This window comes from Streptomyces sp. NPDC053513 (assembly GCF_044544765.1).
Classification (GTDB): Bacteria; Actinomycetota; Actinomycetes; order Streptomycetales; family Streptomycetaceae; genus Streptomyces; species Streptomyces litmocidini.
Genome location: NZ_JBITXP010000010.1, coordinates 143,924 through 198,827, shown reverse-complemented (window position 1 = coordinate 198,827; position 54,904 = coordinate 143,924). Strand labels below are relative to the sequence as shown.

The following is a 54,904-nucleotide window of genomic DNA, read 5'->3' as shown; positions in this document are numbered from 1 at the left end:
CGTACCGCCAGACGTTGTACGCGACGGCGGAGCCCACATGGCGCTGGAGCCGTGAGTGATCGGCCAGCCAGCGGCCCGAACGGGGGTTGAGGTGCAGGACCTGCGTCTCCTCCCGCCCCGAACTCGCGCTCTGCCAGGGGTACATGGCCCCCTGCCGGCCCGCGAGGCGGGCGGCCTCGCGGGCGGCCGGGAGCCGGCGGTGCCGGTACATGAGCAGCGCCCGGGCCACCTCGGGAAAATGGAGGTCGAGGTAGGGCAGGACGAAGAGCTCGTCCCAGAAGACGTGCCCCCGGTAGGCCTCACCGTGCAGTCCGCGGGCGGGAACGCCCACGTCGAGGTCCGCCGTGTGCGGGGAGAGCGTCTGCAGCAGGTGGAACACGTGCAGCCGCAGGATGCGGCCCGCCTCCCCCGGCACGTGCAACTCTCCCTGCTCCCAGACCCGCTGCCACGCCGCCGTGTGGCCGGAGAGCAGCCGGGGGAAGGAAGGAGCACGAGCGATCGCGTCGGTGGCCGCCGAGAGCGGGTCGGCGGCGGGCCAGTCCATCGAGGTGTGCAGCGCCAGGGTCTTCACGACCGTCGCCGAGCGGCCGGGGCCGACCGGCAGGCGGTACGTCTGCGCGGTGCCGGTCCCGGTGGCCGTCTCCCGTGCGAGCCGCGCGGGGCGGGTGGCCGTGCGCACGGCCATGGCGATCCCGATGCCCGGGTCGACGGTGCGGCAGGAGAGCCAGGCGACGCCGTCGGGCTCGAATCCGGTCCGGTGGTCCGTGAGATGGCGTCCGTCGAGGTGCCGGTAGCGCTCCACTCCGGCGTTGGTGACGGTCCCGTCGAGGACGGACCGCACCTCGACGGAACCGCTCCAGCCGTAGGCGCGGAACAAGCTGCGCTGGGCCGCGAGGCCGGAGTCCCCCATGTGCACGACGCGGATGTGGCTGACGCGCAGGCCCCGCCCACAGGCGTCCTCGAAGAACAGGTGCCGGGTGAGCACGCCCGCGCGGAGGTCGAGCCGTACGTCGTAGTGGCGCAGTTCCTCGGAGTCGGGCGTCAGCCAGTCGCCGGGCGGCCCCTCGTCCGGGAGGCGGCGGTAGCGCAGGAGCGTCCAGTTCGGGAGGTTGACGAGGTCCTCGTTCTCGACCCGCTCGCCGGCGACGACCGAGGTGAGCCGGTCGTAGCAGCCGGCCAGGTAGGTCCCCGGGTAGTACGGGCCTCCGGCGGGGCACTCGGGGGCGGAGCCCCGGGTGGCGAACCGGCCGTTGCCGAGCGTGCAGAGCGCTTCGACCAGCGGCTCGCGACCCGCGTCGTAACGGTCGTACCGCCACGTCCAGCCGGTGGTCATCCGCGCTCGCCCCATACGCTCCGGACCAGTGTCATGAGGTCGGGAACCACCAGGTCGGCGCCCTGCTCCCGCAGAAGGTCAGCGGTGCGCCGCAGCGGGGTGCGGTCGACTCCGACGACGAGCCCGAAACCGCCACGACGCGCTGCCAGGACTCCGGCGAGTGCGTCCTCGACGACCGCGGTCTCCCGCGGGCGGCTGCCGAGGAGGGCCGCCGCCCGCAGAAAGAGCGCGGGATCCGGCTTGCCGGCGAGGCCCAGCCGGGCGGCGTCCTCGCCGTCCACGATCGTCGCGAGGAGGTCGGTGAGTCCCGCGGCCCGGATCAGCGCCCGGGCGTGCCGGGACGCGGACACCGCGGCGCACGGCACTCCCCTGGTGCGCAGGGCCGCGAGGGCAGGCCGGGCGTCGGCGAAGGCCGTGACGCCTTCCGTACGGAGGAGATCGACGAACTCCCGTTCCTTGAGCGCGGAGACGGCCCAGACCGTGCCGCAGCCGGGCGCGTCGTGGGCCTCTCCCGGTGGGAGGTGGAGGCCACGGGAGGTGAGGAAGGCCGCGGCGCCGTCGTACCGGGACCTGCCGTCGACGAGCCGGCGGTACTCGGCGTCCGCGTCGAAGGGCGGCTGTGCCCCGCTGCCGGGCGCCAGGCGATCGAGGCAGGCGTCGAACGCGGCTTTCCACGCCGCCGCGTGCACCACGGCGGAGTCGAGCAGGACGCCATCGGTGTCGAAGACGAGACCGACCGGCGGCCGGGAGCCCGGGCCTCGGCCGTCCATCAGCCCGCCGGCGCGTCGGGAACGCTCACGACCGTGTGCTGCGGGCCGCCCAGCGCGACCTTGACGGCACCGGTCTCGGCCGCCCTGCCGAAGACCTCGTACGCCTCCTCCATCTCCCCCAGCTCGAACCGGTGGGTGATCAGCTCCGCCGACGGCAGCCTTCCGGCGGCCATCATGCGCAGCAGCATGGGTGTGGACGAGGTGTCCACGAGACCGGTGGTGATCGTGACGTCCTTGATCCACAGGTCTTCGAGGTGGAGGGCCGCCGGCTTGCCGTGGACTCCGATGTTGGCGACCCGGCCGCCCGGCCGGACCATCCGGGTGCACATCTCGAACGCCTCCGGAACGCCGACGGCCTCCATGACGACATCGGCACCGAGGCCCTCGGTGAGATCCGCGACCAGCTGTTCCGGGCCTTCGTCCGCGTTCACGGTGGCGTCCGCGCCGAGGGCGCGGGCGGCGGCGAGGCGCGACTCGGCCAGGTCGACGGCGACGATCCGGCCCGGGCTGTAGAAGCCGGCGGTGGCGACGGCGGCGAGACCGATGGGGCCCGCTCCGACGACGACCACCGTGTCGGCGGGGCGCACGGCACCGTTCAGGACCCCGACCTCGTAGGACGTGGGGAAGATGTCGGCGAGCAGAACCGCGTCGGAGCCCGCGATCGAGTCCGGCAGCGGATGGACGGACAGGTCGGCGAAGGGCACGCGGACGTATTCGGCCTGGGTGCCGTCGACGAGGTGGCCGAGGATCCAGCCGCCTCCGCCGCGGCACTGTCCGTAACGGCTCTCGCGGCAGAACCGGCACCTGCCGCAGGCGGAGATGCAGGAGATCAGGACGCGGTCTCCCGGCCGCACCGTACGGACGTCGCCTCCCGCCTCGACCACGGTGCCCACCGCCTCGTGTCCCAGGATCCGGCCGGGCGTCACCTCCGGCACGTCCCCCTTGAGGATGTGCAGGTCCGTGCCGCAGATGGTGACGACGTCGACCCGGACGATCACGTCGGCGGGGTCCTCGATCCCCGGGTCGGGGACGTCCTGCCAGGCGATCCGGCCCGGCCCCTGGAAGACGGCTGCCTTCATGGCACCCACCTGCTTCCTCTCGCGCGTCGCTGCGGTCCTCGCCCGACCAGGTTCCACGGAGCCCCTTCCCCGGCGCATGAGCCGATCGGCCCCCGGAACGGGCCCGCTCGGACCCTCCGGACCGGGCCGGTCCGGGTGCGAGGGTGGGAACCGGTCCACTCCGAAGGAGGGCCGACCATGTCCGAGGCAGCGCCGAACACCACCCCCGCCGCTCCGCGGCCCGCACTGCTCAGTCTCCTGGGCGGCGTGGGAACGGTCACCGGAAGCAAGTTCCTGGTCGAGAGCGACCATGCGCGGATCCTCCTCGACTGCGGTCTCTTCCAGGGTTTCGCGGCCCTGCGGCGCCGCAACCGGGAGCGTTTCGCCCGCGACGCCGCGGACGTCGACGCCGTGGTCGTCACGCATGCCCACCTGGACCACTGCGGCTATCTGGTCCGGCAGGGCTTCCGAGGACCGGTCCTCACCAGCGCCCACACACCCGACTGCGCGAGACGGGCGTCCTGCCCCGCTCGGTCCCCGTGTACGTGGACAGCCCCATGGCCCTGGCCGCCCTCGACGTCTACCGGGACGCGGTGCGCGGGCGCTCCCCCGAGCTGCGGCCGGAGATCCTCGCCGAGGGAGCCGCCGCCCTGAGCCCGGAGCCGTTCCTCGCCGCGCGCACCGTCCAGGAATCCATCGGGATCAACGAGACCGGCGGCCCCGCCGTCATCGTCTCCTCCGCCGGCATGGCCACCGGCGGCCGTGTCCTGCACCACCTGCGCCGGCTGCTCCCCCACCCGCGCAACGCGGTCGTCGTGATCGGCTTCGCCGCGGCCGGCACCCGGGCGCGGGACCTGGTGGACGGCGCCCGCGTGCTGAAGATGTTCGGCGAGTACGTGCCCGTACGGGCCGAGGTCGCCGACGTGCCCCACTTCTCGGCGCACGCCGACGCCGACCAGATCCTCGGCCGGCTGCGCGGCGCCCCTCCGCCGCACACCACCTACCTCGTCCGCGGCGAACCGGCCGCGTCCGAGGCGCTGCGCGACCGCGTCGACCGCGAACTGGGCTGGACGGCTGTCGTCCCCCGCTCGGGCGAGGCGGTCCTGGTCCGGTGACGGGGCTCTTCGGCCCCCTGGGTATGACCTGTACGGCCCTCCCCGTGCCCCCCGCCATGCGGGAGCCTGCGGGAGAAGGGCCGGAGGCACATCATGAGCACCATGAGCATGCTGCTGGACGAACTCGCTCCGAAGGCGCGTGACCAGCTCCTGCGTCAGGCCCGCCCGGTCCGGTTCCCCGCGGACACGCGCATCTTCCGCGAGCGGCAGCACGCCGACCGCTTCTGGATCATCGAATCCGGGCGGGTCGCCCTGGACCGGCGCCTTCCGGGGCACAGCACCGCTCTCATCGAAACGCTCGTGCCCGGCGACCTTCTCGGCTGTTCCTGGCTGTCCCCTCCCCACCACTGGCGCTACGACGCCACCGCGACCACCGAGGTGCACGCCCTCGAGTTCGACGGGCAGGCCGTCAGGGAGCTCTGCGCACAGGACGTCTCCATCGGTGAAGCGGTGTCCGCGACTGTTGCGGCGGCGCGGGCACGTCGACTCCTCAGGTAAGGAAAGAGCGATGGCAACCCAGCCGTTCACCGTCGCCGACGTGATGACCAAGAAGGTCGTCGCCGTCCAGCCCGGCGCGGAGTTCAAGGAGATCGTCGCCGCCATGGAGCGGTGGAAGGTGACCGCCGTACCGGTCGTCGAGGGCGAGGGCCGCGTCGTGGGCGTGGTCTCCGAGGCCGATCTGCTCCTCAAGGAGGAGTTCCACGACCACCGTCTCGGTCTCGTGGAACAGATGCGGCGTCTCGACGCCACGGCCAAGGCGGGTTCCCGCCGGGCGGGGGACCTGATGACCTCGCCCGCCGTCACCGTCGCCCCCGGTGCGTCCCTGCCCCGGGCCGCACGCCTCATGGCGGCCCATCGCGTGAAGCGGCTGCCGGTCGTCGACGAGAGCGGTGTCGTCCAGGGGATCGTGAGCCGGTCCGACCTCCTCAAGGTCTTCCTCCGTCCGGACGAGGAACTCGCCGCCGAAGTGCGCCGCGACGTCGTCGAGCACCTGTTCCCGCTCTCTCGTCACCGGATCGACGTCCGTGTCGACGCCGGAGTCGTGACGCTGTCCGGCGAGGTCGGAGACAGCGCGCTCGTCCCGCTCGCCGTCCGCCTCGCCCGCGCCGTCGAGGGTGTGGTGGACGTGCGGTGCGAGCTCGTCCCCGAGGGTCGGACGTAGCCGTGTCCGAGGTGACCGCCACCGACCTGTACGAGGTCACGATGGCGCTCTCGTACCTGCGGGAGGACATGCGGGCCCCGGCCACCTTCAGCCTCTTCGTGCGTGACCTTCCGCCGGGCCGCGGGTTCCTCGTCGCCGCGGGGCTCGAACCCGCCCTCGACCGCCTCTCCCGCTTCCGGGTGGGCCGCTCGGACGTCGAAGAGTTCGCCGAGGCGCTCGGGCGACCGGTCGAGGACCTCGAACCGCTGCACGGGCTGTCCTTCGAGGGACGGGTCCGGGCCGTGCCCGAAGGACGGCTCGTGTTCGCGGGCGAGCCGCTCCTGGAGGTCACCGCGCCGCTGCCCCAGGCCCAGCTCGTGGAGACGTACCTGCTGTCCCTCCTCTGCCACCAGACGGCCGTGGCGTCCAAGGCGGCGCGGTGCGTCCTGGCCGCCGCCGGGCGGCCCCTGGTGGACTTCTCCCTGCGCCGCACGCACGGGCCCGAAGCGGGCATGCAGGCGGCACGCCTCTGCGCGCTCGTCGGCTTCGCCGGCACCAGCAACGTCGCCGCCGCCCACCAGTACGGCATCCCTGCCGCCGGCACGATGGCCCACTCGTACATCGAGGCCTTCGACTCGGAGGAACAGGCGTTCCGGGCCTTCGCCCGCGCTCACCCCGGCCCGGTGACCTTCCTGGTCGACACCTACGACACGGATCGCGGCGTCGCGACGGCGGCGCGCGTCCTCAAGGACCTCGGGCCGGGCCCGGGGTGCGGGATCCGGCTCGACAGCGGCGATCTGGGCGCGCTGGCCCGCCGGGCCCGTGCCGCCCTCGACGGGGCGGGGCTGGGGGACGTGCGGATCGTCGCGAGCGGCGGTCTGGACGAGCACGGCATCGACCGGCTCGTACGCGAGGGGGCGCCGATCGACGTGCTCGCCGTGGGGACGAAGGTCGGCACGGCCGCCGACGCTCCGTACCTGGACGCGGCCTACAAGCTGGTCGAGTACGACGGGCGGCCCGTCATGAAGCTCTCCTCGGCGAAGGTGACGGCTCCCGGCCCGAAGCAGGTCTTCCGGGGCCCGGGCCTCCGCGACGTCATCGGCCTCGCGGACGAGGAGCCTCCCGGGGACGCGGAGGCGCTGCTGCGGACCGTGATGCGCGACGGTCTGCGGACGGGGCCGCCCGACACCCCGGCCGCCGCCCGGGCCCGCTTCGAGGCCGACATCGCGGCGCTGCCGGAAGAAGCCGGGAGCATCGGGCATCCGGTGCCACCACGGCCCGCGGTGTCGATGCGGCTGGCGGCCTTGACGGCAGTCGTACGACACCGGATCGAGGCGCGGATGCGGGAAGGTGACGGGCGATGAGGCACCGCAGCGTCGCGGATCTGATGACGCCCACGGCGGTGAGCGTCGTTCCGGGCACGACGTTCAAGGAAATCGCGCGGCTCCTGGACGAGTTCGGCATCACCGCGGTGTGCGTGGTGGACGAGTCGAACCGGCCTCTGGGCGTGGTCTCGGAGGCGGACCTGGTACGCCGCCGGGCCGCGGGGGCCGGGCTCGACACGGCGGGCGCGCTCATGTCGAGTCCCGCCGTCGTCGCCCGGCCCGAGTGGAGCGTGGTGCGGGCCGCCCGGGTGATGGACCGTGCCCGGGTCAAGCGGTTGCCCGTGGTCGATGCCGGAGGGCGGCTCGTGGGCGTCCTCAGCCGCAGCGACCTCGTCCAGCTGTTCCTGCGCAGGGACCGGGCGATCCAGGAGGAGGTCGTCGAGGACGTGGTCACCCGCACCCTGGGGCTGAGTCCGTCCGCCCTGTCGGTCGAGGTGGTGGACGGCCGGGTCACGCTCAGCGGCACGGTACGGCGCCGGAGCCTCGTGCCGGTGCTCCTCAGGCTCTGCAACAGCGTCGACGGTGTCGTGGGGGTCGTCGACCGGCTCACGTACGAGGACGACGACCTGCCGAAGGAGGAAGGACCATGAACACCCCCGGCGCCCCGCATGCCCCCGTGGTGGTGACGGCCGAACTCGACGGCCGGTTGTCCCGCTGGCTGTGGCTGGTCAAATGGATCCTGGTGATCCCCCATTGGATCGTGCTGTTCTTCCTCTGGATCGCCTTCTTCGTCGTGGCGGTGATCGCGTTCTTCGCCGTCCTGTTCACCGAGCGCTTCCCGCGCGGCCTGTTCGACTTCAACCTGGGCGTACTCCGCTGGTCCTGGCGCGTGTCGTACTACTCGTACGGCGCCCTCGGCACCGACCGCTACCCGCCCTTCAGCCTGGGCCCCGAGCCCGGCTACCCCGCCCGGCTCGACATCGTCTATCCGGAGCGGCTCTCCCGCTCACTGGTCCTGGTCAAGTGGTGGCTGCTCGCTGTCCCCCACTATCTGGTGATCGCCTTCTTCACCGGCGGCATGCAGGTGCACTGGTGGAGCGGCGGCCTGATCACGCTGCTCACGCTCATCGCGGGCTTCGCCGTGGCCTTCACCGACCGCTATCCGCGCGACCTGTTCGCCCTGATCGTCGGGCTGAACCGCTGGGTCCTGCGCGTCGCCGCCTACGCGAGCCTCATGACGGACGCCTATCCGCCGTTCCGTCTCGACCAGGGTGGTCACGAGCCGGCCGCGGGCGCCGTGCGCTGACGGCGCCGCCTGGCGCGCCGCAGCTCGTCCGTGCCCCACACCAGGAGCGGGAAGGACGTGATGAGCAGGACCACGTCCAGGGGAAGGGCGGCCGTGCCGAAGAGGCGCTGGAGCGGGGGCGCGTAGACGAGGGCGGCGGTGAAGGCCGGCTCGAAGGCGATGCCGGCCAGCAGCAGTGGATTCGAGAACATCCCGATGTCGCGGAGGGCCGCGTGGTCGGTGCGGGCCGCGAAGGCCGTGCCGACCTGACAGGTGACGATGCCGGCGAAGGTGGCCGTGGTGGCCGTCACGTAGGCGTGGTGCAGGGGGCTGCCCGGGCCTGTGGGATCGCCCGGCTGCCAGCCCGCGCGCCAGAGCACGGAGAAGAAGCCGGCCATGACGAGGGCCGCCGACACCAGACCCAGGTAGCCCCAGCTGCGGACGAGCATGTCGCGGGAGATCACGCCCTGGTGCCGTGGCCGGGGCGGCCGCTGCATGATGCCGGGTTCGGAGCGTTCCCGGCCGAGGGCGAGGGCGGGCAGGGTCTCGGTGCCGAGGTCGATGGCGAGGATCTGCAGGACGGTGAGGGGAAGCGGGATGGCCCCGGCTGAGAGCGCGAAGACGAGGAAGGGCACGATCTCCGGGGTGGCGTGGGCGAAGATGTAGACGATGAACTTGCGGACGTTGTCGTAGACGCGGCGCCCGGATTCGACGGCGGTCACGATGGTGGCGAAGTCGTCGTCGGTGAGCACCATGGTGGCGGCTTCGCGAGCCACGTCGGTGCCGGAGCGTCCCATGGCCACCCCGATGTGGGCGCGGTGCAGTGCGGGGGCGTCGTTGACCCCGTCCCCCGTCACGGCGACGATCCGGCCGTGGGCCCGCAGGGTGTCCGCCACCTTGAGCTTCGTCTCGGGCGAGGAGCGGGCGAAGACGATCTCGGCGTCGCCTTCCACGAGGAGCCGGTCGAGCTCGTCGTCGCCCAGCGACTCGGAAGCCGCGACGACCTGCAGGCCGGGCACTCCGATGCCCACCTCGCGGGCGACCACGGCAGCGGTGGCTCCGTTGTCCCCCGTCACGATGTGCACGCGCACCCCGGCCTCGTGGCAGCGGCGGACGGCCTCCGCCACCTCGGGGCGCGGCGGGTCGTACAGTCCGACCAGGCCGAGCAGTGTCAGTCCCGATTCGGCGTCCTGACGGTGCGACGGCGGCTCCGCGCCCGGCGGCAGGTCGCGCGCGGCGACGGCGAGGACCCGCATGCCGCCCCGGGCCAGTTCCTCCGCCGCGGAACGGGCCGCGTTCGTGGCCTGGCCGGGGGGGGACGCGGGCCAGGACCGCTTCGGGCGCCCCCTTGGCGAGGATCCGCAGGCGGCCCGTCGCCTCGTCGTCCTGCACGACCGACATCAGCCGCAGCCGCGGGTCGAAGCGGTGAGGGGCCGGCCGTCGCGTACGGCGAGGGCGTGCTCGGGCAGATAGCGCGCGAGGGTCTCCACCGCCCGCTCGGCCTGCCGTTCCTGGAGCAGTGCGAAGGCCGCGTTGACGGCGATGACCGCCAGGATCGCCCAGCCGAGCACTCCGAGGTCCGCGACGAAGGCCAGTGCGGCGGCGGCCCAGAGCAGCAGGGCGAGGGGGTGGACCAGCTGCCCGACCAGTTCCCGCGCGAAAGAGGAGCGGGTCTTGCGCCGCACCTCGTTGGGCCCGTGGACGGCGAGTCGGCGGGTGGCCTCGCGGGCGGACAGCCCGTCCGGCCCGGTGGCGAGTTCCCTGCGCAGCCTGGGCAGGGGCTCGCTGGGATCGAAGGGCGGCGCCTCGGCGGGCGTGACGGTCCGGCCCGTGGCGGCGCGGTCAGTCATCGTCGGTCCCCGGAGGGCTCCCCCGGCGGAGCCGACCGGACCACACGGGTTCGACCCGTTCCCACTCCCGTTCCCAGACCGCGAGCCGACGGGCTTCGGCCCGCCGTCGTACGAGGACGAGGGCACCGGCCCCGATCGCTCCGGCGGAGGCCGCGGCGACGCTCCCGCCCGAGAGCGAGGTCAGCGCGCGATCGGCGGCGCTGCCCGGAGGACGGGCGGGAGTGCCGGTGTCGTCCACCCAGATCGTCACCGTGCCGCCCCGGGGCGTCCGGGGAGGGACGTGGACGGTGCCGGACCGACGGACGTTCTCGGGCTGCTCCCAGACCGCGGGTGCGACCGCCTGCGGTGTCGATCCGTACCGGGCGGCGACGGGCGGGTCCTTGGCGGGTCCGGTGGTGGTCGCCCGCACCTGGTGGCGGTGGGCGGCGAGTTCACGGTCGGCCTCGGCTCCGTTGCTCCACAGTGCTCCGGCGGCGACGGCCCCGCAGATCAGAGAGATCATCAGGACGAGAATCAGCGCGGCGCGCTCGCCGGCTCCCCGTCCGGGCGGCGTGAGTCGCGGGTCCGATCGCTCGTGGTGGTCCATGTGGCACCTCCGGGTGGAGTCGCGCCGTGCTTGCTGTCGTGGGCGACCAGGGCGCACTGGGGCTTCACGACGTGGTGCCTCCGGACGGAGTGCCTCCTCGCTTCACCGGGATGGTGCGCGCGGCACTGCTCTTCTCCTCGGGCATCGGGACGCGGAGGGTGAGGATGCCGTCCTCGTACGACGCCTCGACGTCGTCGACCGGGATCGTGGCCGGGAGACGCACGGTCCGGCGGAACGATCCGTAGCGGAACTCCGAGTGCTCCTTGTCCTCCTCGCTCTCGCTGTGCTCCGCGCTCACCGTGATCAGGTTGTCGTCGACGGTGATGGTGAGGTCCTCCGGGTCCATCCCGGGCAGTTCGGCCCGGAGCACGTACCCGCCGGCGTCGCTGGACACCTCCACGGGAATGGAGTGGGCGGCCGTCGCCGGTCGCCAGCCGGGCAGCCCGGGAAACTCCCGGTTGAACCAGTCGTTGAAGTCGGGGAAGAGGCTGTGCCTGCGTTCCACCTTGCCTCCGGCCATGGTGCTGCTCCTCGTTCCGGGGCCCAGGACGGTCGCCGTGGGCCCGAGTGGGTGCGGACGGACGGTGTGGCGACCGGGCCGAGGGGCCGGTCCGACCCCGTGACACCATCGTCCGCCCGCGGGACCATGGGGCGCACTGTCCGAGGGGGGTCGTCCGTGGGGGCCGAACGGGCCGCGCCCGGACCGACCGGCCCATGGCGCCACGGCTCCGGTGCCGTCAGCGGCAGACCTCCTCGACGAAGTGGCCCACCTGTTTCTCCGGCAGGTGCCTGGCGAGGTCCGCCTCGCTGATCATGCCGACCAGGCGGTGGTCGTCGATCACGGGGACGCGGCGGACCCGGTGCTCCTGCATGGTGCGGAGCACCTGTTCGCTGTCGGCGTCCGCGTCGACCGTGACCGGCTTGCCCTGGGCGAGGAGTCCGGCCGTCATGTGGCGGGGGTCCTTGCCCTTGGCGAGGCACTTCATCACGATGTCCCGGTCGGTGACGATGCCGTGGAGCCGGTCGTCCGGCCCGCAGATGGGCAGCGCGCCGACGTCGAGTTCGCTCATGCGTCGTGCCGCGTCCATCAGGGTCTCGTTCTCCTGCACGCAGCTCGCACCGGTGTGCATGATCTCCCTTGCGGTCGTCATGGCCGCGTCCTCCTTTCAGGCCCCCTGCTCGCGATCCGGCCGCCTCGCCGTCGGTTCAGAGGAAGAGCGCCGACCCCGTGACGGTGTGCACCGGGCGGCTGGGACGCCCGTTCGTCCCCTCCGCGGGCAGCCGGTGGTTCCTGGGGCGACCACGTCGCGTGTCCTCCGTGGCCGCCCGCGGGTCGAGCTGGCCCGACGGTTCGTCGTGTCGGGCGCCCCGGTACCGACGCTTCTTGGGCATGGTCCGTCCCTTTCGTCGTCCGGTGCCTCTCTCGACCCCCGCGTACGCGTCGCGTCGGTCCCATGACGTCCTCCGTGGTCTCGGGCGTCCTCAGTACGGGAGCGGTCGGCCGGACGGGGTGCGCAGATCGAGGGGGCTCGGCCTGCGGGGCTGTCGGGGCCGGGGGCTGATCCGGATGCGCTGCACGGTGCTCACCTCTCCGGGAAACCGGCGGACGGACCGGGGCCGTCCTCTCGCCCCACCGTCCCGCGTGGGGGCCGGAGTGCTCCAGTGCCGAGCGGGCCGTCGGTCCAGGGTCGGTCGGCCTTACGGGAACGGGGCCCATCGGCCCGTACCGGGTCGCCGGTCCACCCCTCTCGTCGCGGGAGGGGGACGGTGATCATCGGACACATGGCGCGGTGCAGCAAGCCGTGGACCGTGGATCCCAGCCGCATGCCGGAATACCCGCCACGACCTCTTCGGCCGACGACCAGGGCCAGGGAGTCCTGGGACGCCAGGGCGAGCTGTTCGACGGGGTGTCCCCGAAGCACTTCTTGGGAGATGTCGACATCCGGATGCTTCTCCACCCACCCCGCCACCGATTCGGCCAGCAGCCCTCGGTGCTCGGCCACGGCCTCGTCGAGATCGTCACGGGCGAGCGTGGAAGGGTGCCAGACCCGGACGGCCCTCAGTCGTGCCCCGCGCAGGCTCGCCTCCTCGACGGCGAAGGCGACCGCGGCCCGCGCGGACTCGCTTCCGTCCACGCCGACGACGAGGGTCGGCGGATGCACGGTGGTGTGCTCGGGCACCCGGACCACGACGACGGGGCAGAAGGCGCGCGCGGTGAGCGGGACGACCACGGAGCTCTCGCTGAACACCCCGGCCACCCTGCCGAGACGGCGCGAGCCGACGACGACGAGTGCGGCGTGCTCCGCCATGTGGCGCAGGACGGTCGCCGGCACGCCGTTCACGCGTTCCGTCGCGATCCGCAGACCACCGTGGAGTTCCCGTACGAGGTCCTCCGCACGGGTGATCGCCGACTCCGCGCGGATGCGCAGGGCGCTCTGGTGGGCGAGCGCGTCATACCGGAGCCCCTCGTGGGCAGGTGGCACGGCGACGATCAGGCGGAGCGCCAGTCCTCTTCGCACGGCCTCGTCGGCGGCCCAGACGAGAGCGGGGACCGACTGCTCCCGGGGGTCGACTCCGAGCAGTATCTCGTTCACGTCTCCTCGACCCTGGTGGCGAAGGCGGGCGGGACGATCTCCACCGGGCAGTCCGCGTGGTGGATCAGGACGTGGGCGACGCGCCCCAGGGACGGCACCGCGCCCAGGACGCGGTGTTCCCTGCCCATCACGAGCAGGTCGGTGTGGGCGGTCGCCTCCACCAGGATCCCGGGCGTGCTCGTGCCCGTCTCGACGTGATGGCTGACGTTGAGCCCGGGGTAGAAGTCGCGCACGCGGTCGGCGAGCGCCTTGATCTCGTGCACGCGCTGTCGCGCGATCTCGTCGAGGTCGTCCAGCATGGTCGCGACGCTGCCGATGTGGGTGAGCACGTTCCAGACGCTCACCAATCGCAACGCCGCCTTGCGGGCGTCCGCCTCGGCGGCCGCGACGAGCAGCCACCCGAGATCCGAGGCGCCGTGCACCGCCGCCGTCACCGAGCCGGCCTCGGGGCGGTCACCGTCACCACGGACGACGATCACGGGCGTCTCGGCGTGGGCTGCCACCCCCAGGCCGACGGACCCGAGCATGAGGGTCGAGAAACCGCCGAGCCCCCGATTGCCCACCACGATCGTACCCCCGTGGCCGGCGGCCGCCCGGAGACCGGCCACGGGCTCCTGGCGACTGAGTTCCTTCGTGACGGCAAGGTCGGAAAAACGCTCCTGGACCGCGCTCGTGGTCTCGGCCAGCAGGTCGCGCCCCCTTTCGCGCACCTCCTGGATTCTCTCGGCGTCGGCGAAGAGGGCCCGACGGGCGGTGTCGTCGGCGTGGACGAGATGCAGGGTCCGCCGCCGCCGGTCCGCCTCGGCCGCGGCCCAGAACACGGCCGTGCGCGCGGAGGGAGACCCGTCGACTCCCACGACGACGTTGCCGAGCTCCGGTCGGGCGGGGATCTCACTGGTCATGGTTCCTCCTCCGGGACCCACCCGGCTCTCGGGAGCACGTCCCGAGGAACGACACCTCCCACGCTGGCACCGTGGCGGCCCTCCCGGGGATGGGCCGTTCGGCCCCGACCGAGACCTGGCCGGCCCTGCTGTCGGAAGGCCGGAACCACCAGCCTGAAGTACTGACGGCCGCCGCGGACGAGTCGGATCTGACCGTGCTCGGATCGCGTGGGCTCGGCGGGGTCCGTGGATTCCTCGTCGGCTCGGTCTCCCTCGCCGTCGTCGGCACGGCGCGCCGACCGGTCGTCCTCGTGCGCGCGGAGGGCGCTCCGGCGGCTTTTGGGGACGGGATCGTGGTGGGCGTCGACGTCCACCAGCCGTGCGACGCCCTGCTGGCGTTCTCGTTCAACGAAGCCGCCCGCCGGGAAACGCCGCTGGGGTTCCTGCACAGTTGGACGCTTCCCGCCTCGTACGGCTACGCGGCCGTCATCGCCCCGGGATCGGCGATGAGCCGGGCGGCCACTTCCTTCGAGAGCTGAACGACCTGCTGGAACCGCGGCGGAAGCGGTACGCGGGCATGGACGCGACGGCCACGGCGGTGGCGGGCTCTCCCGCGTACCGACTGGTCGAAGCGTCGCAGGACGCGCAGCTCGTCGTCGTCGGACGCCGGAACCGGAAAGTTCCCCTCGGCGCGCGGCCGGCTCTCGGAGATCACCGACGGGACGGCCCTTGGCCTGCGGGCCCGGTCGGTGTGCCGGGCGCGCCCGGCACCCGGATGCGGCGGCCGGTCACCCGGCGCGGCGAGAGCGTCACCACGGTGTCCCGCCCGTCCCCGGCCCACGGCTCCGAGTGGACGACGTCCTTGATCCTCCGTACCGAGGCCTCGTCCGACACCGTTCTTACCGGACCGACGAAGAGCACGCTCCACCCCTGGCTGAAGGCCTCGTCCAGGCGGTCCTCCTCGAAGGCGGCTTCCGCACCGGACGCCGCGCCGCGAGCGAGGGCCGAGTCCGCGGCGGTCATGAAGACGATCTCCCAGTCGACGACCTGGTAGTTCACGGGGATCACCATGAGCCCGTCCCCTCCTTCGACGGCGATCCGGCCGACGCCGTGGCCGTCGAGCAGCTCCCAGCACTCCGTCTCGTCGATCTCCTCCATCCGTGCCCGGTACCCGGCACGGGAGCCGCCCGGCGGGAGGTCCGCCGTGGATCCGGTGAGGTCCTGGACGGTGGTCTCCAGGGCGTTCGCGAGCCGGACCAGGAATTCGATCCCCGGGGCGGGTACCCGTTCCTCCACGTAGGCGATGTAGCCGGGCGTGGAGCCGGCCCGTTCGGCCACCTCCTCCCGGGACAGGCCGAGTCGCGCCCGCTTGGCCGCGACGCGGCGTCCCAGGTCGCTCGCGGCATGCGGGGCCTTCCGGTCGCCGATCGCGTTCATCACGCCTCTCCTTCCGTGCTCTCGGAACGTGGCTGGGGTACGACGGCGACCGGGCACATGGCGTGGTGCAGGGCGCGGTGGGCGACCCTGCCGAGCTCCAGACCGACGAGCCGGTCCCGGCGCCTGGCCCCGACGACCAGCAGGTCGGCGGCGGCGGAGCGCTCGGTCAGCACTCTGTGGGCGAGGCCCTCGACCGTGGTTCTGCGCAGGCGCACCCCGGGATGTTCGGATGCCGCGGCCTCCAGGGCCTTGTCGAGCAGTTCGGAGGACCGTTCCGCGAAGTGGACGCCCCCGTCGCCGCTCAGCAGCGGGTGGTCGGCCGGCTCATGGGCCGGCCGTCGCCAGGTGCGCACGACGTCGAGCTCCGCGTCCCGGGCCGCCGCCTCGCGGAAGGCGAAACGGACGGCGGGCGAATCGACGTCGTGCTCTCCGACGCCGAGCAGCACGCGTTCGTGGCGTGCCTCCAGGGCGTGCCGGTCCCCTCTCACGACGACGACCGGGCAGTGGGACCGGGCGGCCACGACGAGACCGACGGAGCCGAGCAGAAGATCGGCGAACTCGCCGCGTCCGCGGGATCCGACGACCAGGATCGCTCCCTCCTGCCCCTCCCTGAGCAGCGCGGTGGACGCGTCCTCGGCCAGGACGGCCGCGGTGAGGGGGAGGTCGGGTGCGCGGCGCCGGGCGCGTTCGGCCGCGGTGCCGACGATGTTCTCGGCGAGGACCTGGCCCGACGGCCGGTCCGTGGCCCAGGTCGGCACGACTCCCTCGTACCGTTCCCACAGCGAGGCGTGGACGATCCGCAGGGGGAGCCCGTGCCGTACGGCTTCGTCGACCGCCCAGTCCAGAGCCGTGAGGCTCGCGTCGGACCCGTCGACTCCTGCCACCAGAGGCGATTCCATCGTGCCCACCCGCCTTCCGCGTCGTGTGGGGGCCTGCTGCCACGCTCGCATCGGGCCGGAGGGGCCGGGTAGGGCCGGTCGGTCCCGGCCGTGGCCCGCCCGGGGCACATACGGAGGCGATGTGGCGGCACCACGGGAGGAGGAGCCCGTCCGCTTCTCGTGGATCCCGATCGCGCGGTGCACGGCTCGAAGCCGGCGCGGGGCGTCTCCCTGTCCTGCCGTGTTCCGGTCGCGGCCATGGTCCTCGCCTCCCGACCGGAGTGACCGGAGCGACCGGAGCGACCGGGCACGGCCTTCCCGAGCCCGGCGCTCCCGTCTTCCACCATGCGTTCCGGTCGGTCGCCGGTCATAGGGCCGACCGTCCCGGAAGGGGACCGTTCGGCACTGCCGAGGGGCGGCCCCGCGCAGCAGGATGAGATCCACGAGGGGCGCCGCGTCCCGTGGAGGAGGACCGTCATGCGGCACCGTACGGTTTTCGAGGTGATGACCCACGACGTGGTCACCGCCGCCCCGCAGACCCCGTTCAAGCAGAGCGCCCGGCTCTTCGCCGGGAACGGCGCCTCCGCGGTCCCGGTCGTGGACCCCGGTCGGCGCCTGCTGGGCCCGGTCCCGGAAGCCGACCTGCTGCGGTCCACGGCCGAACTCCCGGGTCTGGAGGGGCGTTGGGCGGGCGTCCGGCTGCTGTCACAGGAGCGAGGACCGCCCGACGCGGAGACGGCCGACCAGCCGATGACCTCACCGGCCGTCACGGCACGGCCGCACTGGAATCTCGCCGGGACGGCCCTGACGATGCACCGCAAGAAAGTGAAGCGGCTCTGCCGCTCGGTCGACGGAGCGGTCGCCCTGCACGAATCGATCGAGTACGCCTACGAGGACCTGGCGCTCGGCGGGGCGCCACCGCGATGAGCGCCCTGTGGGCGGCGCCGGTCGGGCCCGACGACGACAGCGCCGGACCCTGGGGCGACCGCGCCGCTCGCCCGGTGGGGCGAGGCCCGACGTCCGCGCAGGGAAGGAGAGGACGATGCGACACCGGAGGATCGACAAGCTGATGACCCGTGAGGTGGTGGCCGGGAAGCTGCCGTTCCGCGGCATGGTCCCGGCCGTCGAGCGCAGGTGCGCGACGGCCGACGGAGTGGTCTCGGTCTCCTCGGCCCGTCTCGCCTACGACACCGACGACACCGAACAAGGAGATGGACGGTCATGACACAGGGCATCGTGGTCGGTCTGGACGGTACGGACCAGGCGAACGCCGCCGCGCAGTGGGCGGCGGAGGAGGCGGTGCTGCGCGGCACCGGAGTGCGCCTGGTGCACGTGAAGGAGATGTCGCCGGACGCCCTGCTGCCGTTCGCGGCGCGGGAGCCCGACGAGCCGTGGGCGGAGGATCTGCTCGCCCGCGCGGCGGCCGGGCTGCGCGAACGTCATCCGGATCTGTCGGTGACCACCAGGCTGTTGCCGTCGGAGCCCGTGGCGAGCCTGGTCGCCGCGGCCGAGGAGGGCGACCTGCTCGTCCTCGGCTCGCGCGCCCTGGGCGGCACGGCCGGATACCTCGTCGGCTCGGTCGGGATGACGGTCGCCGGTCTCGTCAACCGGCCCGTCGTCCTCGTTCGGTCCCCCGGCACGTCATCTTCGCAGGGACCCGTCGTGGTCGGCGTGGACCTGCGGGAGCCCGTGGACACGGTCCTGGGGTTCGCCTTCGAGGAGGCGGCACGGCGCCTCACCCGGGTGCGGGTCGTCTACGCGCAGCAGCTTCCTGTCTACGGGATGCTCGGCCCCTCCATGGTCCCGGACGTCCGGCCCACCGTCGCCCCCGAGGTCCGGCGTTCGCTCGACGAGCTCCTCGAACCCTGGCGGGCGAAGTTCCCCGACCTGTCGGCGACCGGGCGGGTGACGATCGGCTCGGCCGGCCGGGAGCTGGTGCACGCCGCCGGGGACGCGGCCCTCATGGTCGTCGGTCGTCGCGCCCGGGGGTCGGCGTTGGGCACGCACATCGGCAGCGTGGCCCACGCGGTGCTGCACCACAGTCACTCGCCGGTCGTCCTCGTCCCCCACGAGTGACCTCGGAGCCGATCAGTCGTCTCAGTCGTCGGACGCCGTCGGCCGCAGTCGTACCGCCGTGACCTTGTACTCCGGACACGAGGTCACGGTGTCGGCGTGCTCTGAGGTGAGGGAGTTGACGCCGCTGGCCGGGAAATGGAACGCGCAGAAGACCTGTCCCGGAGCGATCTCCCTTCCGACGCGGGCGACGAGCCGTGCCCGTCCGTGGCGGCTCTCGACGGTGACGGGGACGCCGTCCCGCAGTCCGTGGCGTGCGGCGTCCTCGGGATGCAGGTCCAACCGGTCGTGCGCGTCGAGAAGAAGGTTGCCGCCGCGCCGGGTCATGCTGCCGGAGTTGTAGTGGGCCCATCGGCGCCCCGTGACGAGCACCAGCGGATAGTCCCCGTCCGGCTCCTCGCCGGGTGGTAGGTAAGGAGCTGCCGACAGGTGGGCGCGCCCGTCGGGAGTGGCGAACTCGTCCGCGTACAGCGTGCGTTCGCCCGGCTGGTCGGGTGCGGGGCAGGGCCAGGGCACGGCCCCCTCCTGGTCGATCCGCTCGTGCGAGAGGCCGGCGAAGAGGGGCGTCACACGTCCGCACTCGGTGAGCGCCTCCGCCGGGGTGGAGCAGCCCAGGTCGGCACCGAGGGCATCGGCGACGGCGTGCACGACCTCGAAGTCGGTGCGCGCCGCTCCGGGCGGGGTCACCGCCTGCCGTACGCGCTGGAAGCGGCGGTCGAAATTGACGAAGGTCCCGTCCTTCTCCAGCCACGAGGCCACGGGCAGGACGACATCGGCGTGCCGGGCGGTCTCGCTGAGGAAGAGCTCGTCGACGACGACCAGCGGACAGGCGTCGAGGGCCTCCGCGACCCGCCGGCTGTCGGGATCGGTCGCGCACACGTCCTCGCCGATGACCCACAACGCCCGCAGCCGGCCCTCCCGAGCCGCCGCGAACATCTCGGGGATGCGCATGCCCGGCCGTTCGGGGACCGGTCGGCCCCACACCGCCTCGGCACGGGCGCGGGCCCCCGGGTCGGTGACACGGCCGTAGCCCGGCAGCAGATCGGGCAGGGCGCCCATGTCGGACGCGCCTTGCACGTTGTTCTGGCCGCGCAGGGGGCTGATGCCGAACCCGCGACCGGTGCCTCCGACGGCGCCGCGCAGGATGGGGAGGTTGGCCAGGGTCCGCACGCCGTCGGTACCGTGCAGGTGCTCGGTGACCCCGAGGCCGTACAGGACCGCCGGCCGCTCCGCGCGGCCGTAGAGCCGGGCGGCCTTCCTGATGTCGTCGGCGGGAACGCCGGTGATCTCGGCGACCCGCTCGGGCGGGTGGTCGGCCAGCAGGTCGGTGAGTTCGTCCAGTCCGGTGGCGCGTTCGCGGAGGAAGTCCGGGTCGGTCATGCCTTCGTCGACGAGGACGTGGGCGAGGCCGTGGAAGAGGGCGACGTTCGTCCCGGGACGCGGACGCAGGTGCACGTCGGCATGACGGGCGAGACCCACGGCGCGGGGGTCGGCCACGATCAGGGAGGCGCCTGCGAGTGCCCTCTGCTGGAGGCGGGCGCCGACGACGGGGTGGGCTTCGACGGGGTTGGCGCCGACGACGAGGAGGCAGTCGGCGGTCTCGACGTCGTCGAAGGGGTCGGTGCCGCCGGCGCGTCCGAAGGACGCGGTGAGTCCCGCGGCGGAGGGCGCGTGGCAGAGGCGGGAGCAGTTGTCGACGTTGTTGGTGCCGATGACGGTCCGCAGGAACTTCTGGACGAGGTAGTTCTCCTCGTTGGTGGCACGGGCGGAGGAGATCGCGGCGACCCCGTCGGGGCCGCCGTCCCGTACCGCGGTGCGCAGCCCGTCGGCGACCGAGGCGATCGCCTCGGCCCAACCGGCGGGCCTGAGAACACCGTTCTCGCGGACCAAGGGCTCGGTGAGGCGTTCGGCCGAGCCGAGGTATCCGTAGGCGAAGCGGCCCTTGACGCAGGCGTGGCCCTGGTTGACGGGTCCGTCCCGGGCGGGAAGCACGGCGGCGACCCGGTCCTCGCGGACGACGACGTCGAGGGTGCAGCCGACTCCGCAGTAGCCGCAGGTGGTGCGCACGCGGTCGGCGGGTACCCGCCGGGAGGTGAGGCCCTGACCGGGTCCGGGTTGGGTGATCGCCCCCGTCGGGCAGGTGTCGACGCAGCCGCCGCAGGCCACGCAGTCGGAGGCGGCCCAGGGGCCGCCGGTTCCCGGGGCGACGACCGTGTCGGCACCGCGCCCGGTGAGGGTGAGCGCGAACGTGCCCTGGACGTCGGAGCACATCCGGACGCAGCGCCCGCACGCGATGCACAGGTCGCGGTCGAGGTGGACGTACGGGTGGCTCTCGTCCCGTCCGCGCGTGGGGGCACCGGCCGCCGTGTCCGCCGGGACTCCCAAGGCCCTGCACGTATCGGCCAGTTCACTGCGCGCGCTGTCGGCGAGCGCGTGCGGCGGGAGGGCCGAGGCGATCAGGGCGACCGCGTCCCGGCGCAGGTTCCGCACGCTGTCGTCGGCGGTGTCGACGGTGAGACCCGACGTCGCGGGCGTGACGCACGCGGCGACGGTCCGCCCGTCGGCGCGGACCAGGCAGGTCCGGCAGGAACCGGCCGGCCGGAGACGGTCGTCGTGGCAGAGGGTGGGCAGATCGGCTCCGGCCGCGCGCACCGCGTCGAGCAGGGAGGCCCCGGGGGGCAGTTCGACCGGAACGCCGTCGACCTTGAGCCGTGTCATCGGTCCCACCCTTCCAGGGCCGGCCCGTAGGCACGGGCCAGGCTGCGGACGGCTGCGGGGACACGGCGTCCGAAGGCGCAGAGACTCGCCTCGCTCATCAGCCGTGCCAGTCGTTCGTAGGTCTCCCCCGGCCCGCCCCGGCCCTGCGCGAGTTCGAGCCCTCGCCGGGTGCCGACCCGGCAGGGCGAGCAGGCTCCGCAGCTCTCGTCGGCGGCGAACTCCCAGATGTGTTCGAGGAGCTCGTGCGGATCGGTGGTGGCGTCGAACGCGACCATGCCCGCGTGCCCGAGTGCGGCACCCTGCTCGGCGAGCGCCGCCGTGGTGAGCGGGACGTGGAGCGCGGTCCCTGCGAGGAAGCCGCCGAGGGGCCCGCCGATCTGGAGGGCGACCAGCTCGCTGCCGTTCTTGAGGCCACCGCCGAACCGGGTGACGATCTCGTCCACGGGAGTCCCGAGTTCGACTTCGTACGCCCCCGGTCGGGCGAAACGTTCGGACAGGCAGACCAGTTCGGTGCCGGTCTCGTCCGGTACGCCGCGTCGGGCGTAGGAAGCTCCGCCATGGGCGACGATCCAGGGCAGGGCCGCCAGGGTCTCCACGTTGTTGACCACGGTCGGCTCGTCCCACAGCCCGTGGTCCGTGGGGTAGGGGGGCCTGGGGCGCGCGCAGCCCCGGGCGCCTTCCAGGCGGGCGATGAGGGCGGTCTCCTCGCCGGCGACGTAGGAGCCGGCTCCTTCGACGATCTCGACGAACGGCCGCGGACCGGCCGCCTCGACCGAAGGGGCCAGGTCCCCCGTCCGCGTCGCGCGCTCCACCGCCCGGCGCAACCGGGCCATGGCCCTGGGGTACTCGGAGCGGACCAGGACGGTCCCGTGCCGGGCGCCGCAGGCGAAGCAGGCCAGGGCGAGTCCCGCGAGGACGCGCTCGGGGTCCTCCTCCATGAGCAGGCGGTCGGCGTACGAGCCGGGGTCGCCCTCGTCCCCGTTGGCGACGACCACGGTGTCCGGCTTTCCCGCCGCCGCGGCCCACTTGGCGGCCACGGGGAATCCGGCACCGCCGCGTCCGCGCAGTCCCGAGACGGCGGTCTCCTCCCGTACGTCCTCGGGCCGCAGCCCGGCCACCGCCTCGCGCCACACGTCCCAGGCGGAGTGTCCTCCCACGATGCCGGCGAGGAGGACGGGCGTCCCGGTGGTGTCGGCCGCGGGGATGTCCGGCGCGCGCGGTTCCGCCCGCCCGCCGAGTTGGTCGGCCAGGTCCGGTCCCGTGCGGGGAAGGGTGCCGTCGAGGGCGGCGGGGCCCGCGTAGCAGTAGCCGAGGCAGTGCACGGTCTGCAGCGAGGTCGAGCCCGCCTCGTCGACCGTGCCCGCCACCACGCCGAGTGCGCGCTCGACCTCCGCCAGATGCTCCCCACCCCGCGCGGCGAAGCACGCCGTCGCGGTGCACACCCGCACATGTCGCTCACCGCGCGGGGTGACGAGGTCCGCGAAGAAGGTGGCGGGTCCGAGTCCTGCGGCGGCCGGGAGACCGGCCGCCTCCGCGACCTGGGGCGCCCACGCCTCGGGCCCTTCGGCGGTACCCGCCCTGGCGCGCTCCAGCGCGGCCGGCGACAGCCCCCCGTGCCCTCCGTGCCGTGCGGTCAGTTCACGGAGCGCGTCGGAGCGTCGGCCCGGCTCCCCGGGCGTCCGACCGGCCATGCTCCCAGGGTCGCCGGACACGCCCCCGTCCGCATCCCGGCCGGCCACGGGCTTCACGGTTCCGTGTCGCGCAGGACGGTCAGGCGTCGGCGGTACTCCTCCTCGTCGATCTCACCACGGGCCAGTCGCTCACCCAGGATCCGCTCGGCCGACGGGGCCGTACCGGAGCCCCGAGACCGTTCCGCAGCCCTGTCCAGTGAGCGGAAGAACATCACCGCGCCGGTGATGAGCAGCCCCCAGAACAGCACCGTCCCGGCCGACATGGCGAACCAGCCCCACCCGTTCATGCCGTCGCCGTACCAGAACATCATCGCCACTCACACTCCCGGCGGCGGACCGCCAGGGGCCTGACACCCCTGCTCGCGACCCGTCCGTCCCTCCCACCGTGCCCGGCACGGGGCGGCCCCGCACAGGGCCGTCCGGCCCATGGAAGGGGGCCGGACGGTCACGGAAGGGAACGAGTGGCCCCTGGGACCGGGATCCAGGCGGCCCGAGGGTGGGGAAGAGCAGGGCTCACGCCGCCCACGCGGATCGCTGCCGGGAGGTCGCCATGGTCAGGAACCCGGGGAGGCGGCCGGTTGCGGACGCGCCGCGACCTTGGCAGATGCTGCTCCTCGCCACCATCGGGTTCGCGCTCTGCTTCTGGGCGTGGGCGCTGCTGGCCCCTCTCGGCCCACGACTCCGGGACGACCTCGCCCTCAGCTCGTTCGAGCAGTCACTGGTGGTCGCCGTGCCCGTGGTGGTCGGCGCGCTCGGCCGGATCCCGGCCGGGGCACTGACGGACCGCTGGGGAGCACGCCGGGTCTTCCCCCTCGTCGCGGCCCTGACGATCCTGCCCGTGCTGTACCTGGGGCACCTGGCCGACTCGCTGCCCGAGGTGCTCGCGGGCGGCTTCCTCCTCGGGCTCGGGGGAACGGCCTTCGCCGTCGGCGTACCGTTCGTCAACGCCTGGTACCCGCCCGCACGACGAGGTGTCGCCCTGGGGGTCTTCGGCATCGGCACCGGGGGTACGGCCCTGTCGGCCTTCACCACCGTCCAGCTCTCCGACGCCGTCGGACGCGCCTTCCCCTTCGACCTCGTGGCCGGCTGCCTCGCCGTGTACGCCGGAGTGGCCCGGCTTCTGCTCCGCGACAGGCCGGGGCGCGCGACGGCGGCGGGGTCGCTGCTCTCGCGTACCGCCCTGGCCATGCGGACACCGGCCACCTGGCAGCTGGCGTTCCTGTACGCCGTCTCCTTCGGCGGATTCGTCGCGTTCAGCGTCTACCTTCCGACCTATCTCACCCGGGCCTACGAGCTCGGCCGCTCCGACGCGGCACTGAGGACCGCGGGATTCGTCGTCCTCGCCGTGGCGATGCGGCCCGTGGGCGGCTGGCTGTCGGACCGTACCCATCCCGTTCCCGTCCTGACGGTGTCGTACGGGCTCGTTTCGGTGTGCGCCCTGGTCGCGGCGTTCGAAGCGGGCCTGGTCCCGGTGGGAACGGCGGCCTTCTTCGGCATGGCCGCCGGCCTGGGCGCCGGGTCCGGGGCGGTCTTCGCGCTCGTCGCACGTCTGGTGCCGGCGGAACGGGTCGGGTCGGTGACGGGAGTGGTCGGGGCGGCGGGAGGTCTCGGAGGCTTCTTCCCGCCCCTCGTGATGGGAGTGGTTGACAGCGTCGCGCACGACTACACGTGGGGGTTCGTCCTCCTCGCCGTCACCGCGACGGCCGCGGGCGCCCTGGCCGCCACCGTCGTCCGGAGACGCGCCCGGGTGACTGCGGGCGCCTGACCACGGACGTCTGACCACGAACGCCTGACCGCGGGCGTCTGACCGCGGTCGTGAAGCCGCCCGAGCGGGCCTCACGGCCACCCGGCGATGGGGCCGTTCGGCCCCTCCGCCGGGCCTGGGTGGCCGTAGCCGCACCTTCCTCCCGGAGGCTGGCATGGAAAGCATGAACACCGACCAGGCGCTCCTCGTCGCCACCGGGGTACGCAAGATCTACCGGACGGGCTCCGTGGAGGTCACGGCCCTGCTCGACCTGGATCTCCTCGTGCGACGCGGGGAGATGGTGGGTGTCATGGGACCGTCCGGCTCCGGAAAGACCACGCTGTTGAACTGCCTGTCGGGGCTCGACGACATCGACGGCGGCCGGGTGGAGGTCGACGGCCACGACCTGTTCGCCATGTCGGACGCCGCGCGCACGGAGCACCGGGCCCGCACCATGGGCTTCGTCTTCCAGGCGTTCAACCTGATACCGGTCTTCTCCGCGGTGGAGAACGTCGAGCTGCCCCTGCTGCTCGTGGGCACCCGGCCGCGTGAGGCGCGGCGCAGGGCCCTGGACATGCTGGACCGGGTGGGCCTCGGTCACCGGGTCGAGCACCGGCCCAGCGAGATGTCCGGCGGCGAGCAGCAGCGGGTGACCATCGCCCGCGCCCTGGCCGGGCGGCCCGCCATCGTCTGGGCGGACGAGCCGACGGGCAACCTCGACAGTGCGATGGCCGACCAGGTCATGGACCTGCTGTGCGAGCTCAACCGGGACGAGGGCCAGACGATCGTCCTGGTCACCCACGACAGCGCCATCGGCGCACGCGTCCCCCGGCTGATCCGGATGCGCGACGGGCGACTGGTCGACGACGTCCACCAGGCCGTCACCGCCCCGGCCGCGATCCGAGACTTCCCCATGGGCTGACCATGTATCCGAACCTCCTCGTCCCGCTGCTCAGCGCCCTCGCGCTCGCCCTCGCGGCCCTGGTGCTGGTGGCCGTCCGACAACCGGTGTCACGGCGGCTCGCCTTCCGGCAGGTCGCCCGCCGGCGCACCGAGGCGGCGCTGGTGATCGGCGGATCGATGCTCGGAACGGCCATCGTCATCGGGGCCCTGGTCGTCGGCGACACCTTGAACTTCTCCGTACGGCAGGAGGCGTACCGCACCCTGGGGCCGGTGGACGAGCGCGTCGTCGCACCTCCGGGACCGGCGGGGCGCGCCGTCACCGGACGGCTGGCCGCCCTGACGAGCGGTCCCGACGTCGACGGCGTACTGAACGCCCAGGCCACCCAGGCATCGGCCGTCAGCCGCACCGGAGACCGCACGGTGGCGGAACCACGCGTCCTGGCCTGGCAGATGGACTTCGACGACGCGGCCCGCTTCGGCGCCCCGAACGGACCCTCCGGTCTCGGCGGGCCGAACCCGAAGTCCGGCCAGGTCGTGGTCAATCAGCCGCTGGCCCGGTCCCTGGACGTGGGAGCCGGGGACCCGATCACGGTGTACCTGTTCGGGGCACCGCGGACGTACCGGGTCGAGCGTGTGGTGCCGGAGCAGGGTCTTGCCGGGGTGGGCCTGGGCGGCAGGCTGAACCGCGACGTGTTCCTGCCGCCGAAGGCCCTGGACTCCGCCGCCCGCGCTGCCGGGACGGAGCCGCGCTCGGTCACCTTCGTGTCCAATCGAGGCGGCGTCGAGAGTGGCGACGCCCTGACGGACCGGGTGACCTCCGACATCCGGCAGGCTCTGGGCCCGCTCGCCGGGCAGACCGCGATCGACACTCCGAAGCACACCGTCCTGCGGGACGCGAAACAGGCCGGGGACTCCCTCGGAGCCCTGTTCCTCATGATCGGCAGCTTCAGCATCATCGCGGGCGCCCTGCTCCTGGTGAACATCTTCGTGATGCTCGGCGAGGAGCGGAAGTCCCAGATGGGCATGGTGCGGGCCGTCGGGATGAAGCGCTCGCGCCTTGTCGGCTCCTTCACCCTCGAAGGAGCGACGTACGCGTTGCTGTCCGCGCTGCCGGGCGTGGCCATCGGGGTCGCCGTCGGCTGGGGAGTCGCCGTGGTGGCGGCGCGGATCTTCCAGGGCTGGTCGGTCGGCGGCAGCAGCATCCGCATCGCGTTCGCCCTCACACCCACCAGCGTCCTCAACGGACTGGCCATGGGCCTGCTCATCGCCTTCGCCGCGATCCTCGCGACCAGCGTCCGCATCAGCAGGTTCAACATCATCGCCGCGATCCGCGACCTCCCGGCCACGCCCGGGCAGGGGCCGCGCCGCCGTCTGCTCGTGGTCTCCACCGCCCTGGCCGTCCTGTGCGCGTTCGCGGCCGTGCCGGCCGTGGCGCGCAGCCAGCCCGACGCGACGTACCTCATGCCGGCGCTCGCCCTCGCCTTCGCCACCCCGGCACTGCTGCGCGTCCTCCCCCGTCACGCGGTCACCACTCTGGTCGCCGGAGCCGTGCTGGCCTGGACGCTCCTGGCACCCGTCGTACGCCCCCGCATCTTCGAGACGCCGTCGATGTCCGTGTACGTCGTCCAGGGCGCCCTGGCCGCCTTCTCCGCCGTGGTGCTCGTCAGCGACAACCAGAAGACGCTGCTCCGTCCCGTACGACGGTTCCTCCAGCGACCGACGGAAGGGGGTCTCGCGGCGCGGCTCGCGGTCGCGTACCCCTTGGCCAAGCGGTTCAGGACCGGTGCGACGCTGGTGATGTACACCCTGATCGTGTTCGTCCTCGTGCTCCTGACGGAGATCTCGGGCATCCTCCGCGCCGGCGTCGACGGCGTCGTCGCCGACGCCACCGCCGGATACTCCCTGCGACTGGACTACAACCCCGAGGTAGCGGGCGACCGCCTCGTCCCCGATCTGCGTGGCGGCCCGTCGGCCGCCGGCATCTCCGCCGTGACACCGCTGCTCAACGCCACCGGGCGGGCCACCGATCCGGGTGGCCGCAGCCCTCGACCGCTGGACACCGCCGTCGTCGGCGTACCCGACAGGGCGATCACCGGCATCACGTTCCGGGAGCGGCTGCCCGGCCTGGCCGACGACCCCGCCGTGTGGCGGGCTCTCGCCTCCGACTCCCGCTACGTCGTTCTCGACGGCTTCTTCGGCAGCACCGGCGGCCCGGCGGGCGACTACTACGACCCCGGGGACACCCTCACCCTGACGGATCCCCGGACGGGCCGCAGTGAACAGAAGGTCATCGCCGGCGTGCTCAGCAACGGGATGGTCTTCTACCCGGGCGCCGGCGCCAGTTCGACCACCTATCCCGTGGTGATGGGCGAGCGGGCGACGCGCGAGCTGTTCGGCACCCAGGCGCAGAACGCCTCCGCACTGGTGAGGACCAGCCCCGGCACCGCACCCGACGCCCTGGCGACCCGGCTGCAGGGCGAGCGGCTCTCGTCCAGCCTGGTCGCCACGCCCATCGAGTCGGACGTCCGGCGCCAGTTCGACTCCAGCACCGCCTTCTTCCGCCTCATGCAGGGCTTCCTCGTCCTGGGCCTCGGCGTGGGCATCACCGGCCTCGGCGTCGTCATGGTCCGGGCCGTACGCGAACGCCGCCGCACCATCGGCATCCTGCGGGCCCTCGGCTTCCGGGCGCGGACGGTCCAGCGGTCCTTCCTCTGGGAGAGCACCTTCGTCGCCGTGGAGGGGATCGTGCTCGGCTCGCTCCTCGGCGTGCTGACCACCTGGCTCATGTACAGCAACAGCGCCGCGTTCGAGGGTCTCGAAGGAGGGTTCCCGGTCGAATGGGCCGGCATCTGCGGCCTGGCCGCGGCCACCTTCGTCGCCTCGCTCCTGGCCACGGTCGGGCCGGCCCGGCGCGCGGCCGCCATCCGCCCGGCCCTCGCGGTCCGCGTCACCGAATGACGAGCGACTCGGGCGGCTCGTCTCCCCTGCCTCGGTGGTGAGGCACCGCTGTCACGAGACCCGCTCTTCGGCGCACCGCCGTCTCATCACACGTCGAGCTGCCGGGTGGTGTCCACCGCCCAGGCCTCGATCGCCCCCCCGAGCCCGCCCGGCCCGCGGTCGGCCACCGGTGGAGCCGGGGCCGGCCCGGAGCGCCCTGCAGAGAGAGCACAGCACCCATGAGGCTCGGCACGGCCTCTTCCGACGGAGCCGACTTCGCCTGCAGCCACTGTCACCCAGACCTCACCACCTACCCGCGCTTGCATATATGGCGCGCATGCAATTATTGTGAAGGCACGCAAAGAGCTCACTCAATCAATTACGAAAGGGCTGCGCCATGCCCCTCGCGCTCCTCGCCCTGGCAGTCGGAGCCTTCGGTATCGGTACGACCGAGTTCGTGATCATGGGCCTGCTGCCCCAGATCGCCGCCGACTACGGGGTCACCATCCCCACCGCCGGCCTCCTGGTCACCGGTTACGCCCTGGGCGTCGTCATCGGCGCGCCGCTGCTCACCGCCTTCGGGACCAAGGTCAGCCGCAAGCGGATGCTCATGCTGCTCATGGGCCTGTTCGTGGTCGGCAACCTGCTCTCCGCCGTCGCCCCGAGCTTCGGGCTGATGCTGACCGGCCGCGTCGTCGCCTCGCTCGCCCACGGGTCGTTCTTCGGCATCGGATCGGTCGTGGCCGCCGAGCTGGTCGCGCCGGACAAGAAGGCCGGCGCCATCGCCACCATGTTCACCGGCCTGACCGTCGCCAACATCGTGGGGGTCCCGCTGGGCACCTTCGTCGGACAGACGGTCGGATGGCGCACCACCTTCGCCGTCGTCGCCGTGCTCGGCGTCATCGGCCTGCTCGGCGTCGCGAAGCTCGTGCCCGCCATGCCCCGCCCCGAGGGCGCCCACCTGCGCCGGGAGCTGACCGCCTTCCGCAATCCGCAGGTCCTGCTCGCGATGGCGATGACCGTGCTCGGCTTCGGCGGCGTCTTCGCCGCGATCACCTACATCGCGCCGATGATGACCGAGGTCGCCGGCTACTCCGACGGCGCCGTCACCTGGCTGCTCGTCCTCTTCGGCGCCGGCATGTTCCTCGGCAACCTGCTCGGCGGCCGGTACGCCGACCGCGCGCTGATGCCCCTGCTGTACGCCACCCTCGGCGGCCTCGCGGTCGTCCTCGCGCTGTTCACCGTGGTCGCCCACGACAAGATCCTGGCCGCGATCGCCATCCTCCTGGTCGGAGCGCTCGGCTTCGCCACCGTGCCCCCGCTGCAGAAGCGCGTCCTCGACCAGGCCCACGGCGCCCCCACCCTGGCCTCCGCCGTCAACATCGGCGCCTTCAACCTCGGCAACGCCCTCGCCGCCTGGCTCGGCGGCCTCGTGATCGCCGCCGGCTTCGGCTACACCGCCCCGAACTGGGTCGGCGCCGTCCTCGCCGCCGCCGCGCTGGGCCTCGCCTTCTGGTCAGCGGCCCTGGAGCGCCGTACTCCCGCGACCCAGGTCCACGCCGGTTCCGCCGACGCCGACGCCGGTGCCGGCTCCGACTCCGGCTCCGGATCCGCCGTCAGCGGCGGCGTCCGCACCCCCGTACATCACTGACCTCACTCCCCCCCTTTCCCTCACCCCTCCAGGAGAAGCGCCATGAGCACCATCCCCGTCCCCACCGTCCCCACCGTCGCCCTGAACAACGGCGTCGAGATCCCCCAGCTCGGCTTCGGCGTCTTCCAGGTCCCCGACGACGAGACCGCCGCCGCCGTCACCGCCGCCCTGGAGGCCGGTTACCGCAGCATCGACACCGCCGCGATCTACGGCAACGAGACCGGGGTCGGCCGTGCGCTGGCCGCCTCCGGGCTGCCCCGCGAGGAGCTCTTCGTCACCACCAAGCTGTGGAACGCCGACCAGGGTTACGACTCCACCCTCCGCGCCTTCGACGACAGCCTCGCCAAGCTCGGCCTCGACCACGTCGACCTCTACCTGATCCACTGGCCGGCGCCCGCCCGCGACCTGTACCGGGACTCCTGGCGCGCCCTGGAGCGCCTCGCCGGGGAAGGCCGCATCCGCGCCGCCGGCGTCTCCAACTTCCAGCCCGCGCATCTGCGGCGGCTGATGGACGGCACGGCGCTGACCCCGGCCGTCAACCAGGTCGAGCTCCACCCCGGGCTGCAGCAGGCCGAGCTGCGCGCCTTCCACGCCGAGCACGGCATCGCCACCGAGGCGTGGAGTCCGCTCGCCCAGGGCGCCGTGCTCGGCGACCCGGCCCTCGCGGCGGTCGCCGCGCGGTACGGCAAGTCCCCCGCGCAGGTCGTCATCCGCTGGCACCTGCAGCTCGGCAACGTCGTCATCCCCAAGTCGGTCACCCCGGCCCGGATCCGAGAGAACCTCGACGTCCTCGACTTCGCGCTCACGGACGAGGAGATGCGGGCCGTGGCCGCGCTCGACCGCGGTCTGCGGACCGGCCCGCACCCCGACGAACTCAACTGAGCCGGCCCTGGCCGGTCAGGCCGTGGTGCGCGTGCCGAGGCCGTGCGGCAGGGTGTCGACGACGCGGGGGGTGAGGGCGTCCATGGCGGCATCGGGCTCCGGGGCCCGGTGGCGGCGTCGGTCTCCGAGGCCCCGGTGGCCGTCGACCCCGCCGACCCCGCCGCGGCGAAGCGGTCAGGACCGCCGGGCCCCTCCGCCCCACTCCGCCCCCGCCCCGCCCTGTCCCACGGGCCGGGGCGGGCCGGGGCTGGGCGGAGGGGCCCGGCGCTTGTTCGGCGCAGCCCCGGTGGCCCGGGGGGCCGTCCGGTCGGAGGGTGGACGGAGGATCGCCTGTCGCCCCGAGCCCACGAGGACGCCGCCGATGCATCGCTACCCGCCGATCGCCGACCACGGTCTCGTCGGAGACCTGCAGACGTGCGCGCTGGTGTCCGCCGAGGGCGTCGTGGACTGGTTCTGCTCGCCCCGCTTCGACTCCCCGAGCGTCTTCGGCCGGCTCCTCGACCACGAGCGCGGCGGCCACTTCTCGATCACCGTGGAGGCACCGGGTACGACGGTGCGCCAGCTGTACCTGGCCGACAGCGCGGTGCTGCTCACCCGCTTCCTCACGCCCGACGGGGTCGGCGAGGTGGCCGACTTCATGCCGCTGCTCCCGGACCCGGCCGTGCCCGCCGACCGGCACACCCTGGTCCGGGTGCTGCGGGTCGTCCGCGGCACCGTCCGCTTCGCGGTCGAGTGCCGGCCCCGCTTCGACTACGGCCGGGAGACGCACGGGCTGGACCTCGACGGCGCCACCGCGCGTTTCACCGGAGCCACGGCCTCCGCCCACCTCCAGGTGCTCGGTGCCATCGCGCTGGAGCGTGACGGCCGGGACGTCCGCGCCGACGTGGAGCTGACCGCCGGTCAGCGCGCTGCCGCCGTGCTCACCCTGGACGCGCCCGGCGCCGGGCCCCCCGAGCCGGCCGACGAGGCGAGCCTGCGGGCCGCTTTCGACGGGGTCCGCTTCTTCTGGCACGACTGGATCGGCCGCTGCCGCTACCGCGGGCGCTGGCAGGCGCAGGTGAACCGCTCGGCGATCACGCTGAAACTGCTCACGTACGCCCCGTCCGGCGCGCCGGTGGCCGCCGCCACCATGGGGCTGCCCGAGCAGGTCGGCGGCGAACGGAACTGGGACTACCGCTACACCTGGATCCGGGACGCCTCGCTGTCCGTGCGCGCGATGGTCGACCTGGGCTTCACCGAGGAGGCGGACGCCTTCCGCCGCTGGCTGGGCGCCCGGTTCCGGGACGGGAGCACGGTCAGCGGCGAGCCGCTGCAGATCATGTACCGGGTGGACGGCGACCCGCACCTGGGGGAGGAGGTGCTGGACCATCTGGAGGGCTGGCGCGGCTCGGCCCCGGTCCGGGCCGGCAACGGCGCCGCCGGCCAACTCCAGCTGGACATCTACGGCGAGGCCGTCCACGCCTACGCGCAGGCCGGCGACCTGGCCCAGCTGGCCGGTTACGACGGCTGGCTGCGCTTCGCCGCCACGGTGGACTGGCTGTGCGAGCACTGGGACCGCCCGGACGAGGGCATCTGGGAGACCCGCGGCGGCCGCCAGGACTTCACGTACAGCCGGCTGATGTGCTGGGTCGCCTTCGACCGCGCGGTGCGGATGGCCCACGAGTTCGGCCGCCCCGCCGACCTGCCGCGCTGGACGGCCGCCCGGGACGCGGTGCTGCACCAGGTGATGGAGCGCGGCTGGTCCGCCGAGCGGCAGGCCTTCGTGCAGCACTACGGCAGCGAGGTCCTGGACGCCTCGCTGCTGATGATGCCGATCACCCGGTTCATCGCGCCGCGCGACCCGCGCTGGCTGTCCACCCTGGACGCGATGGACCGCGAACTGGTCTCCGACAGCCTGGTCTACCGCTACGACCCGGCCGCCTCCCCCGACGGTCTGCGCGGCTCCGAGGGCACCTTCTCGCTGTGCAGCTTCCTGTACGTGGACGCGCTCGCCCGGGCAGGCCGGCTCGAACAGGCCCGGTACGCCTTCGACAAGATGCTCACCTACGCCAACCACGTCGGGCTGTTCGCCGAGGAGATCGGCCCGACCGGCGAACAGCTCGGCAACTTCCCGCAGGCCTTCACCCACCTCGCGCTGATCACCGCCGCGCTCTCCCTCGACGAGGCGCTGGACGGCTGACCCCGACGACCGGCGCGTGCGTACGCACCGTTTCGATCATGCGAACTACGCGCGTCAACCTGCCCTTACGCCGTTGACGCCCCTGGTCGGCTCGGCAAGACTCCTGCCCCATGCAGCCCCCGCGTGACCGCTCGGTCACCCTCGTCCAGCGCCGGCACGTGGACCTCGCCCGTGTCGCGAGCGCGGTCTGTCGCTGCGCCTGACGTCCGACGATCCACCGGACCAGACCCTGACGGCCCTTCCGCTCACCCGGCCGTCCCCCCACGCTCCTCCGTCCGCCCCGCCCGCGGCGCCGTCCCCCGCCCGCCGGGCCCCGGAGGCATGCCCGCACGTCCGCACGCCCTTCTGGAGACCCGTATGTCCACGCCCCTGTCCCGCCGCGCCCTCGGAGGGGTCGCCGCCGGTGCCGCCGCCGCGGCCGCCCTCGGCGCCACCGCGACCTCCGCGCAGGCGGCCCCCGCGCCCGACCCGCAGGAGCGTCCCTTCCGCGCCGCGCACCCGCGCCGCCACTCCCGGCGGCCCAACATCCTCTTCATCCTGGGCGACGACCTCGGCTGGGCCGACCTCTCCTCGTACGGCTCCCCGCACATCCGCACGCCCCACCTGGACCGCCTCGCCCGCCAGGGCGTCCGCTTCACCGACGCCTACTCCGGCTCCGCGACCTGCTCCCCCACCCGCTTCAGCCTCTACACCGGCCGCTACCCGGGCCGTACGAAGGGCGGGCTCGCCGAGCCGATCGCCGACAGGTCCGTCGGCCTGGAGCCCACCCACCCCACGCTCGCCTCGCTGCTCCGCGACTCCGGCTACGCGACCGCCCTCATCGGCAAGTGGCACTGCGGCTACCTCCCCGACTACTCCCCCACCAAGTCCGGCTGGGACGAGTTCTTCGGCAACTTCGGCGGGGCCCTGGAGTACTACTCGAAGCTCGGTCTCGCCGGCGAGTACGACCTCTACGAGGGCGACGCCGAGTACAAGGACCTGCGGTACTACACCCGGATCCTCACCGAGCGGGCGAGCGAGTACGTCGGCCGCGACCACGAGAAGCCCTGGCTGCTCAACCTGAACTTCACCACCCCGCACTGGCCCTGGATCGCCGACGGGGACACGGAGGAGAGCGCCGGGATCGTCCGCCGGATCAAGGCCGGCGACCGCTCCGCCCTCTGGCACCAGGACGGCGGCTCCGTCGAGAAGTACAAGGAGATGGTCGAGGACCTCGACCGATCGATCGGACAGGTCCTCGCGGCGCTGAAGCGCTCCGGCCAGGAGCAGGACACCCTCGTCTTCTTCGCCAGCGACAACGGCGGCGAGCGCTTCTCGTACAACTGGCCGCTCGCCGGGAACAAGGGCTCGCTCCAGGAGGGCGGCATACGCGTCCCCTCGATCCTGCGCTGGCCCGCCCGGATCGACGGCGGTCAGGTCAGCGACCTGCCGGTGTTCTCGCCCGACTGGACGGCGACCCTGCTCGAACTGGCCGGGGCCCGGCCCCACCCGGCGTACCCCCTCGACGGCACCAGCCTCGCCGGGCACCTGCTGCGCGGTGCCGAGGTGCCGGAGCGGGACCTGTTCTGGCGGGTGCGGGGCGAGCGGGCGCTGCGCCGCGGCGACTGGAAGTACTACCGGGGCAAGTCCGGCCGGGACCAGCTCTTCCACCTGTCCGAGGACTCCCGTGAGCAGGCGGACCGGGCGCCGTTCGAGCAGGCGCGGCTGGCCGAGCTGCGGGCCGCGTGGGAGCGGATCGACGCGGGGCTGCTCCGCTACTGAGCCCTCCCCGCCCGCGTGGAGAGGACCCGGCCGGGTGCGTCGGCCGGGTCCTCTCCGGGCTCGGACCACCGCGGGCCGTTCGCCGATGGAAAGGCATCGTCGGCCGTCAGCGTCTTCGCCGGCTTCGCCGCGAGGTGGCCGCGGACGTCGTCGGCCACCCGGTGGTCGGGCAGGACACCCCTCCCGGGTGCGGCGGACGGACGAGGTCGGCAGGCAGACGGCCGGGGAGGGGGCGGACGAGGAGATGTGGACCTCCACCTATGCCCGGCTGTCGGCCGAGACCCGTCCCCACATCGCCGCCACCGCGCACCTGCCGGCGGACCGGATGAACCACAGCACCTGTCCCGTCATCCTGGACACGCTCCTGGGCAGGGCGGAGGCGCAGCCGGCCGCCACGCGGAAGCGGGCCGCCGCGACGTGAGCCAGGAGCGGGCCGTCCGGGGGCGCACGAGAGGGACCCCCTCCCACGTACGAAAAGGGCCCTCCCACGTGCGGGAAGGGCCCTTCTCCTGTGCTACGGCGGCGCCCGGCCGGTCAGTGCCTGGTGTTCGCCCGGCGGCGGAGCCACCAGACGAGCGCGCCGCCCGCGACGATCGCGGCGACGGCGAGACCGCCGATCAGGCCGACGGGGGCGCTGCTGCCGGTGTCGGCGAGGTCGCCCTCGGGGTCCTTCGGGCCCGGCGGGGTGGTGGCGTCCGGCGAGTGGCTGGTCGGCGGCGCCGGGGCCGTCGGGGTGGGGGTCGGCTTCCCCGTACCGGTCGGACTCGGGGTCGGCTTTCCGGTGCCGGTCGGCGTGGGGGTGGGGGTGCCGGCCTCGGAGTGTCCGGCGCTGTTGCCGCCGAACATCAGGTAGCCCTCCTTGTTCGGGTCGTCCGCGATGGTGTCGACCGCGTAGCCGACGGTGCGGGGCTTGTAGCGCTGCTCGGTGCGGAAGCGGACCGGGTTCATGTTCCGCTTGGGCTGCTTGGAGAAGTCGACTCCGCCCACGGTGTAGACGTAGACGTCCTCGCCGTTGGACCACTTGTACTTGAACGTGCCTTCGGTGAACGCCTTGTAGTAGCGGTCCCAGACCTGCTTGCCGGTCCAGTTCTGGTGCGGGGCGCGCAGGGGCCAGCGCTTCACGTCGTTGCTGTTGATGATCTCGCGGTACTCGGCGGGCATGTCGGCGGCGTTCTGCCGGACCCACTCGGCGGCGACGCGCGCGGTGTAGACGCGGCGCAGATCGGCGTAGTAGTCGCCGTTGTTGACCTTCTCCGCGACGAGGGGCGTGATGTAGCGGTCGAGAACGCGGTCGGACTGCTGCGTCTCGGCCTCGGTGAGGTCGCAGCCCTTTCCGCCGGGCGGCTGCGTGTGGGTCTCCTGCGGCACCGTGGACAGCTTCAGCGGGGTGTCGAGGATGTGGATGCCGCCGTCCTGCTCGCGTACGACGGCGGTCTCGGGCTCGATCCAGTAGCGGAACCCGGCCCAGCAGGGGAAGCCGTTGCGCTTGGGCAGGGCGTTCATGAAGTTCCGGCCCGCGTCCGTCTCCGGGTCCATGGCCTTGAAGATGTCGTGCTTCAGCTCCAGGTCGGCTTCCAGCAGCACCCGGCCCGCGTCGGTCCTGCCGAAGTCGGCGTCGATGATGCGGTCGGGCTCGTCCGGGTTGAGGTTCACCCAGAACGTGGACGGGTCCAGGGCGAGCCAGGTGAAGAAGGCGTCGGAGATCAGGTCGCCCTTCTCCCGGCCGCCCCACCCGGCGGCGTACTCGTCCTCCACCGCCTTGGCGGAGAAGGCGTAGTCCAGCCCCTTGCCGCTCTTGCCCTTGCCGATGTACCGCAGGTCGAGGGTGGTGAAGTCGATGCCTCCGAGGCCCCGGTTCATCAGCGACCGCTGCCCCGTCCTGCCCAGCCGGTCGAGCTGCTCCTTGAGGGTCTGCGGGTTCGGCGGGGACTGCCTGATCACCTGGTTGCCGGAGCCTCGGGACCCGGTGGAGGTGCCGTTGCCCGGCGACATCGTCGTGCCGTTCGCCCGGTACGGTCCGTTCTCGGTGCCCTTGGGCGGCAGGCCCTTGTGGTGGGACTGGTAGTTGTAGGAGCGGACGCGTTCGTTGCCGGTCTCGTCCTTGCCCGCGAGGCCCTTCAGCTCGTTCATGAAGTTCTTGGCGTCGCGGGTCTGGTTCTCGGCGAAGACGTACGTGTACTTGTACGAGCGCCAGCCCTGGTTCTTGGCCCAGGCGCGGTCCGCGGGCTTCTCGCGGCCGTCGGGGCTGCCGTTGGACTTGGCCTCCACGATCTCCCGGGTGCGCTTGTTGTACGCGTCGAGCCGGCGTTTGTAGCGGTCGCCGGTGTCGGGGTCCTTGAACCAGAACTCCTTCTCGCAGATCCAGTCCGGGCCGGTCAGGCCCATCTCGCGCACGATCTTGCCCATGAAGGCCTTGCCGCGGGCGTCGTAGCCCTGGTTCGGGATGTAGACCTTCGAGAGGTAGTCGCTGAAACTCGTCCACCGCTTCTGCGCGTTGAAGCGGGCGTAGATGCGGCGCGGGTCGCTGTGGTCGTACTTCTTGTAGTCGGTGCCCGCCGCGTTCAGCTCGGCCTGGGTCGGGTTGAGGCCGTCGAACTGGAGGCCGGGATTGGTGTACTCGTAGGTGTCCCAACGGTCCACCGCGCGTGAGGCGTCCCCCTGGGGCAGACCGCCGACGGGTACGTCCTTCACCCCGTACATCTCGTCGCAGCGCTTGCCGGGCTTCAGCGGTGCCGGCGCGGCTTCGGCGACGCCGCCCACGCCCGTGGCGGGCTGACCGGTGACGGTGATGACGGTGGCGCAGGCGAGCGCGAGCAGACTGTTCCTGAGCGCACGCCGGCGGCTTGCTATTCGTGCTGGCTTCACTGTGTTTCCCCCGGGAGCCCCACGGGTCGGATTGCGGTCGCGCGGCGCCAGGGCCCCCGCTGCTCATGTGGGCGTCGCGCAAGCGGTCCGATCCTAGGGCCCCGCTTTGCCACCGCAACGCGGTTCGACGGGCGTGTCCTGTGTCAACTCGGTGCAGATTCATGGCTCTTACGGAGGGATCGGGGACTAGGGTTGACTGCCGTGAGCAACGAAAACCAGGAGTACGAGGACGACGAGCACGCCGTCGCCGAGCGCATCGACGCGGCGCACGCCGACAACCCGCTCCTCGCGGCCTGGCTGCGCGAACAGCGGGACCGCTTCGACGGATGGAGCCGTGACCACGGCGGCGGCTGGGACTTCGGCGAGCGCTCCCTCGACCGCGTGGAGGCGCTCGTCCGGGAACACCTCACCTCCGTCGACGACCTGTTCGCCCGCGAGCACACCCCCTTGGTGCAGGTCGCCTGCTGGTACGTCGGCGAAGTCCACAACCGCGCCCGCGGCACCGAGTGGCGCATGGACCCCGACCCCGCCGACAGCCACCCCTGGTCCCGGCGCCCCTATGTGATCGTGCCCTTCGCGCGCCTGGACGAGTACCGGGACCCCGAGGGCATCGACTACGACGCCCGCCCCCGGCACCATCCCCTCGGCAGCTTCCTCACCCTCCTCCGGGAGGGCCCCGCCTCCGCCCTGGGCGCCCTGCGAGCGGAACTGGACGACTACGCCCCCGACACCGGCGAGGACGAGGGCGAGGAGTGAGCACCGGCCCCGCGCGGCGGGCGTGACGGTCCGGTGGGGTCCACCTCCTCCGTGCGCCTCCTGTGCGGGCGGCTCAGCGGCCGAAGGTGTCGATGTTCTCGACGAGCCAGCGGCCGTCGCGGCGCACGACGTCCAGGGCGAACATGGCGCCCGCGTAGACGCCCTGGTCCTGGGTCTTCGACCGCTGCTTCCCGGTGCCGGCCGTGCTCACGCTGCTCTGGTCGGCGTAGACCAGGACCCGGGCGCGGTCGCCGTCGATCCGCTCGACCGCGCTGTCGGTGACCGTCGTGGTGATCACCGTCTTCTGCCGGGCCGCCTGGGCGAGCACCCCGGCGAACAGCGTCCGGTGCTGCTCCACGGCCTTGCCGGTGAGGAGGGTCTTCCCGGCGCGCTCGAAGGGGCCGGTGTCGGCGTGGTCGTACGAGAAGAGCGCGGCGACGGCCGCGGTGGTCTGCCCCTTGATCTCGCTGGTACGGGCGAGGTCGGTGAGGGCCGTGTTGCCGCGGGCGGGGTCGTCCCGCAGCTCTCCCGCCCTGCTGTGCGCCCATCCGGCGAAGCCGCCGAGGAGGAGGGTCAGGACGCACAGGACGACGAGGGGGGCTCGGCCGCGCGCCCCTTCCTTCGCCGGGCGGTCGTCGGTCGCCTCCTCCACCGGTGTCCCGGGCGCTTCTCGTACGGGCTTCGCCGCCGGTCGCCGTCCGGGCCGGGCGTCGGGTTCGGTCAGGAGGCCGACAGGCGCGTGGGCCCTGGCGGCGACCGGCTGGTCGGCGAGGGCCTGGCGGCGGCGCTGGCGGTTGAGGTGGTGACGGGGCGTCGGCATCGTGCGTGTCCTTTCGGGTGCTGGCGGCTCTCGCGTACGGGGCGGCGGCCCGGTCAGCCGGTCGCCGTGCCGCCCACGGGGGCCTGCCCCAGACCGCTGAGCTTCCACTGGCCGTCGGTGCGGGTGAGCTCGCCCAGCATGCGGCTGTCCTTCTCCGTGCTCTTGCTGTCGGGTGTCGTGACGGTGACGCGCAGCGCGACGAGCAGCCGCGCCCGTCCGGCCCGGTCGTCGAGTTCGGTGACGGCGCCGGACAGCACCCGGGCCGTGGTCACCGTCCTCGCCGCCTTCACCTGGCTGGTGAACTCCTTGCGCCCGTCCACCAGTTGCCGGTGCAGTTCGCCGGTCGTCGAGGTCTCCCAGAGGTCGAGTCCCTGGTCCACGCGCCGGTGGTCGAGCGTGTTGAGGTTCTGTACGGCCTGCTCCCCCGCCGCGAGCGCCCGGTCGCGCTGCGCGGCGTACGCCGCGGAGTCGTCGTGGGCCGCCGCGTACCAGCTCCGGCCCTGCCAGGCGGCGAAGCCGCCCGCGACCAGGGTGAGCACGAGGGCCACGACCAGGACCGGCCGGTTGCCCGCCGAGGCGCGGACCTGGCGTGTCATGGGGTTCTCCCGTCTCCCGCTCATCGTCAGCGGGCCTTGATGTCGACGATCAGCCACCGGTCTCCCCGGTACTTCGCGGTGACGGTGAGCTGGGCCGCGGCGGCCGTGGCGGCGGCCTCGTCGCGCCGCGAGGTCTGGTCGAGGAAGACGAGGAGGCGCGCGGTGTCCCCGTCGAGTTCGATCACCCCGGTGCGAACGGCCTGGGTGGAGAGGGTGATCCGCTGTCCGACCAGCTTCGTCCGGACCTGGGCGAGCAGGTCGCCGTACTGGCGTGCGGCGCGCCCGGCCAGCACGGTGCGCGAGGAGCGTTCCGCCGTGTCGGTGTCGGCGGGCGTGTAGGAGAAGACCCGGGCGAGACCCTCGGCCACTTCGCCGCTGACGCGGTCGGTGGCCGCGGTGTCGGTCAGCGCGTGGTTGCGCGCCGACGGCGCCGAGCGGAGCTGGTGGGCGGCGTAGAGGAACCCGCTGCCGCCGAGGAGGAGGCCGGTGAGGGCGGCGGCCAGGGCGATCTTGCGCCAGGCGACGCGGGAACGGCGGGCGGTGGCCTTGTCCGTGCTCGGGGCGCCCTGGTCCGGGGTCGACTGCGCCTCCGCGTCAGGGGTCTCGCCCTCTCCCGCGCCAGGCTCCACGGTCTCCGCCGCGTCCGCCTCGGTGGCCCCCGCCGCACCCGGCTCCGCGGTCTCCACCGCGCCCGGCGCCGTGGAGACCGACGCCTCCGTCTCGGCGGCCTCCGGCGCACCCGTCTCCGCGGTCGCCGCGGGCTCCCCCGTTTCCGGCCGGTCGTCCCCGGCGGCCTCCGGCCCGGGGTCTCCACCCCTCGCCCTGCGCAGCAGTCGCGTCACTCGTCCCCACCCTCCTTGCCCGTCTCGCCCCGCTCCGCCCCCGCGACCGGCACCGCGCTCAGTGCCGCCACTCTCCACGTGTCCCCGTCCGTGCGGGTCAGGACGGCCTCCAGGCGCTTGCGGTCGGTGGTCGCGGCGGTGGCTCCGCGCGGGGTGACGTCGACGCGTACGGTCGCGATGAGTTTCGCCGTACCGGCTCTGGCGTCCAGTGCGGTGAGCGCGGCCTCGGTGACCGTGGCGCGGGCCGAGGCGCCCACCGCGGGCCGGGTGCGGCCCAGTTCGGTGCGGAGCGGTCCGGTGGAGGCGTCGCGCCAGGCCCGGATGCCCGCTTCGGCGCGTTCGCGGGTCGAGGCGTCGAGCGTGTTCAGGACGGTGAGGCGGCTGCGGCCCTCGGCGAGCGCGGTGTCGCGTTCCCGGCCGAAGGCGAGCTCCTCGTCGGTGCGGGCCTGGGCGTAGCTCCAGGCACCGGTCCCGCAGAAGCCGAGCGCGACGACGAGGGCGCCGGTGCCCAGGGCCTTGGCGCGCCTCATCGCGTGCTCCCCGTGCCGAGGCCGAGGAGGCCGGCCATGTCCGTCGGGCCGTCGGTCCGGCCGGGCAGCGCGAGCGCGCCGGGCAGGTCCGGCTGCGTGCCGGTCGTGGTGCGCACGCTGCCGGAGGGGAGGGAGCCGGGCCGGGCCGGGGTGGGCACGCCGCCGCTCCCGGGGGCGTGGGCCGAGCCGCGGACGTTGACGCCGGTGGAGGCCGGGGAGGTGCAGGAGGCGCCGGTGTTGAGGGCGGGCGCGGTTCCCAGGTCGAGTCCGTTGCGGTAGCGCGTCCCGCCGTACCCGGAGGTGCAGGGCAGCGGTTTGAAGAAGGTGACGGCCATGCCGAAGTTCACGTGTCCTCCGTCGACGGTGGTGGCTCCCGCCGAGACGGCCGCCGGGAACTTGACGAGGAGTTCCTCCGTGCCGCGCTGTCGGGTGACGGCGATCTCCGAGGTGGTGAGGAGGTTGGCGAGGACGACGCCGAGGCTGGGGTCGAGGTCCCGCAGGAGGCCGCTGACCTGGCCGGTCGCGTCGGGTGTGACGGCGAGGAGGCGGCGCAGGTCGGCGTCGGAGCCCTTGAGGGTGGCGGCGAGGTCGCGGGCGCCGGTGGCGAAGTCCCGGATGGCGCGGCTCTCGTCGGCCTGGGTGCGCAGGACGACCTCGCCGTCGTCGATGAGCCGGGTCGTGGCCGGCAGGGAGCGGTCGGCGGCCTGGACGAACCTGCTGCCGTTGTCGAGGAGGACCTGGAGGTCGTCGCCGTGCCCCTCGAAGGCCTTGCCGAGTTCGTCGACGACCGTCCGCAGGGAGTCCAGGGGTACGGAGCGGGTGAGGTCGTTCATGCTCGCGAGCACGTCGGTGACGGGTGCCGGCACCTCGGTGTCGGACTGTTCGATGCGGGCGCCGTCGGCGAGGTAGGGTCCGCCGTCGCTCTCGGGCCGCAGGTCGATGTACTGCTCGCCGACGGCGGAGAGGCCCGCGACGACGGCTCGGGCGTCGGCGGGGATGAGGGGCGCCGAGTTCTTGATGCGCAGTTCGGCGACGACTCCGTCGGCGGTGAGGTCGATGGCTCCGACGCGGCCGACGGAGACGCCGCGGTAGGTGACGTCGGAGTGGGTGAACAGGCCTCCCGTACGGGCGAGGTGGACGCGGACGGTGTAGTGGTCGGCGACGCCGGCGTAGCGGCCGAGGTCGGCGTAGCGGACGCCGACGAAGCCGAGGACGAGCACGGCGATGACGAGGAACGCGAGGTTCTTCAGCCGTACGGTGCGGGTGATCACGGCTTCTCGCCTCCGTCCTTGGGTGTGGTGGGTGCCGGCGCGGTGACCGGGGGCAGCGGCAGCGTCGATCGCGGGCCCGGGGTGCCGTGGTTCGTCCCCTCCCGGCCGCGCGAGGCCGGGTCGGGGGTCGGCGGGGCGGGGGCCGGGGTGGGGTCGGTCCTGGGGACGAGGGGCGGGATCACCTCGGTGCCGGGGGCGGCGGCGAGGTGCAGATAGGTGTTGAGGTAGTCGCCCTTGATGCCGCGCATGACCTCGTCGGTGAAGGGATACGTGAGAAGGACCTGGAGCGATTCGGGCAGGTCGGCACCGGCGTCCGCGAGTGCCCTCAGGGTCGGGACGAGGGCCTTGAGGTCGGCGACCATGTCCTTCTTGCTCGCGTCGACGGTGCTGACGGCGACTCCGGAGAGGGTGTCCAGGGCGCGCAGCATGGTCAGCAGGGAGCCCCGCTGGTTCTCCAGGGTCTTCAGGCCGGGCGAGAGGCCGGTGAGGACGGTGTCGACGTCCTTCTTGCGGCCGGCGAGGGTGGCGGAGAGCCGGTTGACTCCGTCGAGGGCGCGGGTGATGTCGCCGCGGTGCGCGTCCAGGTTCGTGACCAGGGTGTTCACGCGGTTCAGCATCGAGCGGACCTCGGGTTCGCGGCCGCCGAGGGCCGCGTCGAGTTCCCGGGTGATGGCCTTGAGCTGGTTGACGCCGCCGCCGTTGAGCAGCAGGGACAGCGCTCCGAACACCTCCTCGACCTCCGTGTTGCGGTTGGTGCGCGCGAGCGGGATGACGCTGCCGTCGGTGAGGCGCGCGCCGCCGTCCTTCCGGGGGGCGACGAGCTGGATGTACTTCTCGCCCAGGAGGCTGGACTGTTCCAGGCGGGCGCCCGCGTCGGCGGGGAGCCGGACGTCGCCGTTGATCTTCAGGGTGACGCGGGCGGACCAGTTGTCGGCCCCCAGTTCGATGGCGGTGACGCGGCCGACGGCGACGTCGTCGACCTTGACCGCGGACTGGGGCACGAGGCTGAGGACGTCGTCGATCTCGGCGGTGACCGTGTAGGGGTGGGGGCCGAGGTCGGCGCCGCCGGGCAGCGGGAGGTCCTCGATGCCGTCGAACCGGACGGGGTTCGCGGGGACCGCGCCGAGGACGACGGCGAGTCCGAGGCCGAGCGCGATCGCTCCGGCGGCTCCGGCCCCGAGGAGCTTGCGGGAGGGCGGTGTGGTCATCGCCCCTCCTCTCCGGTGCGGGCCGAGGAGGAGCCGCCGGTCACCGGCAGCGGGAGCAGGGATCCGCCCATGCTGATCTCGTTGAGGTTCGCGCGGCCGTCGAGGGTGCGGGTGTCCTTGTTGTAGGCGTTGACGACGTTGCCGGCGGCGAGCGGGGCGACGTCGAGCGCTTCGGCGAGGGAGGCCCGCTGGTCGACGAGGGTCTGGGTGAGGGGCACGAGCCGGTCGATGTTCTTCTTCAGCTCGCCGCGGTTGTCCTTGATGAAGGTCTTGACCTGGGCGAGGGCCTTGCCGAGTTCCTCCAGTGCGCCGGCGAGGTCGTCCTTGTTCTCGGCGAAGTAGCCGACGACCTCGTCGAGGCGTTCCTGGGCGGTGCGGACGTCGCCGTCCTTCTTCTTCAGCATGGTGGTGAAGGTCTGGAGCTGTCCGAGGGTGGCGAACAGGTCCTCGCTGCTGCCGTCGAGGGTCTTGGCGGCCTTGCCGAACTGTTCGATGGAGGTGCCGATGGCCGTGCCGTTGCCCTTGAGGTTCTTCGCTCCGGTGTCCAGGAGTTCGGAGAGGGCTCCGGTGGAGTTGGCGCCGTCGGGGCCGAGCGCCTTGCTCAGTTCGGTGATCGAGGCGTAGAGCTGGTCGATCTCGACGGGGGTGCGGTTGCGGGAGGCGGGCAGCTGGGCGCCGTCGGCGAGGGCGGGGCCGGTGCTGTAGGCGGGGGTGAGCTGGACGTACCGGTCGGCGACGATGCTCGGGGCGACGACGAGGGCCCGTGCGTCGGCGGGGACGCGCACGCCTTCGTCGAGGCGGAGTTCGACGCGTACCCGGGTGCCCTGCGGTTCCACGGATTCCACCTCTCCGACGCGGACGCCGAGGACGCGCAGGTCGGATCCGGCGTAGATGCCGACGGCCCGGTCGAACCAGGCGGTGACGCGGATGCCGTCGTCGTCGAGGGCGTCGACGGCGACGAGGCCGCAGGCCGCGAGCACCGCGAGCGCGAGCCCGGCGACGAGGGGCTTTCTGGGCTTGGTCATCGTTCACCGCTCCCCTTGGGCGTCGCCGTCTGTTTCGGCGGGAGGCATCCGGTCCTGGGCTGCGAGGTCTCGGGCAGATAGGCGCGGGGCACCACGCCGCACAGGTAGGCGTCGAACCAGCGGCCGCTGCCGAGGGTGTTGCCGACGAGCCGGTAGTAGGGGCCGATGAGCGCGAGCGTCTTGTCGAGCTGGCCGCTGTTCTTCTCCAGGACGCCGGTGACGCGGCTGAGGGCCTTCAGGGTGGGGCCGAGCTGCCGGTTGTTGTCGCCGACGAGGCCGCTGAGTTCGGTGCCGAGGTCCCGGCTCCCCTTGAGCAGGGCGCGGATGGCCTCGCGGCGCTTCCTGAGCTCGCCGAGCAGCGAGCCGCCGTCCTCCAGGAGGATCTCGAAGCTGGACTTCTTGTCCTGGAGGGTCTTGGTGAACTTCTTGCTGTTCTCCAGGAGGCGGGCGAGCTGGGTGTCGCGCTTGGAGACGGACTTCGACAGTTCGGAGAGGCCGGTGGCGGCGTTGCGCACGTGCGGCGGGGAGTTCTTGAAGGTGTCGGAGATCGTCTCGAAGCTCTTCGCGAGCTTCTCGGTGTCGATGGCGTCGACGGTGCCGCTGAGGTCCTGGAAGGCCTGGGTCACGTCGTACGGGGAGGTGGTGCGGGTCTGCGGGATGCTGGTCCCCGGGTCCTGGGGTGCGGAGCCCAGCGGGTCGAGCGCCAGGTACTTCTCGCCGAGGAGGGTCTTGATGGCGATGGCGGCGGTCGACCGGTCGCCGATCCAGGCGTCGCCGACCTCGAAGGTCACCTTGACCTTGGGCCCGTCGAGGGCGACCCCGGTGACCTTGCCGACCTTGACGCCCGCGATGCGGACCTCGTCGCCGGCGTCGAGTCCGGCGGCCTCGGTGAAGTCGGCGCTGTAGGCGGTGTCGCCGCCGACGAGCGGGAGTCGTTCCACGTTGTACGCGAGGACGGCCATGAGGGCGAGGACCAGCAGCCCGACGACGGCGACGGCGACGGGGTTGCGCTCCTTGACCGGCTTCAGCCGGGGGCGCGGGCTCATCCGCGGCACCTCGTCTCGGTCACGGCGATGCCGGTCGGCGGCTTGGAGCCGTCGGAGGTTCCCACGCCGCTCACGCGCGCCTCGCAGAGGTAGAGGTTGAACCACGACCCGTACGAGGAGAGGCGGGCGAGGGCCGACATCTTGTCGGGTGTGTGGGCGAGGAAGGACTCGATGGCGGGGGTGTGGTCGCCGAGGGTGCCGGAGAGCCGGCCCAGTTCGCGGATGTCCTTCTTGAGGGGGGCGCGTCCTTCCTGGAGGAGGCCGGCGGTCGTCGTGGTGAGGTCGCCGATGGCCTTGACCGCCTCGCCGAGGGGTTTGCGGTCGGTGTTGAAGCCGGTGACGAGCTTCTGGAGGGTGACGACGAGGTCGTTGAAGCCGGCCTCGCGGGTGTTGAGGGTGGTCAGGACGGTGTTGAGGTGGGTGACGACCTCGCCGATGACCTTGTCCTTGGCGGCGACGGTCCGGGTGAGGGAGCCGATGTGCCGCAGGAGGCTGTCGACGGTTCCGCTCTCGCCCTGGAGGACCTGCACGAGGGAGCCGGCGAGGTCGTTGACGTCCGCGGGCGAGAGTCCCTCGAAGAGCGGCTTGAAGCCGTTGAAGAGCAGGGTCAGGTCGAGTGCGGGTGTGGTGCGGTCGAGCGGGATGGTGTCGCCGGGCTCCAGGGTGCCGGTGAGGTCGCCGGTGCCGCGGCCGAGGGAGACGTACCGCTGCCCGACCATGTTGAGGTACTTCACGGCGGCGGTCGCCGACCGGGGCAGGGAGCGGTCCTCGCGGACCGTGAAGGTGACCTGGGCGGTGCGCCGCTCGACGACGCGCACGTCGGTCACCTCGCCCACCTTCACTCCGGCGATGCGCACGGAGTCGCCCTCGACGAGGCCGGTGACGTCGGTGAACAGCGCCTTGTAGGAGCGGGTGTCGGCGCCGACTCCGGTGTCGGCGATGCTGAAGGCGAGGACGGTGGTGGCGAGGGCGGTGACCAGGACGAACGCGAGGGACTTCAGGACGGTCCCGGTCAGGCCGCGCCGTCGCGTGTGGCTGGGTCTCGTCGTCATCGGAGGGTCACCTCCGCGCCGCGGAAGGCGGGGCCGGCCAGCAGGCTGCTCCAGTCCGGCAGGTCGCCGGGGGCCTTCTGCGCGGCGGGCGCGAGCAGTTCGTTGACGAGGTCGTTCTCCTGCGGGGAGTTGGCGGGGCCGAGGTCCTGGTCGGCCGCGGCGGACGCCCGTGCGGCGGGGGCGGCCGGGACGCCGAGGTAGGGCACGGGGTAGCAGCGGGGGCCGCCGCCGGAGCCGTACGAGGGCGTGTCACGGCCGGGGACGTAGGCGCCGCGGGAGGGGACGGTGGTCACCTCGACGTGCAGTCCGGGCTGGTTCGTGCCCTTGCCGAGCGCCTTGTCCATCGCGGGCACGAACTGGGCGAGGGTGCGCAGGGTGCAGGGGAAGGACGGGGAGTACTCGGCGAGCAGTTCCAGGGTGGGCCTGCCGGTGGCGCTGAGCCGGATGATGTTGTCCTTGTTCTGCCGGAGGAAGGCGGTCAGGTCCTGGGCCGTCCGGGTGGTGGCGCCGAAGGTGCCGGCCAACGCGCCCTCCTTCTCGGCGAGGGTGCCGCTGGTGGTGGTGAAGTCGGTGAGCGCGGTGACGATGTCCGGGGCCGCGTCCGCGTAGAGGTGGCTGACCTTCACGAGTTCTTTCAGGTCGCGGGTGAGGGCGGGCAGGTGGGGGTTGAACTCGCGCAGGTGGGCGTCGAGTTCGGCGAGGGTCTCGCCGAGCTTGTCGCCGCGTCCCTCCAGGGCGCGGGAGACGGCGGACAGGGTGGCCGACAGCTTCTGCGGCTGGACGGCGGTGAGCAGGGGCAGGACGTTGTCGAGGACCTGCTGGAGTTCCACGGCGTTGCTCGACCGGTCCTCCGGGATGACGTCTCCGGGGCCGAGCGGTCGCGTGGAGGGGTTTCCGGGTGGTACGAGGGCGACGAACCGCTCGCCGAAGAGGGTCGTGGGCAGCATCTGCGCGCGGACGTCGGAGGGGACGTGGCGCAGGGTCCCGGGCCGCATGGCGAGGGTGAGCCGGGCTCCGTCGCCGGTGGTGTCGATGGCGCGGACCTCGCCGACGACGACGCCGCGCAGTTTGACCTCGGCTCCGAGGTGCATCTCGTTGCCTACGCTGCCGGTCTCGACGGTGATCGGGTCGGAGTCGGTGAAGCGTTTGTCGTAGACGGCGACCGCCAGCGAGGCGAGCAGGACGGGCACCAGGAGGAAGACGATGCCGGCGAAGCGGCGGCGCAGGGTCTCGGCCGTGGAGTCGCTCATCTCACCCCGCCACCTTCACGGTCGTGGTCGCGCCCCAGAGGGCCAGCGACAGGAAGAAGTCGGTGACGCTGATCAGCACGATGGCGTTGCGCACGGAGCGGCCGACGGCGATGCCGACGCCGGCGGGTCCGCCGGAGGCGCGGAAGCCGTAGTAGCAGTGGGCGATGATCACCATGACGCTGAAGATCAGCACTTTCAGCACCGAGAGGAGGACGTCCGTCGGTGACAGGAAGAGGTTGAAGTAGTGGTCGTAGGTTCCCTGCGACTGGCCGTTGAAGAGGACGGTGACGTAGCGGGAGGCCAGGTAGGAGGAGAGCAGGCCGACCGCGTAGAGCGGGACGATGGCGACGACGCCCGCGATGATGCGGGTGGTGACGAGGTACGGCATGGAGCGGATGCCCATGCCTTCGAGGGCGTCGACCTCCTCGTTGATGCGCATGGCGCCGAGCTGGGCGGTGAATCCGGCGCCGACGGTCGCGGAGAGGGCCAGTCCGGCGACGAGCGGGGCGATCTCGCGGGTGTTGAAGTAGGCGGACACGAATCCGGTGAAGGCGGCGGTGCCGATCTGTTCGAGGGCCGCGTAGCCCTGGAGTCCGACGACGGTGCCGGTGAACAGCGTCATCGCGATCATGACGCCGATGGTGCCGCCGATGACGCCGAGGCCGCCGGAGCCGAAGGCGACCTCGGCGAGCAGCCGTTGCACCTCCTTGAGGTAGCGGCGCAGCGTGCGGGGGATCCAGAGGAGGGCCCTGAGGTAGAAGAGGAGCTGGTCACCGGAGCGGTCGAGCCAGACGAACGGGGAGGCCATCGGTCAGCCTCCCTTCGGCGGGACGATCTGCAGGTAGATGCCCGTCAGCACCATGTTCACGAAGAACAGCAGCATGAAGGTGATGACGACGGACTGGTTGACGGCGTCGCCGACGCCCTTGGGTCCGCCGCGGGGGTTGAGCCCGCGGTAGGCGGCGACGATGCCGGCGATGAACCCGAAGACCAGGGCCTTGAATTCGCTGATGTAGAGGTCGGGCAGCTGGGCGAGGGCGGAGAAGCTGGAGAGGTACGCGCCGGGGGTGCCGCCCTGGAGGACGATGTTGAAGAAGTAGCCGCCCAGGGTGCCGACGACGGAGACCATGCCGTTGAGGAGCACGGCGACGGCCATGGTGGCGAGGACGCGCGGGACGACGAGCCGCTGGACGGGTGAGACGCCCATGACCTCCATCGCGTCGAGCTCTTCCCGGATCTTGCGGGAGCCGAGGTCGGCGCAGATGGCGGAGCCGCCGGCGCCCGCGATCAGGAGGGCCACGATGAGGGGGCTGGCCTGCTGGATGACGGCGAGGACGCTGGCGCCGCCGGTGAACGACTGGGCTCCGAGCTGCTGGGTGAGCGAGCCGACCTGGAGGGCGATGACGGCGCCGAACGGGATGGAGACGAGCGCGGCCGGCAGGATGGTGACGCTGGCGACGAACCAGAACTGCTCGACGAACTCCCGGAACTGGAAGGGCCGTCGGAAGACGGCGCGGGTCACCTCGGCGGCGAGGGCGAAGAGGCGGCCGGTCTGCCGCAGTGCGCCGGCGATCACGAGCCGCTCCCCGGGGCCGGCATGGTCAGGGTGGGGGCCGTGGCACCGCGCGCGTAGGTGTCGCGGATGGCGGCGCGGGCGGCGGGCGGGAGCTGGTCGAGCATGCCGAGGACGCGCTCGCGCCGCCGGGTGACGGCCGCGCGGGGCGGCAGGCCGGGTGAGGGTTCCAGCTGCGGGACGATGTCGCGGGGGCCCGTCGGCCTGCTCGCGGGGCCGGCCGCCTCGGCGGCGAGGAGGGCGGCGTCCTTCTCCTCGGACATGCCGATGGGGCCTTCGCGGCGGCCGGCGAGGAACTGGGTGACGACGGGTTCGTCGCTGGTGAGGAGGACCTCTCGGGGGCCGAAGGTGACGAGCCTGCGCCGGAAGAACATCCCCATGTTGTCGGGGACGGTGGCGGCGATGTCGAGGTTGTGGGTGACGATCAGCATCGTCGCGTCGATGCGGGCGTTGAGGTCGATGAGGAGCTGGGACAGGTAGGCCGTGCGGACGGGGTCGAGACCGGAGTCCGGTTCGTCGCACAGGACGATCTGGGGGTCGAGCACGAGTGCTCGGGCCAGTCCGGCGCGTTTGCGCATGCCGCCGCTGATCTCGCCGGGCAGCTTGTCCTCCGCGCCGAGCAGGCCGACGAGTTCGATCCGTTCCATGACGATGCGCCGGATCTCGGACTCCCGTTTGCGGGTGTGCTCGCGCAGCGGGAAGGCGATGTTGTCGAAGAGGCTCATGGAGCCGAAGAGGGCGCCGTCCTGGAACATGAGGCCGAAGAGTTTCCGGGTCTCGTAGATGTCCCGTTCGGGGCTGTTGACCATGTCGACGCCGTTGATGAGGACACGGCCCTGTTGGGGCTTCAGGAGCCCGATGAGCGATTTCAGGAAGACGGTCTTCCCGGTGCCGGAAGGGCCGAGCATCACGCTGACCTCTCCGGCCGGCAGGGTCAGCGACACGTCCTGCCAGATGTTCTGCTTGCCGAAGGACATGGTCAGCCCCTCAACGACTACTTCGATTCCCATCCCACCTCCAGCAAGCGTGCGTCGGGGCGTGCGCCGCGGGCGCACGGTAAACCGGCGCGGATCACCCGGACAATAGGTGTGGCGCAAAATCCTTGATCCGCTGCGGCAGTTGTCACCGCGAAGACAAAGTCGGCGTCGACTCTTGTCTCCTCGGAGACAGATTGCGGCGCCGACCTGCGATCGAGCGTCGGCCCGGGGAACGTTACGGCCGAGTAACCTCTCACGGCAATACCGGAATCGGAGTTTTCGCGGGCTGAAATCAAACGTCGGGATGTTTGTCAGTCTGGAGACAGTTCCGCCTCTCGACCTGTCACCGGCGAGAGCAAATCCACAATCCACCGGGTCTACAAGGGCACATCATGCGCCGACCCGCCGCCCACGCTTGTCTGATCGATCATAAATGTCGACATTGCGCACCCCGGAACCAAGGGGATTCACGCCATCGCTCACTCACTTGACAGGCAATTCGAGCTCTTCAAAGAATCATGGACTGCGCCATTGTTCAGCTAAGTTTCCCGCAAGTAACGTCTGGTTTCGCGGCCGAGAAACGTCTGGCCGCCGGCCGCTCGACCCCCACCGCGGCCACCCTCTGCCGGTCAATCCCCAAGGAGAGTCCCAGAGCCATGAAGAAGCCGATCAGAAACCTCGCCGTCGTGGCCGGAACCGCCTCGGCCGCGTTCGCCCTGGCCGTGAGCCCCGCGTCGGCGGTGGCGTCCACGGTCTGGACCGTCAGCCCGTCCCCGGCCAGCATCACCGCGGTCAACAGCGGGAACATCGTCCTCAGCGTCAACGGCATCGCCATGACGTGTACGAAGTCGAACGGTTCGGGCACGGGGCAGAGCACCACCGGCAACCCGGCGACCGTCGGCACCATCAACTCCATCGCCTTCGGCGCCAGCGGAACGCCCTGCACCAGCGTGCTGGGCCCCGTGACCGCCGTTCCGACCACCCCCTGGACGATCGTGGCGCAGGACTACACCGCCTCGACCGGCGTCACCAAGGGCTACGTCGGCAACGTCGACGCCACGGTGACGGTCGGCGCCTGTGTCTTCCGCGTGACGGGCAAGGCGTCCAGCACGTACACCAACTCGACGGGCGCGCTCGCCGTCAACAGCGTCTCGGGCGAGCTCACCGTCGTCTCGTCGAGCGGCTGCGGTTCGGCCGTCCCGGTCGGCGCCAAGCCCACCTTCAAGGGCACGTACCTCTTCAAGGTGGCGGGCACCACCACCATCCCGACGATCGTCGGTTCCAACCCGTAAGGACGCAGGAACCCGCGTCCGTCCGGCCGGTGACCCCGGCCGGGCGGGCGCGGACCTGTGCGCGCCCTTCGCCGGCCCCCTTCCCCGTCGGCGCACGAACGACCCGAGCGGAGCAACAGATGAGAGGCCCCGGGCCCACCCCCCGACCTTCCCGCGCCCGCGCGCGCGGTGCGACGATCGCCGCGTTCGTGGCGCTCGCCCCCCTGCTTCCGGCGGCGGCCGTCGCCGTCGGGACGCTGAAGGTCGACGCCGCGCTGCCCTACGTCTGCACCCTGCCCTCGGGGCAGCGGCCGGCGACGGTACGGATCACGGCGGCCTTCCCCGGCCGGGTGGCCCCCGGCGAGGAGATCAGGCCCACCGACGTCACCACGACGGTGGAGCTCCCGGCTCCTGCCGACCTCACCGCCTCCCTGGGCCCGACCGTACGGGCGGAGACCCGGCTCACGGTCGACGTGGCCCAGAACGAGCAGCGCGCACAGGCCACGTGGAGCGGTACGGCGCAGCCCCTCGCCGTTCCCGTCGAGGGGCCCCTCGTGGTCACCACGACCGGCGACGTGCCGACCCTGACGACGGGCACCGCCGGCGATCTGACCCTCACCGCGGCGGGCCTCGCCCTCGATCTAGCCCCCGGCGCGGCCGACGGCACGTCCACCGCCCCCGCCTCCCTCTCCGTCACCTGCGTCCCCGGACAGGACTCGGGGGGCCGGACGCCGCTCGCCACGGTCCCGGTCGGTGCCGCCCCCGGCACCGGGGAGCCGAGCGCCCCGCCCCCGGCGTCGCCGTCCGCCCCTTCGCCGTCCCCTTCCTCCCCCTCCTCCGGGCCGTCGTTCCCGACGGACAGGCCGGTCCCTGCGAAGCCGGGAACGGCGGAGGGAACGAGCCGCGTCCCGAAGGGGCCACGGGCCGGGCAGCAGGCGGACAGGGGCAGGGGTCTGACGGTGAACGGGGAGGGCGCACCGGGCACCCCGGCGGGCCGGCCGGCCGCACCGCCCTGCGTGACGGAGAAGCCGACCCCCACCTCGCTGTCGGCGTACATCACCGGCTACTCCAACGTGCGGAAGCTGAACGGCGCCACCGTCATTCCGGTGTCCTGCGTCCTGATCGAGCAGGGCCAGCCGGAGTTCGTCGTCCAGCCGGACGGAAGCATGCATCTGCTCACCCCGTCGGTGGGACACCTCTCGTACCAGGGGCGCAAACAGACCCCGCCGTTCAAGGCCACCTTCCTGACGTTCGACTTCGCCCCGGCCACGGCCACCATGGTCCTGGAGCAGACGGGGCCCCTGACCGTCGACTCGGACGTCCTCCTGGTCTTCCCCGACAACCTCTCGGAGACGTACATCCGCGCCCGCTTCGTCCTGCGCGTCCTCGACGTCCGGGTGAACGGCACCCGGCTGGACGTCGGGCCCGACTGCCGCACCGAGAAGCCGCTCACCTCCCCCGAGCCCGACCCCGTCAAGCACCCCGGGGACCACCTCGTGCTCCTGGGCAAGGGACAGCTCATCAACGGCACGGACGCGACCGGCTACCTCCTCACCGGCGGCGGCCCGCTCACCGGCGAGGTGTCCATCCCCGCCTTCAAGGGCTGCGGCGCCGGCGGCGAGAACCTCGACCGGCTCCTCACCGCGGCCATCTCCGGCCCCGGCAACCACATCAGGCAGATCCAGGGTCAGACCTGCGCCGTGGGCGTCGAGGTGCCCACCGAGGGCCAGTGCACCGAGGACCGCCAGCCGTACGTGGTCCCCAAGCCCGAACGCTGAACCGATCCACCCTGTCCCCCCTCCTCCCGACGGAAGGCATCCGCCATGTCCCTCGTCTCCTCCCGCACGAGACTCGCCACCCTCTCCGCGCTGACCGCGCTCGGTGCCTTCGTCTCCGTCGGCACGGCGACCGCGGCCGCTCCGCAACTGAACGGCTCGTGGGCACCGTTCGACCGCTGCCCCGTCGACGCCCCCGCGATGCTCGCCGCCGACGGCCTCGACCGGTCGACGCAGTGCGTGTCGTCCTCCTCCGCCGGCGGCTCCATCAAGCTCGGCAACACGACCGTCGTCACCGGGCGTACGAACCTCCAGATCGGCGTGATCCAGAACGCCGACGGCACCAACACCGTCGTCCCCCCGCCCGCCGGCTCGCTCATCGCGGACTCCGCCACCGTCCCCGGCGGTCTGCTCGGTCTGATGTGTCCGAGCGACATCCCGTTCATCACCGACATCTGCCGGCAGCTGTCGGACGCCGACCTCAACAGGATCACCGCCACCGTGGAATCGGTCGGCACGCCCTCGGAGTTCGACCAGATCGCGGGTGTCCTCACCGACATGCCGATCGTGCGGATCCCGGTCCGCATCCACCTGCAGAACCCCTTCCTCGGCAGCAACTGCTACATCGGCACGAAGTCCAACCCGATCGTGCTGCGGCCGAGCAACCTCACGGCCCCCGACTTCTCCGTCGAGCGCTACAACGGCGACGGATCCCCGAACGAGGAGGGCGACATGAGCCGCCTGAACATCCTCGGCTCCACCCAGGTCGACAAGACCTTCGCCGTCCCCGGCGCCAGCGGCTGCGGGCTCGGCCTCGGTCTCGTCAACGGCGCGGTCAACCTCAAGACCGGGCTGCCCGCCGCCTCCGGCAGGAACAGCATCACCCTCGACGACACCCGGACCTACCTGACCGGTCTCTACGCCCCCGGGGTCGTCGCCCCCGACGCCGGAAAGGTGTTCTCGCAGAACTGGCACTCGGCCGTCAGGTAACGGCCATCCAGGGTCGATTCCCGGCCTACTCGGGCGGCGCACGGGCCCCGGGGACGCCAACTCTTGCGCAAGTTGTGTACAGCACACAGCAGTTGATTTAGCTTCAGCAGTCCCCGTTGGTACGCACCTGACGGCCAAGGCGGCGCCCCCCCCCCCGGGGGGGGGCCCCCCCCCCCCCCCCCCCCCCGCGCCCCCGCGCGCAAACGAGAGGGCATAACCCCCACCCCACACCAAAAGAAAAAACACCCGCCCCCCCACCCCCCAC

General features: G+C 72.6%; 53 protein-coding genes (1 of these 53 only partly in view). 24 read left to right on the top strand and 29 right to left on the bottom strand.

Annotated elements, in window-relative coordinates:
• The 3 genes in view from ACIGW4_RS19920 to ACIGW4_RS19910 are tightly spaced (each overlapping or abutting the next) and all read right to left on the bottom strand, a layout consistent with a single transcriptional unit that may run on beyond the window.
• A protein-coding gene (locus tag ACIGW4_RS19920) for a glycoside hydrolase family 65 protein (protein WP_399581976.1) crosses the window boundary here: on the bottom strand, nucleotides 1-1,333 show its 5' portion. It extends 1,058 nt beyond the left edge of the window; only the first 1,333 of its 2,391 coding nucleotides appear in the window; its start codon is at nucleotides 1,331-1,333; its stop codon lies off the left edge, out of view.
• The gene (locus ACIGW4_RS19915; protein ID WP_399581974.1) at nucleotides 1,330-2,103 is read right to left on the bottom strand and encodes an HAD family hydrolase; all 774 of its coding nucleotides are present in this window, start codon (nucleotides 2,101-2,103) and stop codon (nucleotides 1,330-1,332) included. The genes ACIGW4_RS19920 and ACIGW4_RS19915 overlap by 4 nt, the downstream gene beginning before the upstream one ends.
• Nucleotides 2,103-3,182 carry an alcohol dehydrogenase catalytic domain-containing protein gene (locus ACIGW4_RS19910; protein WP_123457958.1) on the bottom strand — a complete coding sequence of 360 codons (1,080 nt, stop codon included), beginning with the start codon at nucleotides 3,180-3,182 and terminating at the stop codon, nucleotides 2,103-2,105. Before ACIGW4_RS19910 ends, ACIGW4_RS19915 begins: the two co-directional genes overlap by 1 nt.
• A 177-nt stretch (nucleotides 3,183-3,359) precedes the next feature.
• Between ACIGW4_RS19910 and ACIGW4_RS19905 the strand changes: the two genes are divergently transcribed.
• The 7 genes from ACIGW4_RS19905 to ACIGW4_RS19875 all read left to right on the top strand — a co-directional run bounded on the left by ACIGW4_RS19905 (nucleotide 3,360) and on the right by ACIGW4_RS19875 (nucleotide 8,048).
• On the top strand, nucleotides 3,360-3,815 hold the full coding sequence (locus tag ACIGW4_RS19905) for an MBL fold metallo-hydrolase (protein ID WP_399581971.1): 456 nt from the start codon (nucleotides 3,360-3,362) through the stop codon (nucleotides 3,813-3,815).
• Complete coding sequence (locus ACIGW4_RS19900; protein ID WP_399581969.1) at nucleotides 3,719-4,276, top strand: MBL fold metallo-hydrolase RNA specificity domain-containing protein; 558 nt, start codon at nucleotides 3,719-3,721, stop codon at nucleotides 4,274-4,276. Before ACIGW4_RS19905 ends, ACIGW4_RS19900 begins: the two co-directional genes overlap by 97 nt.
• Before the next feature lie 93 nt (nucleotides 4,277-4,369).
• The gene (locus ACIGW4_RS19895; protein WP_399581967.1) at nucleotides 4,370-4,774 is read left to right on the top strand and encodes a cyclic nucleotide-binding domain-containing protein; all 405 of its coding nucleotides are present in this window, start codon (nucleotides 4,370-4,372) and stop codon (nucleotides 4,772-4,774) included.
• Nucleotides 4,775-4,784: 10 nt separating this feature from the next.
• Nucleotides 4,785-5,438 carry a CBS domain-containing protein gene (locus ACIGW4_RS19890; RefSeq protein ID WP_123457960.1) on the top strand — a complete coding sequence of 218 codons (654 nt, stop codon included), beginning with the start codon at nucleotides 4,785-4,787 and terminating at the stop codon, nucleotides 5,436-5,438.
• Between the two features lie 2 nt (nucleotides 5,439-5,440).
• Nucleotides 5,441-6,781 carry a nicotinate phosphoribosyltransferase gene (locus ACIGW4_RS19885; RefSeq protein WP_398711290.1) on the top strand — a complete coding sequence of 447 codons (1,341 nt, stop codon included), beginning with the start codon at nucleotides 5,441-5,443 and terminating at the stop codon, nucleotides 6,779-6,781.
• A complete protein-coding gene (locus ACIGW4_RS19880) occupies nucleotides 6,778-7,392 on the top strand; it encodes a CBS domain-containing protein (protein ID WP_398711288.1) in 615 nt (204 codons plus the stop codon). The genes ACIGW4_RS19885 and ACIGW4_RS19880 overlap by 4 nt, the downstream gene beginning before the upstream one ends.
• Nucleotides 7,389-8,048, top strand: a complete 660-nt coding sequence (locus ACIGW4_RS19875; RefSeq protein WP_399581965.1) for a DUF4389 domain-containing protein — start codon at nucleotides 7,389-7,391, stop codon at nucleotides 8,046-8,048. Before ACIGW4_RS19880 ends, ACIGW4_RS19875 begins: the two co-directional genes overlap by 4 nt.
• Here the strand turns inward: ACIGW4_RS19875 and ACIGW4_RS19870 are convergent.
• From ACIGW4_RS19870 to ACIGW4_RS19840, 7 genes are all read right to left on the bottom strand, one after another.
• Nucleotides 8,018-9,283 carry an HAD-IC family P-type ATPase gene (locus ACIGW4_RS19870; protein ID WP_399581964.1) on the bottom strand — a complete coding sequence of 422 codons (1,266 nt, stop codon included), beginning with the start codon at nucleotides 9,281-9,283 and terminating at the stop codon, nucleotides 8,018-8,020. The two genes, ACIGW4_RS19875 and ACIGW4_RS19870, sit on opposite strands and share 31 nt — an antisense overlap.
• A 144-nt stretch (nucleotides 9,284-9,427) precedes the next feature.
• Nucleotides 9,428-9,877 (bottom strand): cation-transporting P-type ATPase, encoded by a 450-nt coding sequence (locus tag ACIGW4_RS19865; RefSeq protein ID WP_399581962.1) that lies wholly within the window; start codon nucleotides 9,875-9,877, stop codon nucleotides 9,428-9,430.
• The gene (locus ACIGW4_RS19860; protein WP_399581959.1) at nucleotides 9,870-10,379 is read right to left on the bottom strand and encodes a hypothetical protein; all 510 of its coding nucleotides are present in this window, start codon (nucleotides 10,377-10,379) and stop codon (nucleotides 9,870-9,872) included. Before ACIGW4_RS19860 ends, ACIGW4_RS19865 begins: the two co-directional genes overlap by 8 nt.
• A 148-nt stretch (nucleotides 10,380-10,527) precedes the next feature.
• Nucleotides 10,528-10,983, bottom strand: coding sequence for an Hsp20/alpha crystallin family protein (locus tag ACIGW4_RS19855; RefSeq protein ID WP_399581956.1), 456 nt, complete (start codon nucleotides 10,981-10,983; stop codon nucleotides 10,528-10,530).
• A gap of 217 nt (nucleotides 10,984-11,200) precedes the next feature.
• Entirely contained in the window at nucleotides 11,201-11,614 is a 414-nt protein-coding gene (locus tag ACIGW4_RS19850) for a CBS domain-containing protein (protein ID WP_399581954.1), read from the bottom strand.
• Between the two features lie 432 nt (nucleotides 11,615-12,046).
• The gene (locus tag ACIGW4_RS19845) at nucleotides 12,047-13,057 is read right to left on the bottom strand and encodes a universal stress protein (protein WP_399581951.1); all 1,011 of its coding nucleotides are present in this window, start codon (nucleotides 13,055-13,057) and stop codon (nucleotides 12,047-12,049) included.
• Entirely contained in the window at nucleotides 13,054-13,959 is a 906-nt protein-coding gene (locus ACIGW4_RS19840; protein ID WP_399581949.1) for a universal stress protein, read from the bottom strand. Before ACIGW4_RS19840 ends, ACIGW4_RS19845 begins: the two co-directional genes overlap by 4 nt.
• A gap of 71 nt (nucleotides 13,960-14,030) precedes the next feature.
• On the opposite strand from ACIGW4_RS19840, the gene ACIGW4_RS19835 reads away from it, so the two are divergent.
• Nucleotides 14,031-14,477: a universal stress protein gene (locus ACIGW4_RS19835; RefSeq protein ID WP_399581947.1), complete on the top strand. Its 447-nt coding sequence runs from the start codon at nucleotides 14,031-14,033 to the stop codon at nucleotides 14,475-14,477.
• Nucleotides 14,478-14,649: 172 nt separating this feature from the next.
• Here the strand turns inward: ACIGW4_RS19835 and ACIGW4_RS19830 are convergent, their stop codons facing one another.
• Both ACIGW4_RS19830 and ACIGW4_RS19825 read right to left on the bottom strand, forming a co-directional pair.
• Nucleotides 14,650-15,375, bottom strand: a complete 726-nt coding sequence (locus ACIGW4_RS19830) for a pyridoxamine 5'-phosphate oxidase family protein (RefSeq protein WP_123457971.1) — start codon at nucleotides 15,373-15,375, stop codon at nucleotides 14,650-14,652.
• On the bottom strand, nucleotides 15,375-16,274 hold the full coding sequence (locus ACIGW4_RS19825; RefSeq protein WP_399581945.1) for a universal stress protein: 900 nt from the start codon (nucleotides 16,272-16,274) through the stop codon (nucleotides 15,375-15,377). Before ACIGW4_RS19825 ends, ACIGW4_RS19830 begins: the two co-directional genes overlap by 1 nt.
• Nucleotides 16,275-16,730: 456 nt before the next feature.
• On the opposite strand from ACIGW4_RS19825, the gene ACIGW4_RS19820 reads away from it, so the two are divergent.
• The 3 genes from ACIGW4_RS19820 to ACIGW4_RS19810 all read left to right on the top strand — a co-directional run bounded on the left by ACIGW4_RS19820 (nucleotide 16,731) and on the right by ACIGW4_RS19810 (nucleotide 18,329).
• Entirely contained in the window at nucleotides 16,731-17,180 is a 450-nt protein-coding gene (locus ACIGW4_RS19820) for a CBS domain-containing protein (protein WP_399581943.1), read from the top strand.
• Nucleotides 17,181-17,295: 115 nt separating this feature from the next.
• Nucleotides 17,296-17,478: a hypothetical protein gene (locus ACIGW4_RS19815; protein ID WP_399581940.1), complete on the top strand. Its 183-nt coding sequence runs from the start codon at nucleotides 17,296-17,298 to the stop codon at nucleotides 17,476-17,478.
• The gene (locus ACIGW4_RS19810) at nucleotides 17,475-18,329 is read left to right on the top strand and encodes a universal stress protein (protein ID WP_399581938.1); all 855 of its coding nucleotides are present in this window, start codon (nucleotides 17,475-17,477) and stop codon (nucleotides 18,327-18,329) included. The genes ACIGW4_RS19815 and ACIGW4_RS19810 overlap by 4 nt, the downstream gene beginning before the upstream one ends.
• Before the next feature lie 21 nt (nucleotides 18,330-18,350).
• On the opposite strand, the gene fdhF is transcribed toward ACIGW4_RS19810, so the two are convergent.
• Genes fdhF through ACIGW4_RS19795 form a run of 3 tightly spaced genes read right to left on the bottom strand, consistent with a single transcriptional unit; the run spans nucleotide 18,351 to nucleotide 23,046 of the window.
• Nucleotides 18,351-21,044 carry a formate dehydrogenase subunit alpha gene (fdhF, locus tag ACIGW4_RS19805; protein ID WP_399581935.1) on the bottom strand — a complete coding sequence of 898 codons (2,694 nt, stop codon included), beginning with the start codon at nucleotides 21,042-21,044 and terminating at the stop codon, nucleotides 18,351-18,353.
• A complete protein-coding gene (locus ACIGW4_RS19800; protein ID WP_399581932.1) occupies nucleotides 21,041-22,735 on the bottom strand; it encodes an NADH-ubiquinone oxidoreductase-F iron-sulfur binding region domain-containing protein in 1,695 nt (564 codons plus the stop codon). The genes fdhF and ACIGW4_RS19800 overlap by 4 nt, the downstream gene beginning before the upstream one ends.
• A gap of 53 nt (nucleotides 22,736-22,788) precedes the next feature.
• The gene (locus tag ACIGW4_RS19795; RefSeq protein WP_398711407.1) at nucleotides 22,789-23,046 is read right to left on the bottom strand and encodes an SHOCT domain-containing protein; all 258 of its coding nucleotides are present in this window, start codon (nucleotides 23,044-23,046) and stop codon (nucleotides 22,789-22,791) included.
• A 293-nt stretch (nucleotides 23,047-23,339) separates the two neighbouring features.
• Between ACIGW4_RS19795 and ACIGW4_RS19790 the strand changes: the two genes are divergently transcribed.
• The 9 genes from ACIGW4_RS19790 (at nucleotide 23,340) to ACIGW4_RS19750 (ending at nucleotide 35,213) form a co-directional block, all read left to right on the top strand.
• A complete protein-coding gene (locus tag ACIGW4_RS19790) occupies nucleotides 23,340-24,500 on the top strand; it encodes a nitrate/nitrite transporter (RefSeq protein ID WP_399581930.1) in 1,161 nt (386 codons plus the stop codon).
• Nucleotides 24,501-24,663: 163 nt separating this feature from the next.
• Nucleotides 24,664-25,401 (top strand): ABC transporter ATP-binding protein, encoded by a 738-nt coding sequence (locus ACIGW4_RS19785; protein ID WP_399581927.1) that lies wholly within the window; start codon nucleotides 24,664-24,666, stop codon nucleotides 25,399-25,401.
• Between the two features lie 2 nt (nucleotides 25,402-25,403).
• Entirely contained in the window at nucleotides 25,404-28,340 is a 2,937-nt protein-coding gene (locus ACIGW4_RS19780; protein ID WP_399581925.1) for an ABC transporter permease, read from the top strand.
• Nucleotides 28,341-28,716: 376 nt separating this feature from the next.
• On the top strand, nucleotides 28,717-29,970 hold the full coding sequence (locus ACIGW4_RS19775; protein ID WP_399581923.1) for an MFS transporter: 1,254 nt from the start codon (nucleotides 28,717-28,719) through the stop codon (nucleotides 29,968-29,970).
• Nucleotides 29,971-30,012: 42 nt separating this feature from the next.
• Nucleotides 30,013-30,852 (top strand): aldo/keto reductase, encoded by an 840-nt coding sequence (locus tag ACIGW4_RS19770; protein WP_398711255.1) that lies wholly within the window; start codon nucleotides 30,013-30,015, stop codon nucleotides 30,850-30,852.
• Between the two features lie 361 nt (nucleotides 30,853-31,213).
• A complete protein-coding gene (locus tag ACIGW4_RS19765; RefSeq protein ID WP_398711253.1) occupies nucleotides 31,214-33,031 on the top strand; it encodes a glycoside hydrolase family 15 protein in 1,818 nt (605 codons plus the stop codon).
• A gap of 110 nt (nucleotides 33,032-33,141) precedes the next feature.
• Entirely contained in the window at nucleotides 33,142-33,234 is a 93-nt protein-coding gene (locus ACIGW4_RS19760) for a putative leader peptide (protein ID WP_311319337.1), read from the top strand.
• Nucleotides 33,235-33,388: 154 nt separating this feature from the next.
• Nucleotides 33,389-34,792 carry a sulfatase gene (locus tag ACIGW4_RS19755; protein WP_399581921.1) on the top strand — a complete coding sequence of 468 codons (1,404 nt, stop codon included), beginning with the start codon at nucleotides 33,389-33,391 and terminating at the stop codon, nucleotides 34,790-34,792.
• A 187-nt stretch (nucleotides 34,793-34,979) separates the two neighbouring features.
• Nucleotides 34,980-35,213 (top strand): hypothetical protein, encoded by a 234-nt coding sequence (locus tag ACIGW4_RS19750; protein WP_399581918.1) that lies wholly within the window; start codon nucleotides 34,980-34,982, stop codon nucleotides 35,211-35,213.
• 113 nt (nucleotides 35,214-35,326) lie between these two features.
• Here the strand turns inward: ACIGW4_RS19750 and ACIGW4_RS19745 are convergent, their stop codons facing one another.
• Entirely contained in the window at nucleotides 35,327-37,657 is a 2,331-nt protein-coding gene (locus ACIGW4_RS19745) for a hypothetical protein (RefSeq protein WP_399581915.1), read from the bottom strand.
• 201 nt (nucleotides 37,658-37,858) lie between these two features.
• Here ACIGW4_RS19745 and ACIGW4_RS19740 point away from each other — a divergent pair, with 201 nt between their 5' ends.
• Nucleotides 37,859-38,413 carry a hypothetical protein gene (locus tag ACIGW4_RS19740; protein ID WP_399581912.1) on the top strand — a complete coding sequence of 185 codons (555 nt, stop codon included), beginning with the start codon at nucleotides 37,859-37,861 and terminating at the stop codon, nucleotides 38,411-38,413.
• Between the two features lie 73 nt (nucleotides 38,414-38,486).
• Here the strand turns inward: ACIGW4_RS19740 and ACIGW4_RS19735 are convergent, their stop codons facing one another.
• From ACIGW4_RS19735 to ACIGW4_RS19675, 13 genes are read right to left on the bottom strand one after another with little or no spacing between them, the layout of a single operon-like run.
• Nucleotides 38,487-39,233, bottom strand: coding sequence for a hypothetical protein (locus ACIGW4_RS19735; protein ID WP_398711244.1), 747 nt, complete (start codon nucleotides 39,231-39,233; stop codon nucleotides 38,487-38,489).
• A gap of 53 nt (nucleotides 39,234-39,286) precedes the next feature.
• A complete protein-coding gene (locus ACIGW4_RS19730; RefSeq protein ID WP_123457985.1) occupies nucleotides 39,287-39,829 on the bottom strand; it encodes a nuclear transport factor 2 family protein in 543 nt (180 codons plus the stop codon).
• Nucleotides 39,830-39,855: 26 nt separating this feature from the next.
• Entirely contained in the window at nucleotides 39,856-40,671 is an 816-nt protein-coding gene (locus tag ACIGW4_RS19725) for a hypothetical protein (protein ID WP_399581908.1), read from the bottom strand.
• The gene (locus ACIGW4_RS19720) at nucleotides 40,668-41,201 is read right to left on the bottom strand and encodes a hypothetical protein (RefSeq protein WP_359587187.1); all 534 of its coding nucleotides are present in this window, start codon (nucleotides 41,199-41,201) and stop codon (nucleotides 40,668-40,670) included. The genes ACIGW4_RS19725 and ACIGW4_RS19720 overlap by 4 nt, the downstream gene beginning before the upstream one ends.
• The gene (locus ACIGW4_RS19715; RefSeq protein WP_398711239.1) at nucleotides 41,198-42,472 is read right to left on the bottom strand and encodes an MCE family protein; all 1,275 of its coding nucleotides are present in this window, start codon (nucleotides 42,470-42,472) and stop codon (nucleotides 41,198-41,200) included. Before ACIGW4_RS19715 ends, ACIGW4_RS19720 begins: the two co-directional genes overlap by 4 nt.
• A complete protein-coding gene (locus ACIGW4_RS19710) occupies nucleotides 42,469-43,680 on the bottom strand; it encodes an MCE family protein (RefSeq protein WP_399581904.1) in 1,212 nt (403 codons plus the stop codon). Before ACIGW4_RS19710 ends, ACIGW4_RS19715 begins: the two co-directional genes overlap by 4 nt.
• The gene (locus tag ACIGW4_RS19705) at nucleotides 43,677-44,705 is read right to left on the bottom strand and encodes an MCE family protein (protein WP_399581901.1); all 1,029 of its coding nucleotides are present in this window, start codon (nucleotides 44,703-44,705) and stop codon (nucleotides 43,677-43,679) included. The genes ACIGW4_RS19710 and ACIGW4_RS19705 overlap by 4 nt, the downstream gene beginning before the upstream one ends.
• Entirely contained in the window at nucleotides 44,702-45,751 is a 1,050-nt protein-coding gene (locus ACIGW4_RS19700; protein WP_398711233.1) for an MCE family protein, read from the bottom strand. Before ACIGW4_RS19700 ends, ACIGW4_RS19705 begins: the two co-directional genes overlap by 4 nt.
• On the bottom strand, nucleotides 45,748-46,803 hold the full coding sequence (locus ACIGW4_RS19695) for an MCE family protein (protein ID WP_123457991.1): 1,056 nt from the start codon (nucleotides 46,801-46,803) through the stop codon (nucleotides 45,748-45,750). The genes ACIGW4_RS19700 and ACIGW4_RS19695 overlap by 4 nt, the downstream gene beginning before the upstream one ends.
• Nucleotides 46,800-48,053: an MCE family protein gene (locus ACIGW4_RS19690; RefSeq protein ID WP_359587179.1), complete on the bottom strand. Its 1,254-nt coding sequence runs from the start codon at nucleotides 48,051-48,053 to the stop codon at nucleotides 46,800-46,802. Before ACIGW4_RS19690 ends, ACIGW4_RS19695 begins: the two co-directional genes overlap by 4 nt.
• Nucleotide 48,054: 1 nt before the next feature.
• A complete protein-coding gene (locus tag ACIGW4_RS19685; RefSeq protein WP_123457993.1) occupies nucleotides 48,055-48,861 on the bottom strand; it encodes an ABC transporter permease in 807 nt (268 codons plus the stop codon).
• A gap of 3 nt (nucleotides 48,862-48,864) precedes the next feature.
• Nucleotides 48,865-49,629 (bottom strand): MlaE family ABC transporter permease, encoded by a 765-nt coding sequence (locus ACIGW4_RS19680; RefSeq protein ID WP_399581896.1) that lies wholly within the window; start codon nucleotides 49,627-49,629, stop codon nucleotides 48,865-48,867.
• Nucleotides 49,626-50,636 carry an ABC transporter ATP-binding protein gene (locus ACIGW4_RS19675; RefSeq protein WP_123457995.1) on the bottom strand — a complete coding sequence of 337 codons (1,011 nt, stop codon included), beginning with the start codon at nucleotides 50,634-50,636 and terminating at the stop codon, nucleotides 49,626-49,628. The genes ACIGW4_RS19680 and ACIGW4_RS19675 overlap by 4 nt, the downstream gene beginning before the upstream one ends.
• A 623-nt stretch (nucleotides 50,637-51,259) precedes the next feature.
• Here ACIGW4_RS19675 and ACIGW4_RS19670 point away from each other — a divergent pair.
• From ACIGW4_RS19670 to ACIGW4_RS19660, 3 genes are all read left to right on the top strand, one after another.
• Entirely contained in the window at nucleotides 51,260-51,895 is a 636-nt protein-coding gene (locus ACIGW4_RS19670) for a hypothetical protein (protein ID WP_123457996.1), read from the top strand.
• 188 nt (nucleotides 51,896-52,083) lie between these two features.
• Nucleotides 52,084-53,652, top strand: coding sequence for a DUF6801 domain-containing protein (locus ACIGW4_RS19665; protein ID WP_399581893.1), 1,569 nt, complete (start codon nucleotides 52,084-52,086; stop codon nucleotides 53,650-53,652).
• A 45-nt stretch (nucleotides 53,653-53,697) separates the two neighbouring features.
• A complete protein-coding gene (locus tag ACIGW4_RS19660) occupies nucleotides 53,698-54,639 on the top strand; it encodes a hypothetical protein (RefSeq protein ID WP_123457998.1) in 942 nt (313 codons plus the stop codon).
• Nucleotides 54,640-54,904: the final 265 nt, after the last annotated feature.

Coding starts and splice junctions, on each gene's coding strand:
- ACIGW4_RS19810 (WP_399581938.1), top strand. CDS start 17,475: ATGACACAGGGCATCGTGGTCGGTCTGGACGGTACGGACCAGGCGAAC.
- ACIGW4_RS19730 (WP_123457985.1), bottom strand. CDS start 39,829: ATGACACGCCAGGTCCGCGCCTCGGCGGGCAACCGGCCGGTCCTGGTC.
- ACIGW4_RS19905 (WP_399581971.1), top strand. CDS start 3,360: ATGTCCGAGGCAGCGCCGAACACCACCCCCGCCGCTCCGCGGCCCGCA.
- ACIGW4_RS19795 (WP_398711407.1), bottom strand. CDS start 23,046: ATGATGTTCTGGTACGGCGACGGCATGAACGGGTGGGGCTGGTTCGCC.
- ACIGW4_RS19685 (WP_123457993.1), bottom strand. CDS start 48,861: ATGGCCTCCCCGTTCGTCTGGCTCGACCGCTCCGGTGACCAGCTCCTC.
- ACIGW4_RS19775 (WP_399581923.1), top strand. CDS start 28,717: ATGCCCCTCGCGCTCCTCGCCCTGGCAGTCGGAGCCTTCGGTATCGGT.
- ACIGW4_RS19735 (WP_398711244.1), bottom strand. CDS start 39,233: ATGCCGACGCCCCGTCACCACCTCAACCGCCAGCGCCGCCGCCAGGCC.
- ACIGW4_RS19825 (WP_399581945.1), bottom strand. CDS start 16,274: ATGGAATCGCCTCTGGTGGCAGGAGTCGACGGGTCCGACGCGAGCCTC.
- ACIGW4_RS19755 (WP_399581921.1), top strand. CDS start 33,389: ATGTCCACGCCCCTGTCCCGCCGCGCCCTCGGAGGGGTCGCCGCCGGT.
- ACIGW4_RS19660 (WP_123457998.1), top strand. CDS start 53,698: ATGTCCCTCGTCTCCTCCCGCACGAGACTCGCCACCCTCTCCGCGCTG.
- ACIGW4_RS19890 (WP_123457960.1), top strand. CDS start 4,785: ATGGCAACCCAGCCGTTCACCGTCGCCGACGTGATGACCAAGAAGGTC.
- ACIGW4_RS19855 (WP_399581956.1), bottom strand. CDS start 10,983: ATGGCCGGAGGCAAGGTGGAACGCAGGCACAGCCTCTTCCCCGACTTC.
- ACIGW4_RS19790 (WP_399581930.1), top strand. CDS start 23,340: ATGCTGCTCCTCGCCACCATCGGGTTCGCGCTCTGCTTCTGGGCGTGG.
- ACIGW4_RS19860 (WP_399581959.1), bottom strand. CDS start 10,379: ATGATCTCTCTGATCTGCGGGGCCGTCGCCGCCGGAGCACTGTGGAGC.
- ACIGW4_RS19770 (WP_398711255.1), top strand. CDS start 30,013: ATGAGCACCATCCCCGTCCCCACCGTCCCCACCGTCGCCCTGAACAAC.
- ACIGW4_RS19880 (WP_398711288.1), top strand. CDS start 6,778: ATGAGGCACCGCAGCGTCGCGGATCTGATGACGCCCACGGCGGTGAGC.
- ACIGW4_RS19820 (WP_399581943.1), top strand. CDS start 16,731: ATGCGGCACCGTACGGTTTTCGAGGTGATGACCCACGACGTGGTCACC.
- ACIGW4_RS19865 (WP_399581962.1), bottom strand. CDS start 9,877: ATGACTGACCGCGCCGCCACGGGCCGGACCGTCACGCCCGCCGAGGCG.
- ACIGW4_RS19850 (WP_399581954.1), bottom strand. CDS start 11,614: ATGACGACCGCAAGGGAGATCATGCACACCGGTGCGAGCTGCGTGCAG.
- fdhF (WP_399581935.1), bottom strand. CDS start 21,044: ATGACACGGCTCAAGGTCGACGGCGTTCCGGTCGAACTGCCCCCCGGG.
- ACIGW4_RS19800 (WP_399581932.1), bottom strand. CDS start 22,735: ATGGCCGGTCGGACGCCCGGGGAGCCGGGCCGACGCTCCGACGCGCTC.
- ACIGW4_RS19700 (WP_398711233.1), bottom strand. CDS start 45,751: ATGAGCCCGCGCCCCCGGCTGAAGCCGGTCAAGGAGCGCAACCCCGTC.
- ACIGW4_RS19895 (WP_399581967.1), top strand. CDS start 4,370: ATGAGCACCATGAGCATGCTGCTGGACGAACTCGCTCCGAAGGCGCGT.
- ACIGW4_RS19870 (WP_399581964.1), bottom strand. CDS start 9,283: ATGCGGGTCCTCGCCGTCGCCGCGCGCGACCTGCCGCCGGGCGCGGAG.
- ACIGW4_RS19830 (WP_123457971.1), bottom strand. CDS start 15,375: ATGAACGCGATCGGCGACCGGAAGGCCCCGCATGCCGCGAGCGACCTG.
- ACIGW4_RS19915 (WP_399581974.1), bottom strand. CDS start 2,103: ATGGACGGCCGAGGCCCGGGCTCCCGGCCGCCGGTCGGTCTCGTCTTC.
- ACIGW4_RS19785 (WP_399581927.1), top strand. CDS start 24,664: ATGAACACCGACCAGGCGCTCCTCGTCGCCACCGGGGTACGCAAGATC.
- ACIGW4_RS19815 (WP_399581940.1), top strand. CDS start 17,296: ATGCGACACCGGAGGATCGACAAGCTGATGACCCGTGAGGTGGTGGCC.
- ACIGW4_RS19690 (WP_359587179.1), bottom strand. CDS start 48,053: ATGAGCGACTCCACGGCCGAGACCCTGCGCCGCCGCTTCGCCGGCATC.
- ACIGW4_RS19720 (WP_359587187.1), bottom strand. CDS start 41,201: ATGAGGCGCGCCAAGGCCCTGGGCACCGGCGCCCTCGTCGTCGCGCTC.
- ACIGW4_RS19910 (WP_123457958.1), bottom strand. CDS start 3,182: ATGAAGGCAGCCGTCTTCCAGGGGCCGGGCCGGATCGCCTGGCAGGAC.
- ACIGW4_RS19705 (WP_399581901.1), bottom strand. CDS start 44,705: ATGACCAAGCCCAGAAAGCCCCTCGTCGCCGGGCTCGCGCTCGCGGTG.
- ACIGW4_RS19710 (WP_399581904.1), bottom strand. CDS start 43,680: ATGACCACACCGCCCTCCCGCAAGCTCCTCGGGGCCGGAGCCGCCGGA.
- ACIGW4_RS19670 (WP_123457996.1), top strand. CDS start 51,260: ATGAAGAAGCCGATCAGAAACCTCGCCGTCGTGGCCGGAACCGCCTCG.
- ACIGW4_RS19900 (WP_399581969.1), top strand. CDS start 3,719: ATGGCCCTGGCCGCCCTCGACGTCTACCGGGACGCGGTGCGCGGGCGC.
- ACIGW4_RS19875 (WP_399581965.1), top strand. CDS start 7,389: ATGAACACCCCCGGCGCCCCGCATGCCCCCGTGGTGGTGACGGCCGAA.
- ACIGW4_RS19675 (WP_123457995.1), bottom strand. CDS start 50,636: ATGGGAATCGAAGTAGTCGTTGAGGGGCTGACCATGTCCTTCGGCAAG.
- ACIGW4_RS19695 (WP_123457991.1), bottom strand. CDS start 46,803: ATGACGACGAGACCCAGCCACACGCGACGGCGCGGCCTGACCGGGACC.
- ACIGW4_RS19765 (WP_398711253.1), top strand. CDS start 31,214: ATGCATCGCTACCCGCCGATCGCCGACCACGGTCTCGTCGGAGACCTG.
- ACIGW4_RS19840 (WP_399581949.1), bottom strand. CDS start 13,959: ATGACCAGTGAGATCCCCGCCCGACCGGAGCTCGGCAACGTCGTCGTG.
- ACIGW4_RS19780 (WP_399581925.1), top strand. CDS start 25,404: ATGTATCCGAACCTCCTCGTCCCGCTGCTCAGCGCCCTCGCGCTCGCC.
- ACIGW4_RS19760 (WP_311319337.1), top strand. CDS start 33,142: ATGCAGCCCCCGCGTGACCGCTCGGTCACCCTCGTCCAGCGCCGGCAC.